54 protein-coding genes and 2 pseudogenes (1 of these 56 running past the window's edge) are annotated in these 57671 nt (G+C 66.1%); 28 read left to right on the top strand and 28 right to left on the bottom strand.

Annotated features, from left to right (window positions below; all coding sequences use genetic code 11):
- From AB0I54_RS28595 to AB0I54_RS28550, 10 genes are all read left to right on the top strand, one after another.
- Nucleotides 1-148, top strand: the final stretch of a protein-coding gene (locus AB0I54_RS28595) for a Gfo/Idh/MocA family oxidoreductase (RefSeq protein WP_363299032.1). The gene continues 923 nt to the left of window position 1, outside the view; the window shows 148 of its 1071 coding nt (coding positions 924-1071); the start codon falls outside the window, past its left edge; the stop codon is at nt 146-148.
- Nucleotides 145-1002 (top strand): sugar phosphate isomerase/epimerase, encoded by an 858-nt coding sequence (locus tag AB0I54_RS28590; RefSeq protein ID WP_363299031.1) that lies wholly within the window; start codon nt 145-147, stop codon nt 1000-1002. Before AB0I54_RS28595 ends, AB0I54_RS28590 begins: the two co-directional genes overlap by 4 nt.
- On the top strand, nt 999-1829 hold the full coding sequence (locus AB0I54_RS28585; RefSeq protein WP_363299030.1) for an alpha/beta hydrolase: 831 nt from the start codon (nt 999-1001) through the stop codon (nt 1827-1829). The genes AB0I54_RS28590 and AB0I54_RS28585 overlap by 4 nt, the downstream gene beginning before the upstream one ends.
- Nucleotides 1830-1841: 12 nt before the next feature.
- Nucleotides 1842-2618: a DeoR/GlpR family DNA-binding transcription regulator gene (locus tag AB0I54_RS28580; protein ID WP_363299029.1), complete on the top strand. Its 777-nt coding sequence runs from the start codon at nt 1842-1844 to the stop codon at nt 2616-2618.
- A gap of 273 nt (nt 2619-2891) precedes the next feature.
- Nucleotides 2892-4052 carry a substrate-binding domain-containing protein gene (locus AB0I54_RS28575; protein ID WP_363299028.1) on the top strand — a complete coding sequence of 387 codons (1161 nt, stop codon included), beginning with the start codon at nt 2892-2894 and terminating at the stop codon, nt 4050-4052.
- Between the two features lie 51 nt (nt 4053-4103).
- Nucleotides 4104-4877 carry an ATP-binding cassette domain-containing protein gene (locus AB0I54_RS28570; protein ID WP_363299027.1) on the top strand — a complete coding sequence of 258 codons (774 nt, stop codon included), beginning with the start codon at nt 4104-4106 and terminating at the stop codon, nt 4875-4877.
- A 17-nt stretch (nt 4878-4894) separates the two neighbouring features.
- Nucleotides 4895-6307: an ABC transporter permease gene (locus AB0I54_RS28565; protein ID WP_363299026.1), complete on the top strand. Its 1413-nt coding sequence runs from the start codon at nt 4895-4897 to the stop codon at nt 6305-6307.
- 40 nt (nt 6308-6347) lie between these two features.
- A complete protein-coding gene (locus AB0I54_RS28560) occupies nt 6348-7367 on the top strand; it encodes a zinc-dependent alcohol dehydrogenase family protein (RefSeq protein ID WP_363299025.1) in 1020 nt (339 codons plus the stop codon).
- On the top strand, nt 7364-8104 hold the full coding sequence (locus tag AB0I54_RS28555; protein ID WP_363299024.1) for an HAD-IA family hydrolase: 741 nt from the start codon (nt 7364-7366) through the stop codon (nt 8102-8104). The genes AB0I54_RS28560 and AB0I54_RS28555 overlap by 4 nt, the downstream gene beginning before the upstream one ends.
- A gap of 24 nt (nt 8105-8128) precedes the next feature.
- Nucleotides 8129-8566, top strand: coding sequence for an RbsD/FucU domain-containing protein (locus tag AB0I54_RS28550; protein ID WP_363299023.1), 438 nt, complete (start codon nt 8129-8131; stop codon nt 8564-8566).
- A 227-nt stretch (nt 8567-8793) separates the two neighbouring features.
- Here the strand turns inward: AB0I54_RS28550 and AB0I54_RS28545 are convergent, their stop codons facing one another.
- The 13 genes and pseudogenes from AB0I54_RS28545 to AB0I54_RS28485 all read right to left on the bottom strand — a co-directional run bounded on the left by AB0I54_RS28545 (nt 8794) and on the right by AB0I54_RS28485 (nt 20199).
- Nucleotides 8794-9258 carry a transposase gene (locus AB0I54_RS28545; protein WP_363299022.1) on the bottom strand — a complete coding sequence of 155 codons (465 nt, stop codon included), beginning with the start codon at nt 9256-9258 and terminating at the stop codon, nt 8794-8796.
- A 148-nt stretch (nt 9259-9406) separates the two neighbouring features.
- Nucleotides 9407-9883: pseudogene (locus AB0I54_RS28540) on the bottom strand (transposase); the annotation flags it as partial.
- 438 nt (nt 9884-10321) lie between these two features.
- Nucleotides 10322-11659 (bottom strand): MFS transporter, encoded by a 1338-nt coding sequence (locus AB0I54_RS28535; RefSeq protein ID WP_363299021.1) that lies wholly within the window; start codon nt 11657-11659, stop codon nt 10322-10324.
- A gap of 91 nt (nt 11660-11750) precedes the next feature.
- On the bottom strand, nt 11751-12332 hold the full coding sequence (locus AB0I54_RS28530) for an NAD(P)H-dependent oxidoreductase (protein ID WP_363299020.1): 582 nt from the start codon (nt 12330-12332) through the stop codon (nt 11751-11753).
- Nucleotides 12333-12364: 32 nt separating this feature from the next.
- Entirely contained in the window at nt 12365-13165 is an 801-nt protein-coding gene (locus AB0I54_RS28525; RefSeq protein WP_363299019.1) for a tryptophan 2,3-dioxygenase family protein, read from the bottom strand.
- A gap of 5 nt (nt 13166-13170) precedes the next feature.
- Nucleotides 13171-14175 (bottom strand): amidohydrolase family protein, encoded by a 1005-nt coding sequence (locus AB0I54_RS28520; RefSeq protein ID WP_363299018.1) that lies wholly within the window; start codon nt 14173-14175, stop codon nt 13171-13173.
- Nucleotides 14172-14702 carry a 3-hydroxyanthranilate 3,4-dioxygenase gene (locus AB0I54_RS28515; RefSeq protein WP_363299017.1) on the bottom strand — a complete coding sequence of 177 codons (531 nt, stop codon included), beginning with the start codon at nt 14700-14702 and terminating at the stop codon, nt 14172-14174. The genes AB0I54_RS28520 and AB0I54_RS28515 overlap by 4 nt, the downstream gene beginning before the upstream one ends.
- Complete coding sequence (locus AB0I54_RS28510) at nt 14699-15139, bottom strand: RidA family protein (RefSeq protein ID WP_363299016.1); 441 nt, start codon at nt 15137-15139, stop codon at nt 14699-14701. The genes AB0I54_RS28515 and AB0I54_RS28510 overlap by 4 nt, the downstream gene beginning before the upstream one ends.
- Nucleotides 15132-15935: a fumarylacetoacetate hydrolase family protein gene (locus AB0I54_RS28505; protein ID WP_363299015.1), complete on the bottom strand. Its 804-nt coding sequence runs from the start codon at nt 15933-15935 to the stop codon at nt 15132-15134. The genes AB0I54_RS28510 and AB0I54_RS28505 overlap by 8 nt, the downstream gene beginning before the upstream one ends.
- Nucleotides 15932-16975 carry a 4-hydroxy-2-oxovalerate aldolase gene (gene dmpG / locus AB0I54_RS28500; RefSeq protein ID WP_363299014.1) on the bottom strand — a complete coding sequence of 348 codons (1044 nt, stop codon included), beginning with the start codon at nt 16973-16975 and terminating at the stop codon, nt 15932-15934. The genes AB0I54_RS28505 and dmpG overlap by 4 nt, the downstream gene beginning before the upstream one ends.
- Nucleotides 16972-17913 (bottom strand): acetaldehyde dehydrogenase (acetylating), encoded by a 942-nt coding sequence (locus tag AB0I54_RS28495; RefSeq protein WP_363299013.1) that lies wholly within the window; start codon nt 17911-17913, stop codon nt 16972-16974. Before AB0I54_RS28495 ends, dmpG begins: the two co-directional genes overlap by 4 nt.
- Nucleotides 17910-18728, bottom strand: a complete 819-nt coding sequence (locus tag AB0I54_RS28490) for a fumarylacetoacetate hydrolase family protein (protein ID WP_363299012.1) — start codon at nt 18726-18728, stop codon at nt 17910-17912. Before AB0I54_RS28490 ends, AB0I54_RS28495 begins: the two co-directional genes overlap by 4 nt.
- Nucleotides 18729-18735: 7 nt before the next feature.
- A complete protein-coding gene (locus AB0I54_RS28485) occupies nt 18736-20199 on the bottom strand; it encodes a 2-hydroxymuconic semialdehyde dehydrogenase (RefSeq protein ID WP_363299011.1) in 1464 nt (487 codons plus the stop codon).
- A gap of 149 nt (nt 20200-20348) precedes the next feature.
- Between AB0I54_RS28485 and AB0I54_RS28480 the strand changes: the two genes are divergently transcribed.
- Nucleotides 20349-21314: a LysR substrate-binding domain-containing protein gene (locus tag AB0I54_RS28480; RefSeq protein WP_363299010.1), complete on the top strand. Its 966-nt coding sequence runs from the start codon at nt 20349-20351 to the stop codon at nt 21312-21314.
- Here the strand turns inward: AB0I54_RS28480 and AB0I54_RS28475 are convergent.
- From AB0I54_RS28475 to AB0I54_RS28445, 7 genes and pseudogenes are all read right to left on the bottom strand, one after another.
- Nucleotides 21298-21804, bottom strand: a complete 507-nt coding sequence (locus tag AB0I54_RS28475) for a flavin reductase family protein (RefSeq protein WP_363299009.1) — start codon at nt 21802-21804, stop codon at nt 21298-21300. The genes AB0I54_RS28480 and AB0I54_RS28475 overlap by 17 nt on opposite strands.
- Before the next feature lie 275 nt (nt 21805-22079).
- Nucleotides 22080-26165, bottom strand: coding sequence for a discoidin domain-containing protein (locus tag AB0I54_RS28470; protein ID WP_363299157.1), 4086 nt, complete (start codon nt 26163-26165; stop codon nt 22080-22082).
- A gap of 1511 nt (nt 26166-27676) precedes the next feature.
- Nucleotides 27677-28811, bottom strand: a pseudogene (locus AB0I54_RS28465) (S8 family serine peptidase); the annotation flags it as partial.
- A 427-nt stretch (nt 28812-29238) separates the two neighbouring features.
- Entirely contained in the window at nt 29239-30549 is a 1311-nt protein-coding gene (locus AB0I54_RS28460; protein ID WP_363299008.1) for an MFS transporter, read from the bottom strand.
- Nucleotides 30550-30910: 361 nt separating this feature from the next.
- Nucleotides 30911-31372 (bottom strand): carboxymuconolactone decarboxylase family protein, encoded by a 462-nt coding sequence (locus tag AB0I54_RS28455; RefSeq protein WP_363299007.1) that lies wholly within the window; start codon nt 31370-31372, stop codon nt 30911-30913.
- Between the two features lie 529 nt (nt 31373-31901).
- On the bottom strand, nt 31902-32387 hold the full coding sequence (locus AB0I54_RS28450) for a hypothetical protein (RefSeq protein ID WP_363299006.1): 486 nt from the start codon (nt 32385-32387) through the stop codon (nt 31902-31904).
- Between the two features lie 647 nt (nt 32388-33034).
- Nucleotides 33035-34084, bottom strand: a complete 1050-nt coding sequence (locus AB0I54_RS28445) for an acyl-CoA dehydrogenase family protein (protein WP_363299156.1) — start codon at nt 34082-34084, stop codon at nt 33035-33037.
- On the opposite strand from AB0I54_RS28445, the gene AB0I54_RS28440 reads away from it, so the two are divergent.
- Nucleotides 33986-34336, top strand: a complete 351-nt coding sequence (locus AB0I54_RS28440; protein ID WP_363299163.1) for a hypothetical protein — start codon at nt 33986-33988, stop codon at nt 34334-34336. The genes AB0I54_RS28445 and AB0I54_RS28440 overlap by 99 nt on opposite strands.
- Nucleotides 34337-35386: 1050 nt before the next feature.
- Here the strand turns inward: AB0I54_RS28440 and AB0I54_RS28435 are convergent.
- From AB0I54_RS28435 to AB0I54_RS28420, 4 genes are read right to left on the bottom strand one after another with little or no spacing between them, the layout of a single operon-like run.
- The gene (locus tag AB0I54_RS28435) at nt 35387-36646 is read right to left on the bottom strand and encodes an FAD-dependent monooxygenase (RefSeq protein ID WP_363299005.1); all 1260 of its coding nucleotides are present in this window, start codon (nt 36644-36646) and stop codon (nt 35387-35389) included.
- A 53-nt stretch (nt 36647-36699) separates the two neighbouring features.
- On the bottom strand, nt 36700-37416 hold the full coding sequence (locus AB0I54_RS28430) for a maleylpyruvate isomerase family mycothiol-dependent enzyme (RefSeq protein WP_363299004.1): 717 nt from the start codon (nt 37414-37416) through the stop codon (nt 36700-36702).
- Complete coding sequence (locus AB0I54_RS28425) at nt 37416-38264, bottom strand: fumarylacetoacetate hydrolase family protein (RefSeq protein WP_363299003.1); 849 nt, start codon at nt 38262-38264, stop codon at nt 37416-37418. The genes AB0I54_RS28430 and AB0I54_RS28425 overlap by 1 nt, the downstream gene beginning before the upstream one ends.
- Complete coding sequence (locus AB0I54_RS28420) at nt 38261-39418, bottom strand: cupin domain-containing protein (protein WP_363299002.1); 1158 nt, start codon at nt 39416-39418, stop codon at nt 38261-38263. The genes AB0I54_RS28425 and AB0I54_RS28420 overlap by 4 nt, the downstream gene beginning before the upstream one ends.
- A 68-nt stretch (nt 39419-39486) precedes the next feature.
- Here AB0I54_RS28420 and AB0I54_RS28415 point away from each other — a divergent pair, with 68 nt between their 5' ends.
- A complete protein-coding gene (locus AB0I54_RS28415) occupies nt 39487-40263 on the top strand; it encodes an IclR family transcriptional regulator (protein ID WP_363299001.1) in 777 nt (258 codons plus the stop codon).
- A 47-nt stretch (nt 40264-40310) separates the two neighbouring features.
- Here AB0I54_RS28415 and AB0I54_RS28410 read toward each other — a convergent pair whose 3' ends face one another.
- Nucleotides 40311-41045, bottom strand: coding sequence for an IclR family transcriptional regulator (locus AB0I54_RS28410; protein WP_363299000.1), 735 nt, complete (start codon nt 41043-41045; stop codon nt 40311-40313).
- Between the two features lie 161 nt (nt 41046-41206).
- Between AB0I54_RS28410 and AB0I54_RS28405 the strand changes: the two genes are divergently transcribed.
- From AB0I54_RS28405 to AB0I54_RS28385, 5 genes are all read left to right on the top strand, one after another.
- Complete coding sequence (locus AB0I54_RS28405) at nt 41207-41356, top strand: hypothetical protein (protein ID WP_363298999.1); 150 nt, start codon at nt 41207-41209, stop codon at nt 41354-41356.
- Nucleotides 41357-42781 carry an MFS transporter gene (locus AB0I54_RS28400; RefSeq protein ID WP_363298998.1) on the top strand — a complete coding sequence of 475 codons (1425 nt, stop codon included), beginning with the start codon at nt 41357-41359 and terminating at the stop codon, nt 42779-42781. It abuts the gene before it with no gap.
- Nucleotides 42782-42783: 2 nt separating this feature from the next.
- Nucleotides 42784-43263, top strand: a complete 480-nt coding sequence (locus tag AB0I54_RS28395; protein WP_363298997.1) for a pyridoxamine 5'-phosphate oxidase family protein — start codon at nt 42784-42786, stop codon at nt 43261-43263.
- A gap of 85 nt (nt 43264-43348) precedes the next feature.
- Complete coding sequence (locus AB0I54_RS28390) at nt 43349-44350, top strand: NADPH:quinone reductase (RefSeq protein ID WP_363298996.1); 1002 nt, start codon at nt 43349-43351, stop codon at nt 44348-44350.
- A gap of 108 nt (nt 44351-44458) precedes the next feature.
- The gene (locus AB0I54_RS28385; protein WP_363298995.1) at nt 44459-45079 is read left to right on the top strand and encodes a helix-turn-helix domain-containing protein; all 621 of its coding nucleotides are present in this window, start codon (nt 44459-44461) and stop codon (nt 45077-45079) included.
- 199 nt (nt 45080-45278) lie between these two features.
- Here AB0I54_RS28385 and AB0I54_RS28380 read toward each other — a convergent pair whose 3' ends face one another.
- The gene (locus AB0I54_RS28380; RefSeq protein WP_363298994.1) at nt 45279-46508 is read right to left on the bottom strand and encodes an FAD-dependent oxidoreductase; all 1230 of its coding nucleotides are present in this window, start codon (nt 46506-46508) and stop codon (nt 45279-45281) included.
- Between the two features lie 83 nt (nt 46509-46591).
- Nucleotides 46592-46891: a hypothetical protein gene (locus AB0I54_RS28375; protein ID WP_363298993.1), complete on the bottom strand. Its 300-nt coding sequence runs from the start codon at nt 46889-46891 to the stop codon at nt 46592-46594.
- A gap of 194 nt (nt 46892-47085) precedes the next feature.
- Here AB0I54_RS28375 and AB0I54_RS28370 point away from each other — a divergent pair, with 194 nt between their 5' ends.
- The 10 genes from AB0I54_RS28370 to AB0I54_RS28325 all read left to right on the top strand — a co-directional run bounded on the left by AB0I54_RS28370 (nt 47086) and on the right by AB0I54_RS28325 (nt 55558).
- On the top strand, nt 47086-47991 hold the full coding sequence (locus AB0I54_RS28370; RefSeq protein ID WP_363298992.1) for a LysR family transcriptional regulator: 906 nt from the start codon (nt 47086-47088) through the stop codon (nt 47989-47991).
- Between the two features lie 235 nt (nt 47992-48226).
- A complete protein-coding gene (locus tag AB0I54_RS28365; protein WP_363298991.1) occupies nt 48227-48625 on the top strand; it encodes a hypothetical protein in 399 nt (132 codons plus the stop codon).
- Nucleotides 48626-48652: 27 nt separating this feature from the next.
- A complete protein-coding gene (locus AB0I54_RS28360; RefSeq protein WP_363298990.1) occupies nt 48653-49669 on the top strand; it encodes a hypothetical protein in 1017 nt (338 codons plus the stop codon).
- Nucleotides 49666-49953 carry an MmoB/DmpM family protein gene (locus AB0I54_RS28355; RefSeq protein ID WP_363298988.1) on the top strand — a complete coding sequence of 96 codons (288 nt, stop codon included), beginning with the start codon at nt 49666-49668 and terminating at the stop codon, nt 49951-49953. The genes AB0I54_RS28360 and AB0I54_RS28355 overlap by 4 nt, the downstream gene beginning before the upstream one ends.
- Before the next feature lies 1 nt (nt 49954).
- Nucleotides 49955-51499 (top strand): phenol 2-monooxygenase, encoded by a 1545-nt coding sequence (locus AB0I54_RS28350; RefSeq protein ID WP_363298987.1) that lies wholly within the window; start codon nt 49955-49957, stop codon nt 51497-51499.
- A 1-nt stretch (nt 51500) separates the two neighbouring features.
- Nucleotides 51501-51833 (top strand): phenol hydroxylase subunit P4, encoded by a 333-nt coding sequence (locus tag AB0I54_RS28345; RefSeq protein ID WP_363298986.1) that lies wholly within the window; start codon nt 51501-51503, stop codon nt 51831-51833.
- Nucleotides 51830-52885, top strand: coding sequence for a 2Fe-2S iron-sulfur cluster-binding protein (locus tag AB0I54_RS28340; protein WP_363298985.1), 1056 nt, complete (start codon nt 51830-51832; stop codon nt 52883-52885). Before AB0I54_RS28345 ends, AB0I54_RS28340 begins: the two co-directional genes overlap by 4 nt.
- A 45-nt stretch (nt 52886-52930) precedes the next feature.
- Nucleotides 52931-54034 carry an enolase C-terminal domain-like protein gene (locus tag AB0I54_RS28335; protein ID WP_363298984.1) on the top strand — a complete coding sequence of 368 codons (1104 nt, stop codon included), beginning with the start codon at nt 52931-52933 and terminating at the stop codon, nt 54032-54034.
- Between the two features lie 68 nt (nt 54035-54102).
- On the top strand, nt 54103-54954 hold the full coding sequence (gene catA / locus AB0I54_RS28330) for a catechol 1,2-dioxygenase (RefSeq protein WP_363298983.1): 852 nt from the start codon (nt 54103-54105) through the stop codon (nt 54952-54954).
- A 184-nt stretch (nt 54955-55138) separates the two neighbouring features.
- Nucleotides 55139-55558, top strand: coding sequence for a hypothetical protein (locus AB0I54_RS28325; RefSeq protein WP_363298982.1), 420 nt, complete (start codon nt 55139-55141; stop codon nt 55556-55558).
- An 853-nt stretch (nt 55559-56411) separates the two neighbouring features.
- Here the strand turns inward: AB0I54_RS28325 and sigJ are convergent.
- The gene (gene sigJ, locus AB0I54_RS28320; protein WP_363298981.1) at nt 56412-57272 is read right to left on the bottom strand and encodes an RNA polymerase sigma factor SigJ; all 861 of its coding nucleotides are present in this window, start codon (nt 57270-57272) and stop codon (nt 56412-56414) included.
- Between the last annotated feature and the right edge of the window lie 399 nt (nt 57273-57671).

Below are 57671 nucleotides of genomic sequence, written 5' to 3'. Positions count from 1 at the left end.
CGCCTATGAGCGCCAACTGGAAGCGTTCGCGCATGCGGTACGAACCGATGGGCCGGCGGAGCCCGACGTCGAGGACGGCCTGGAAGCCGTACGGCTCATCGCCGCCGTCGCTGCGTCCGCCTCCACAGGCACGGAGGTCCTGCTGTGACGGCTGAGGACCTGTCCGCGAGGCTTGGCATCTTCGCCAGGACCTTCCGACGCACCAGCCCGGAACAAGTCGCCGATGCTGTTCGCGCGGCAGGATACGCACTGGGCCACTGGAATTTCGCCGCGCTGGGACTGCCCACGCTCGCGGGTGGAGTCCCGCGCTCGGCCTTCCTCTCCGTCCGGCAGGCATTCGACGCCGCCAAGATCGGCATTCCCAGCGTCTCCTGCACCTACAACGTCATCCACCCGGATACGACGCAACGCAATAAACAAACGGACGAAGCCCGTCGGCTCATCAGCCATGTCGGGCTGTTGGGGGCAGACGTCGTCACCCTGTGCACCGGAACGCGGGATCCGGACGACATGTGGCGCGGTCATCCGGCGAACGGCGCGAGCGACGCGTGGAAGGACCTGCGGGCCACACTCGACGAACTCCTGCCCGCTACGGCAGAAGCCGGCGTCGTGCTGGGCGTCGAACCGGAACCGGGAAACGTGGTGCGCGACGCGCAGCATGCCGCCCGGCTCCTGGCGGAGCTCGGTGACTCCGCTCCGATCGGCATCGTCTTCGACCCGGCCAACCTCCTGACCCCCAGCACGGTTCACCAGCAGGAACAGATCCTGAAGGAAGCCGTCGACCTGTTGGGCCCCCGCATCATCGGGGCACAGGCCAAGGACGTGGTCGACGGCGGGTACTCGGCCGCAGGGGCGGGCAGCATGGACTACGACCTGGTCTTTCGCCTGCTCGCGCAGATCGATCCGGTGCCTGTGATCGTGCAGGACGCCACAGAGGGCGACGCCCGCCGCGTACGCGACGACCTCGTGCATCGGCACGCGGCCGCAGGAGTCGGCCCGTGACCACATGGCCGGGGCCAAACCGTCGCGACGGACTTGTCTCCCATACCGTGGTGGGCCAGGGCGATCCCGTGGTCCTGCTGCACGGCTTGGGGGGCGACCGGCACCAGGCGCTCGGCCTTCTTCCCGCCGATGCCCCCCTCCAGCGGATCGTTCCCGAGATGCCGGGCCACGGGGCGACGGACCTGTTGGACCACGAGCCCGTGTCCTTCCCATACTTCGCCGCTCTGGTCGCCGATCTGCTGGACACCCTCGCCGCCGCCGATCGCTGCACCACACCGGTGACCGTGGCAGGTGTCTCGATGGGCGCCGGTGTCGCCTTGGCACTCGCCGCCCAGCGACCGGACCTGGTGGAACGTATGGTGCTCATCCGCCCGTCCTGGTTGGACGTGAGTCCGGCGCCGAACCTGGCTGTCTTCGAAACCGTCGCCGGCCTTCTGGGCCGGCGGGGGCCGATCGCGGGAAAGGACGCCTATCAAAAGACCGCGACCCACCGTGAGTTGGAGCACCACGCCCCGGCCATGGCGCTGTCCGTGCTTGGCCAGTTCACGCGGCCGAATGCCGTGGCGCACGCTCGCGTGCTCGCGGAGATGCCGCACAGCCTGCCGCTGCCCGACCGCGACAGTTACAAACGCCTTCGCGTGCCCGCACTCGTACTGGTCGCCCCGCACGATCCGGTGCACGCCGAGCAGATCGGCAGCACGATCGCCAGCTGGCTGCCCCGCGCGAGCCTCGACACCGTACCCAGAAAGCATGTGGACTCCACCGAGCACGATCTGGCGATCAAGAAGAGGCTGACTCAGTACCTAACGAAACAATTCGAAGGCTGATAGCTTCCCCATATGAGCACCACCGAGAAGCACCTCTTCGCCGAGGAACGCCGACAGCGGATCCTCGCCCTGGTCGAGGCCCAAGGGCGGGTCCGCATCGCCGAACTGCAGGCAGCGTTGAAGGTGTCCGAACCTACGATCCGCAAGGATCTCAGCCTGCTGGAGCAAGCAAGGAAGCTCAGGAGGACGCACGGCGGGGCCATCGCCGTGCGTCCGCAGGTGGAGCCCACGATCGACGACCGGAGCACACTGCATGCCGAGGCCAAGGAGCTGATTGCCAAGGCGTGTCTGCGGGAGATCGCCCGCGGCGATTCTCTGTTCCTCGACAGCGGAACAACGGTGCAGCGCATCGCTGACCTACTGGATCAGCCTCACGTCAATGTCGTCACCAACGCACTGGGAGTGGCCGGCGCACTTGCCGATCGCGGGGATGTCCGCCACACGCTCCTGGGGGGATCGGTCCGTTCCCTCGGCGGCTCACTCGTCGGCCCGATAGCCCTCGAAACCCTGCAGCGGTTCACGGTGAACACCGCCTTCATCAGCGCCAGTGGATTCAGCGGCAGCGGCATCTCGGTCGCCGATGTCGCCGAGGCCCAGGTCAAGCAAGCGGTGCTCGAGCGCGCCCGGCGGGTCATCGTACCGATGGACAGCAGCAAGTTCGGCATCGACGACTTCGTGACGGTCTGCACCCTGGACCGCATCGACATGATCGTCACGGAAGCAGCGGGTGACGACGTTCGCGCCTTGTGCGATGCGCACGGTGTGCGGCTGGAGGTCGTCGGGGCCTAGGCAGGTCAAGGACAAATCCGACGACTCGCGGTCGGGTGATGGCTGAGTGCCATCACCCGACCGCTGTGTTTCTCACGGTTGCACGGGCCGGACCCCGGTATCGCATGTCCACCGGCACCGCTCGCACGGCATCCCTCGAATGCTTCCCACGCCTTTCGAAAAGGAGCATCCAGCATCGAATCGAGCCCTGCACACCGGTTGACACCCACCCTGGGCTAGTTAACACTCACGACCAGACGTAAGTTTTCGCAAGCTCGAAACGAAAGTAAAGCAATGGAAACGATACGTGGCGGCAGAGGCCGCAGATCGGTCGGCCTGTACACCGCGGCAGCGGTGGGGCTCGGAAGTCTCTTCCTGGCCGCATGCGGAGCCAATTCGACCGCACCGTCCTCAAACAGCCAGGACGGCTCAGGAACCCAGCCGCCCGCAGGTGCCACCGAGGGCACCATCGGCGTGATCCTCCCCGAAACCGCGACATCGGCACGCTGGGAGTCCTTCGACAAGCCCTTCCTCGTCAAGGCACTGGCGGCCGAGGGCTACGCGGCGAAGGTGGAGAATGCCCAGGGAGACGTCCAGAAGTTCGCCAATCTCGCGGACGGCATGATCGCCTCCCAGGTCAAGGCCCTCATCATCGCCTCCCCCAACGCCAAAGTCGGCGCCGCTGTTCAGGCCAAGGCCGAGCGGGCCGGCATCCCCACCGTCGACTACGACCGGCTCAACGCCGGGGGACGCACCAAGTACTACGTCTCCTTCGACAACGTCCAGGTCGGCGAACTGCAGGGACGAGCCCTGATCGATGCCCTCAAGGACAAGCCGGGTGCCCAGGTGATCCAGATCGAGGGTGCACCTGACGAGAACAACGCCGTGCTGTTCCACCGCGGCCAGATGAAGGTACTCCAACCGCTGTACGACAAGGGCACGCTGAAGCTGGTCCGTGACCGGTACACCCCCAACTGGGACAACCAGCTCGGGGGGAAGGCGTTCGAACAGATCCTCACCGCCAACAACGGCCGGGTCGACGGCGTGATCGCGGCCAACGACGGCATGGCCGGCGCCGTGATCACCGTCCTGAAGAAGAACCGCTTGAACGGATCAGTGCCGGTCACCGGGCAGGACGCGACACTCAGCGGCCTGCAGTCGATCCTTCGTGGCGACCAGCTGATGACCGTCTTCAAAGCCGTGAAGCTGGAAGCCGACGCGGCGGCAAAGCTCGCCGTGGCCCTGGCCAATGGCGACACGGGCGGCGCCGACGCCTATGCGAAGCAGACCACGGTGGACCCCGTGACCAAGGCCAAGATCAGGTCAGTGCTCCTCAAGCCGCAGTCGGTCGGCAAGAACGAGGTCAAGCAGGTCGTCGACCAGGGCTATGTGACCGCCAAGCAGCTGTGCACCGCAGATCTCGCCAAGACCTGCGCCGAGCTCGGCATCTCCTGAACGGATGCTGACCGACATCCCTGCCCGAGCCGCGACCCCGAGGAACATGGCATGACCGAGAAGCTTCTGGAACTCTGCGCGGTGAGCAAGGCCTTCGGGCCCGTGCGGGTACTGCACGAGGTGGACTTCACCGTCCGCGCGGGTGAAGTCATCGCGCTGGTGGGCGACAACGGCGCGGGCAAGTCGACCACAGTGAAGTGCATCGCGGGCATTCACCCGATCGACTCCGGCGTGATCAGGTTCCGCGGCGAGGAAGTGCACCTCAATGACCCTCGCGCCGCCTCCCATCTCGGCATCGAGGTCGTTTACCAGGACCTGGCTCTCGCCGACAACCTTGACATCGTCCAGAACATGTTCCTCGGTCGCGAACGGGGAAGCAGCTGGAGGCTCGACGAAGCGGGAATGGAGGAAGCGGCCCGGCGAACGCTCACGTCACTGTCCGTGCGAACCGTCACAACGGTCCGCACCCCGGTGTCCTCCCTGTCCGGGGGGCAGCGCCAGACCGTCGCCATCGCCAAGTCGGTGCTGTGGGACAGCCAGGTCATACTGCTGGACGAACCAACGGCCGCGCTGGGAGTGGCCCAGACCAAGCAGGTGCTGGAACTGGTCCGGCGGCTGGCTCACCAGGGTCGCGGCGTCGTCCTCATCAGCCACAACCTCTCCGACGTTTTCGAAGTCGCCGACCGTATCGCGGTCCTCCACCTGGGGCGGCTCGTCGCCGAGGTGAAGACGAAGGACGTAACTCAAAGCAAGGTCGTGGAGCTCATCACCACCGGGCGCTCAGGCGGCATGGGCCTGCCGGCCGCGGCGACGGACGTCGCATAGTTCGTAGGAGCTTGATAATGGACACCCTCTCCCCTGTTCACAGCCCTGAACGGCTCGCGGACTTCGGCGACGACACTGCCGCACGGTCAACCTCCCAGGCGGTCCGGGACTATCTCTCCAGGCTTCGCGCAGGCGAATTGGGTTCGATACCCGCCCTGCTCGGCCTGGCCGTCCTCGTCACCGTCTTCGCCTCCGTGTCGGACGTGTTTCTCTCCCTTGCCAATCTGGCGAATCTGCTGTCCCAGAGCGCCGGCACGATGATCATTTCCATGGGTCTGGTCTTCGTTCTGATCACCGCTGAGATAGACGTTTCGGCGGGGACCGCATCCGGTCTCACCGCCGCCGTGCTGGCACTCCACTACACGAGCGACGGCAATCTCCTCACCGGCATGGGAACCACCGTCTTCTACACGTTCATCGTCGTGCTGTGCGTCGCGATCGCGGCCGCAGTGGCGATGCGGCTATGGGCCGCCGCAGTGCTGTCGGCGGTGCCCATCTTCCTCATGCTGGCGGGATTCACCGGCAATCCGTGGATCGAGATGCTGCTCGCCGTCACCGTCGGCGGAGCCATCGGAACCCTGACCGGTTTCCTCGTGGCGAAGGTACGAATCCCCTCCTTCGTCATCACGTTGGCGCTCTTCCTTACGTGGCAGGGAGTCATCCTCAAGCTCATCGGCACCGGAGGAGTGCTCGGCATCCGCACCTCGCCGATCCTCGACAACGTCGCGAACGGCAACCTCGACGTCTGGCAGAGCTGGCTCCTCTACGCCCTAGTCACGGCCGGATACTCAACTGTCACCATCGGCCGCCATCTCGCACGGACACGCCGGGGGAACCACACCCAGCCCATGCCGCTCATACTGCTGAAAATCGCCGCGGTGGTCGTCCTGGGAGCCCTGGCCACATGGCTGCTCACACTCAACAGATCCACCAACCCCGGCCACCACTTGTCCGGCGTTCCCTATGTCGTACCCGTGGTCCTGGTGCTGCTCGTGGCCGGCACTTACGTTCTCAGCCGAACCAAGTACGGCCTGCACATCTACGCCGTCGGAGGCAACGCGGAAGCCGCCCGCCGGGCCGGCGTCAACGTCGACCGGATCAAGGGGAGTGTCTTCGTCGTCTCCTCATGTTTCGCAGCCATTGGCGCCATCGTCTACTCGTCGAAGGTCGGATCCGTCGACCCCTCAGCAGGAGGCCTCAACACCCTCCTGTTCGCGGTCGGTGCCGCGGTCATCGGTGGCACGTCGCTGTTCGGCGGGCGCGGGCGCCTTTCGAACGCCGTACTCGGAGGTCTGGTCCTCGCGGTGGTCGAGAACGGCCTGGGCCTGGTGGATCAGCCCGCCGCCATCGTCTCCATCGTCACCGGCCTGGTCCTCGCCCTGGCCGCAGCAGTTGACGCACTGTCACGCCGACGTGCCCAGGCCTTCTAGCCGCCGTCCACAGCCTTTACACACAAGGGAAAGCAAGACGATGCACGCCATTCGCTACGACCACGCACGTGTGCACTATCTCGCCGACCTGGACACCCCCCAGCCGGGTCCAGGCGAAGTGCAACTGGCCGTCCGGTCCACGGGCGTCTGCGGCACCGACGTCCACCTCCATCACGGTGAGTTCGGACCGGTGTACCCACTCACCCCGGGTCACGAGGTCGTCGCCGAAGTCACAGAACTCGGAGACGGCGTAACCCATCTGGCGACAGGCCAGATCGTGGCGGTGGACAACATGGTGCCTTGCGGCACCTGCCCCTCCTGCCAGAGGGCTCAGCCAGGTTTCTGCGACTTCATGCGTGCCTTCGGGCACACAGCACCAGGCGGCTTCGCGGAGTTCATGGTCGCGCCCGCGACCCGCTGCCACCCCGTCGACGACATCGACATCGACACGGCGGTACTGGCCGAGCCGATCTCGTGCGCCGTCCACGGCCTGGACGTCCTCGACGCGCCCACCGGCAGCGACGTGCTGCTCCTCGGGGCAGGCCCCACGGGGCTCATCCTCACCCAGCTCCTGCGCAGCGGAGGCAGCGGCCGGCTGACCGTCGCGTCGTCGACGGCGTTCAAACTCGAACTGGCCGCCGGCTACGGAGCAGACGAGACCGTACAAACCCGCTTCACCGGCGACGCCACCTCAGTCGCTCCCCTGCGAAAGATCGCCCCGGACGGATTCGACATCGTCATCGACGCGACGGGCTCGGTGGACGCCATCGGCCACGGCACCAGTCTGCTGCGCAACGGCGGAACCATGCTGGTGTACGGGATGACAGCCGAGCAGGCGCTGGTGCCCTTCCGGCCCTACGACATCTTCCGCCGTGAGCTCACCATCAAGGGCTCGTTCGCCCGCTCCTACGGATTCGACCGGGCCGTGCGCATGCTTCGGACCGGCCGCGTACGTGCCGAGGGCTTCGTCACGCACCGCTTCGGGCTGTCCGAATACGGCGAGGCGATCCGGACGGTAGCCAATGACTCCACCTGTCTGAAGGCAGTGATCCAGCCGTGACGGCCGGCCGTACACCGACTGCGCCGGATCGTCCCGCAACCGACAGGTCACCCGAGACCCAGTCCCTCGAGCTGACATGTGATCGCGTCCTCTTCGACTGCGACGGTGTCCTCGTCGCCTCCACCACGGCAGGCGAGATGGCCTGGACACAATGGGCCGCCGAATACGGACTCGAACCCTCGCGAGTCCTCGACGGAATCCACGGCAGAAGATCCGCGGACACCATCGCGCTCTTCCTCCCGCCTGAACGGCATCAGGAAGCTCTGGCCAGGATCGAGACCATAGAGATCGCCGGGGCCGCGCGCTGCACCCCCATCCCGGGGGCAGCCGCGCTCCTCGCAGCCCTCACCGGAAAATGGGCACTCGTCACCTCCGCGACCGGGGCACTGGCAACCGCGCGCCTTAAGGCCGCGGGCCTGCCCCGGCCTCACACCCTGATCACGGGCGAAGACGTCGCCCGCGGCAAGCCCGCACCGGACGGCTATGCGGAGGCCGCACGCCGCCTCGGTGTGCGTCCCGGAGCCTGCGTCGTTGTCGAGGACAGTCCCACCGGCATCCGTGCCGGCCATGCGGCAGGTGCCCGGCACGTATTGGGCGTGGGCCGGACAGCCCTCAACACCTCGGCCCACACCGTGGTCAAGGACCTGTCCGGGGTGAGCTGGACGGGCAACAGCCTGCGCATCGACGGCACGTCGCTCATTCCCCCCGGTCCGACCGCCTGCCTCCAAGCACCGTAATCACGCATATCTTCGGAGACTTCCATGTTGCTCGGCATCAACCCCCTGCTGTCCCCCGACCTTCTGCACGCGCTGAGATCCATGGGACACCGCCAGGACATCGCCATCGTCGACGCCAACTTCCCGTGCGATCCGTCCAAGCACAGAGTGATACGCCTCGACGGTGTCACCGCCACTGACGCGCTCGAAGCGGTCCTGTCCGTCCTTCCCGTCGAGAAGGACGAACCGGAAAGCACCTGGCGGATGATTGCTTACGACGACCCATCATATATTCTGCCGATTTTCGCCGAGTTCAGCGACATCGTCGACCAGCACGTCCCTGATGCCGAAGTCCACGCGATCCAGCCCGCCGAATTCAAGGCGATGGCCCTCGATGCCTATGTCGTGGTCGTCACCGGTGAACGCCGACTCTACGGAGGGATCGTCGTCCGCAAGGGAGTCGTCCCACCCCCCGGCGAGTGAGCGAGCGGCGCACGCAAAGGAGTTCAAGGTGTTGACGGCACGGACACTCGCGGAAGTCCGAGGCGTCCTGGCACCCGCATCGGCTTTCCACGACCCCAGTCGACGCCCACTTGCCGTCTCGATCACCCGCCGCGAGTCTACGGTCACCAGCGCCACACACGCGCCTCAAAAAAGTGGTTCTGGATCACTTTCAGTGCCGGAGCCACGGAGGGTCACCACAACCGTGATCATGAACGGCCGCGCGCGGTGAGCAGGACCCGCTTGCGGAGGAGGTCGAAGTTGGCGCGGCCGAACATCTGTCGCTTGAGCATCTTGATCTTGTTGTTCTGGCCCTCGACGGCTCCGGAGCTGTAGCGGAGGCTGAGGCCCTCGACGACTGCGTCCAGGTCCTGGCCCAGGCCGGTGACGAAGGTGTGCAGGGCGGGAAGGTCGTCGGCCTGGACGTGGGTGATCCACTGGTCCAGGTGTTTGCCCTGCCGGTCGTTCATCAACTCGGCGAACTCGCGGACATGGTGGGCGGTTCGGTCGAGGGCGAGGCAGCGGGCCAGGATCGCTTTGAGCTGCTGGGCCTGGTCGTCGGTGAGACGGTCGGGATGGCGGGTGAGCCAGCTGGTCACGTCCCGCACGGACGGAACCTTGCGGGGCGGGGTGGGTGGAAAGTCCGCGCGGAGCTTGGCCACGTAGACCTTCACGACGTTCTCGCCGCCGGGGTAGCCGCGCTCGCGTACTTCCTCGAACAGGCAGCGGGCGACGGTGCAGCCCTCGGCCCACCGCCGGTGCAGGTAGGGCTTGTAGGGGGCGAGGATGCTGGTGCGGCCGGTTCACTGTCCGACCAGGAGCTCATCCGCACTCGCCGCGTGTGCGTAGCGGCGCACGGTGTTGCGGGCCAGTCCCAGCCGGCCGCCCGATTTCCCGCATCGCAATGCCTTGTTCGAGCAGAGCGTGAACGGCCTTGTGCTGCTCGCGAACCCGGTCGTCCAGGCGGCCGGTGGTCCGCGGCCCCGCGGGAGTCAAGTCGAGGTGCAGCCCTTCCATGGCCTCGGCAGCTGCGGCGGTGGTGTCCTGGCGCTCGCGCAGCAGGGCACGGTGCTGGACGACGGTCTTCTCGACGGCCTCGGTGAGGTTCGACCAGATGTGCCACCGATCTGCAACATGCACCGCGTCCGGGGCGCCGAGGCGTCCGGCCTCAGCGTAAGCGGTGGAGCTGTCCCTGCAGATCACCTCGACGCCGGGATGCTCGGCGAGCCACCGGGCCACACTCGCAGTGCTGCGGTCCGGCAGCAGGTCGACGGGCTGGTGTTTCGATGTCGAGCAGGATGGTGCCGTAGTTGTGGCCCTTGCGAAGCGCGAAGTCGTCGACCCCGAGCACCCGCGGTGTTGAGGTCTCGGGGTCCTGCAGGCGGCGGACCAGCCGTAGCAGGGTCGAGTGGCTTACCTTGGCCGCCAGGGCGTGGGACAGGCGGGAACCGGCCCGGCCGGCCAGCAACTCGCCTCGGGGATGACACTTCGACTACAACACCTTTGATCTGGTGGAACCACAAGTCCTGGAGGAGTACATCAGCCACAGCCGTTCGTGATCACGGTCGTGGTGACCCTCATGGCTCCGGCACTGAAAGTGATCCAGAACCACTTTTCGCGCGTCGCCGACACACACCAACATATCTGCGCCCTTCCGCACCTGGGTCTGGCACGGACCGTGCGGCACGGCCGCCTGTTGCCGGGTCCGCGGCGGGACCGCGGACCCGGCGGCAGAGGTCACTCGACCTTGGCGGCAGCGTGATTGGGCGTCAACGTCACTGTTGCGACCTCGCCGCGCACGGTCTCAGCGCAGAGGAACACGGCAAGGAACGACACCGCCGCCATCAGCAACAGATAGAGCGCCACGGCAACGGTTGTGTGGAACTCTGCGTACAGGGCGGTGGCGATGATGGGGGCCATCGCGCCGCCCGCCACCGCTCCGATCTGGTACCCCACGGACACTCCGGAGTACCGGACTTGCGCTCCGAACATCTCGGAGAACAGTGCCGGTGTGGGCCCGTAGGTGAGGCTGAAGAAGATCTGAGCCACGACCAGGGCGAGCGCGATTAGCACTCCGGATCCCGTGTTCACCAGCAAGAACATCGGGAACACCCAGACCGCCAAGAGCGTTGTGCCCGTCAGGAAGACTTTGCGTCGACCGATCCGGTCGGACAAGGCCGCGGCGAACGGGATCGCCACCCCGGAAGCGACAGCGGAGACCAGGACACCGACCAGAACGGTGTTCCGGGGAAGGTAGAGCGTCTGAGTGGCGTAGGACAGCATGTACACCGTCAGGATGTAATACGCGGCGGCGTTGATGACCGTTGCGCCGGCGGCGATGAGAATCTCTTTCGGGTGTGTGCGCAGCAGGTCGAGCAGGGGCGCACGTCTGGGCTTCTCCGCCCGCGGGGCCGTTTTCGCCGAGCGTGTCTCCTCGATACGCGACTGCGCGAAGAGACCTATTCCGATGAGGAAAACGCTCAGCAGGAAGGGGATCCGCCATCCCCATGCCAGGAATGCTTCCGACGACATCAGTGCCGACAGGGCCAGGAACATGAGGTTGGACCAGATCAGTGCGATCGGTACGCCGAGCTGCGCGAAGCTGCCGTAAAGTCCCCGCTTGCCCTCGGGCGCGGTTTCTGTCACCAGCAGCACGGCGCCGCCCCATTGGCCGCCCAGCGCCAGCCCCTGAAGCAACCGCAACGCGACCAGCAGGATCGGCGCTGCGACGCCGATCGCGGAGTACGTGGGCAGCAAACCGATCGCCGTGGTTGCTGCCCCCATGGTCATCATGGCGGCGACCAGGGTGGGCTTGCGGCCGAATTTGTCACCGAAGTGACCGAACAGCGCAGCCCCCACCGGCCGGATCAGGAATCCGACAGCGAAGGTACTGAGTGCGAGCAAGGTACCCGCCACGGAGTCGACGGTCGGAAAGAACAGTTTGTTCAGTACGAGGGCCGCCGCCGATGCGTAGATGAAGAAGTCGTACCATTCGATGGCCGATCCCGCCACGCTGACAAGGATGTTCTTTCTGAGTTGCTGACGTGGGACGAGTTGGGGAGCTTGCTGATCCATGGGAACTCCGATGAGCGGATTGATCGGGGATGTGAACAGCGAACCTCACTGTGGGGGAGATGCCGTGGGTGGCGGTCCGAGGCGACGGCCGCTAGTCGGCTGAGCTGATCGTTCGCTGGTTTCGGGCCAGGTCGCCCAGTCCTTCGATGACCTTCCGGAGAATCGCTTGGGTCGGTGTGTCTCCGGACAGCCCGTCGTCAGCGGTCAGATGCTGGGCGGCGTACGGAAGGACGAATTCGGGTTGCCTCAGTACGTTCGCGTCCATCTTGTGGAGGACGATGCGCAGCCCGAGCTGCGCGCGGATGGTGCCCAGTGGGCCCAGCGAGGCGCCGATGATGGCCACCGGCTTGTGCTCGAGGACGGGTGGGCCGTACTCGACAGGACGGGACAGCCAGTCCAGCGCGTTCTTCAGTACGCCAGGGATGGCTGCGTTGTACTCCGGTGTGGCGATCAGTACGGCATCCGCCGTGCTGATCCGGCGTCGCAGGTCGGCCACGGCACTTGGTGCGGGGTGTTCGGCGTCTTCGTTGAAGGGTGGAATCGCGGCCAGATCGAGGAAGCGGTCGAGGACCATCTCCGGTGGCGCGAGGTATTCCGCGGCGGTGAGCAGTCGGGCGTTGTACGACTCCTTCCGCAGGCTTCCCGACAGGGCGAGGATCGTGAGTTCCGGCATGTGCGTGCCTTTCACCAGACTCAGGTGTTCTGCTAGGAGGCTTCTGGCTCCATGAGCCAGAGGTCGGGGAAGGGGATCTTGCGCGCCTGCTCGGAGAGCCAGTCGAGCCCGCTGGTCCCGTAGTAGGCGGGCCGGTGGCCGAATGTGCGTCGCGTCGCCACCAGGTGCAGGTGCTCGTACTGGCCGTATCCTTCGGCGACGCGCATCAGTTCCTCGCCGCATGCGCGCAGGTCGGCCAGGCGGGTATCGCCGCCGTAGAAGACCGCCGTCCAGGCGCGCGCAACGTCCGGGTGTGCCTCGTGCTGTGTTTCCGGCTCACCGTTGAGGATCCTGTCCGGGATGGCGAGGCCACGTCGATGGAGCACGGCCAATACCTCGTCGTACACGCTCGGCGACTTGAGAATCTCCAGCAGCCTGGCATGTTCCGACGTCATCGAGGCGACCGGATGCGCCAGTTCTGGCTGCTTGATCCCGAGCCGGATCACGAGCTCGCGGAATTTCCACGACTGCAGGGACGAGGACTTGCCGTACGTCGAGCCAAGTCCTGCCTTGATCGGCAGGAAGTCACCTGCCGTCATCCACTCCAGTGACCGCCAGGAGGCGTTGAGCCCGCCCCAGTGATCGGCCGCGCGTCGCAGCGACGCCGTGGCGGCCGGCACATCATCGCCGCGCAAGTGCTGTGCCGCGAACTGGAGTTCACTACAGATGAGAGAGAAGTAGAGCTCCTGCACCTGGCAAATCACCAGGAACGACTGCTCACCTTCGGTGTCGGTGACAGGTTCCTGCAAGGAGTGCAGTACATCCGCCTTCAGGTACGCGTTGTAAGCCGACATGGCGATCAGACCTCCTGCCGGGCGGGAAGCGACAGGAACGACTCGGCGTTACCGCCGAGGAGGCGCTCCTTGTCGGTGTCCGAGAGAAATTCCGCCTGACGCACGACCTGCCCGACCGGCCGTTCGCCAAGGGGGTAGGGGTAGTCACTGCCGAGCATGATGTTCTCCACGCCGACTACGTCGACGAGCAGGCGCAAGGACGCAGGGTTGAACACCACGCTGTCGACGGAGAACCGTCCCGTGTATTGGGAAGGCGGCTTCTCCGAGACTCCGACAAGGTCCTGTCGCTCGTACCACGCGTTCTCCAGTCGCCCGAGCCAGAAGGCGAAGGATCCGCCACCGTGTGCGAAGCAGATCTTGAGCGTCTCCGGGAGCCTGTCGAAGACACCCCCGAGAATCATCGCCAGCAGGGACAGGTGTGTCTCGGCCGGCATGCCGGTCAGCCACTGCGACATCCACCGGTTCAGCCGGGGTGAGGTGGGCATGTCCCACGGGTGTACGAAGACAGGTGCCCCGACCTGCGCACAGTGCTGCAGGAACATCACGATTCCGGAGTCGTCGAGGTCCCGGTCTCCGACATGGTTGCCGATCTCGACACCACGGTGACCGGCTGCGAGGCAACGGTCCAGCTCCTCACAGGCAAGCTCGGGATCCTGCAGTGGCACCTGGCAGAACGGCACGAGACGGTGGCGAGCGGGGTCGCAGATCTCCAGGGCGACGTCATTGAAGATCTTGGCGATCTTCATGCCTTCTGCGGGTGTCCGGTCGTAGGAGAAGAACACCGGGGTCGGCGACACCACCTGGACGTCGACGCTGTCGCCGCCCATGTCCGCCAGTCGCACACGGGCGTCCCAGCAGTCGTCAGCGATCCGTCTGAATTCCTTCGAGCCGACCATGATGGTCGCCTCCCGCTCGCTGTCGATCCGCAGCCACGGCACGTCGTCCTTGTCGCTCAACGCGGGCCAGCCGCGCGGAACGTAGTGCGTATGGACGTCAATCACCTGGCTCATGCGGCGGACCTGCCGGGATGAACGGTCCGGCACTTTGGGCAGGTACGTGCGCTCTCGCTCTCGTAGAACTGGGTGAACACCGGCGGCAGATCCTCGACGATGTCGCGTACCTGCAACTCCACCTCGTGAATGAGGGCTTCGCAGTTGGGGCAGTACCACTGGAACTTCTCGAGAGTGCCTTCTTCGCGGATGCGCTCGATGACGAGCCCGATGGAGCCGGGTTCGGGCCGCTGCGGCGAGTGGGGCACGTTTCCGGGCAGCAGCCACATCTCGCCCTCTCGGACGTGGACGGTCCGCAGGCCCTCATCGGTCATGAGGTTGACATGCATGTTGCCCTTGACCTGGTAGAACCACTCCTCGTAGGGGTCGACGTGGAAGTCGGTCCGCTGGTTCGGGCTGCCGAGGACCTGGACCACGAAGTCGTCGGTGCGCACCCACATCTGCTTGTTGTTGACCGGCGGCTTGAGCAGGTGCTGGTTCTCCTCGACCCACCGGGCGAAGTTGTAAACAGGGGGAATCTCGGTCATGACGCATCCTTCCGTTCCGGATGATTACGGGGCAAAGAGGCCACCGCCTGAATCTCGACCAGCAGGTGAGGGTGTGGCAGCTGATGCACGGCCACCGTCGTCCGCGTCGGTCCTGTCTCGTCGAAATAGCGGGCGTAGACCTCGTTGTAGCCGCCGAAATCGTTCATGTTGACGAGGTAGCTCGTGACCTGAACCACGTCGCTGAGGCCCGCCCCCACAGAGGCGAGGATGTCGCGGATGTTCTCGATCACAGCGGTTGTCTGGGCACGGATGTCGAGCGAGGTGGTTCCCATCGCGTCGACTTCGGCCCCGACGATGGTGTTGTCCGGCAGCCGACTGCTCGTGCCGGACACGAACACGAGGTCGCCCGCCACCTTGAGGTGCGGAAAGCGTCCTCGCGGGGTCGCCTTGCCCTCGACGACTCGTGCCTCAGTCATCAGATGCCTTCTCTCGCGAAGCCACCGAGAACCGAACCCGGCCGAGGCCCGAGACGGTGGCCTGGACGGTGGTGCCCGCCTGGAGTGCCACGGCGGGGGTCGCCGCACCGGCGAGCAGAACGGTGCCCGCGGACAGGGATATTCCGTAACGGTGCGCCATCCGCACAGCGGCGGACACCGCGCGCAATGGATCCCCCAGGATCGCGGCGGTCGAACCCGTCCCTACGATCCTTCCGTCGAACTCGAGCACGACCCCGCGATTGGCGATGTCGCCGAGTGACCGCCACGGTCCCAGCACCGCGGACGCGGCGGAGGTGTTGTCCGCGATCACATCGCTGAGGTCGAACCGGAAGTCCCGGTACCGTGAGTCGATCACCTCAACGGCAGGGGCGACGGCGTCCACCAGGTCCCAAGCGGCCGCCGCTTCGGTGCCGGGAACAACGTCCCGGTTCAGCCTGAAGGCGACCTCCGGTTCGGCACGCGGGTGGATGTAGTCACCGAGATCGATTTCGTCACCGTCGGCGACGATCATGCCCGAAGTGAGGCGGCCGATGATGACGTCGTCGACGCCCATCTGTGCGGCCTTCGCCCGGCTGGTGAAACCCAGCTTGACGCCGACGGTGTACTCACCGCGTGACCGGCGCTGTTCCACAACGGCCCGCTGGACGGCGTAGGCGGTGTCCACGGACAGTTCGTGATCGGCGGACAGCTGCGCACACGGGGTGCGGGTAACCGCCGCGTCGTCCAGCCGGACGGCGAGGGAGTCGACCAAGGTCTGGGTCGAGGGACCGTTCATGCCTGCGCCACCTCCTTGCCCTTGGCCGCGATCAGGTCGAGGGCGACATCGACGATCATGTCCTCCTGGCCTCCCACCAGGCCGCGCCGGCCGACTTCCACGAGGATGTCCCGTACATCCAGGTGGTAACGGCGTGCGGCTCGTTCGGAGTGCAGCAGGAAGCTGGAGTACACCCCGGCGAATCCGAGCGTGAGAGTCTCGCGGTCGACGCGCACCGGACGTGTCTGCAAGGGGCGGACCAGATTTTCGGCGGCGTCCTGAAGAGCGAACAGGTCACACCCGTGATCCCAGCCGATGAGTTCGGCGACCGCGATGAACGCCTCGATGGGGGTGTTGCCCGCGCCGGCGCCCTGACCGGCCAGTGAAGCGTCGACCCGGTGGGTCCCGTGTTCCACCGCGGTGACACTGTTGGCCACGGACAGCGACAGGTTCTCGTGGGCGTGTATGCCGATCTGTGTCCGGGCGTCGAGGACTTCCCGGTAGGCGTCCACACGTGCTGCCACGTCCCGCATCGTCAACCTGCCACCTGAGTCGGTGACATATACGCAGTGGGCGCCCGCCTTCTCCATCAGCTTCGCCTGCTGAGCCAGTCCGGCCGGTGTGTTCATGTGGCTCAGCATCAGGAAGCCGGCCACGTCCATACCGTTGTCGCGCGCCCACTCGATGTGCTGGACGGCGATGTCGGCCTCGGTGCAGTGGGTGGCGATGCGCACGCTCTGCACACCGAGGTCCCGGGCGGCCCGCAGGTCGTCGATGGTACCCACGCCCGGCAGCAGGAGTGTGGTGAGCGTGGCCCGGCGGACCACGTCCGCGGCTGCCGAGATCCATGCCGCGTCCGACGCCGCACCGTGCCCGTAGTTCACGCTGGAGCCGGCCAGGCCATCGCCGTGTGCGACCTCGATGGCCGCCACTCCGGCCGCGTCGAGCGCGGCGGCGATCTCGCGTACCTGGTCCACGCTGTAGCGGTGTCCGATGGCATGCATGCCATCGCGAAGCGTCACATCCTGAACGTAGATTGCTTCGGTTCCCGCACCGGTCACCTGGCTGCTCCTTCCATACGGGCCTGCGTGAGGCGTTCCGCGGTCCGCAGCGCAGCCGACGTCATGATGTCGAGATTTCCTGCGTACTCCGGCAGGTAGTGCCCTGCACCGGAGACTTCCAGGAAGACCGACACCTTGATGCCGCGAAAGGGCCTGCCCAGTGCCGGCAGCCACGGCTCTTCGACGCGGTCGAACTGCACTTCCTGCTTGAGGCGATAGCCCGGCACGTACTCCTGGACCCGGGCGACCATGGTTGCCACGGATGTCTGTACAGCGGCCTCATCGAGTTCCTCGCCGGACTGCTCCACCAGGCAGAACACCGTGTCGCGCATGGTGAGGGGAGGCTCGGCGGGATTCAGCACGATGATCGCCTTGCCGTGGCCCGCCCCGCCGACTGTCTCCAGTGCCCGGGCTGTCGTCGCGGTGAACTCGTCGATGTTCGCTCGAGTACCCGGACCCGCCGACTGCGCCGCGATGGAGGCGACGATCTCGGCGTAGGCGACGGGGGCGGCCGCCGACACGGCCGCGACGATGGGTGTGGTCGCCTGACCTCCGCAGGTCACCATGTTGACGTTGGGTGCGTCGAGGTGCTCCTCAAGGTTGACGGTCGGTACCACATAGGGTCCGATCGCCGCGGGTGTCAGGTCGACCATCTGCTTGCCGTGCGCGCTCACCGCTTCGTGGTTCTGCAGGTGTGCGTTGGCGGAGGTGGCGTCGAACACCAGCTGGACGTCGGCGAACTCGGGCATCGCCAGGAGGCCCTTCACACCCTCATGGGTGGTCGCGACGCCCATTCGACGGGCCCGGGCGAGTCCGTCGGACTCGGGGTCGATGCCCACCATCGCCGCGACCTCGAGTTCACTTGAGAGCCGCTTGACCTTGAACATCAGATCGGTGCCGATATTGCCCGACCCGATGATCGCCACGGGAATGCTCACGATCGCCTTCCTCCTTCCTCGTGTCCGGTCACGAAATTCACCCGGACTTCGCCGATGTCCTGAAACTGGGCCAGATAGCTTCCGGGGCCGTCGACCGGAGCCATTGGTCCCCACGCGCCGGCCAGGATCACTTCACCGGCCTGCAGCGGGGCTCCGCGTCGTGCGACCTCACCGGCCAGCCAGGCCACGGCGTTCACAGGCGAGCCGAGACAGGCCGCGCCCACACCGGTCGAGATCGGCTCTCCCCTGTGTTCGAGCGCCATTCCGGCGCCGGCCAGATCCACCTCGGACAGGGGCATCGGGCGGGTGCCGAGCACAACCGCCCCGCTGGAAGCGTTGTCCGCCACGGTGTCGGTGATCCGGATGTCCCAGTCAGCAATCCGCGAATCCACGATCTCGATCGCCGGCAGCACGAACTCCGTGGCACGTATGACGTCCACGACCGTCCCCCCGGCCGGAAGATCCGTGCCGAGGACGAATGCCACCTCGGCCTCCACCCGAGGTTGAAGGAAGTCGTCGAGCGGGATCTCTGCCCGGTCGCCGAACACCATGTCGTCCAGCAGTACGCCGAAATCCGGCTGGAACACGCCGAACTGGCTCTGTACCGCCTGTGCCGTGAGTCCGATCTTGCGGCCGGTGATCCGTCGCCCACTGCTGATCTTGTGGTCGATGATGCGGCTCTGCACGGCGTAGCCCCCGTCGATGTCGTCGGCGCCGAGTATGTCGCGCACGGGAGGCACAGGCTTGCGGGCGCGCTCGGCCAACATCAGTCGCTCGACGGCGGCGTCGATCGCGGATTCGCTCACGGTGGTCACACGGTCCTCACAGATGGATGCAGATGTTGGTCGGCTCGGTGTAGAAGTGCAGCGAGTGCATGCCGCCCTCACGGCCGATGCCGGAGAGTCCGGATCCCCCGAACGGGGACCGCAGATCGCGCAGGTACCAGGTGTTCACCCACGCCATGCCGACGCGCAGGGCTCCCGCGACGCGGTGGCCGCGTTCAAGATCCTTCGTCCACACCGCGGACGCGAGGCCGTAGTCACTGTCGTTCGCCAGCCGTACCGCCTCGTCCTCGGTGTCGAACGGCACGAGAGCGGCAGCCGGGCCGAAGATCTCCTCACGGAGTGTGCGGTGGGAGTTGTTCAGACCGGTCCACAGTGCAGGCTGCACCCACGCGCCTGCGTCGAGTTCGGGACCGAGTTCCGGGGTACCGCCGCCGGCAAGGAGTTTCGCTCCTTCCTGCACGGCAAGGTCATAGTGGGCCAGCACCTTCTCCCGATGCTGTCGTGAGATCAGGGGGCCCGTCGTGGTGGCCGGATCCTCGGGCCGGCCGAAACGTAGCGTTCCGGCGTGTTCGGCGAGTGCCGCGGCGACCTCGTCGAAGACTCCACGCTGGACATAGATGCGTTCCGTGCACAGACAGATCTGACCGGTGTTGAGAAACGTCGACCGGGCCAGCCCCTCGATGGTGCGCTCCAGATCGGCGTCGTCGAACACCACGGCGGCGTTCTTTCCGCCGAGTTCGAAAGACACCGGCAGCACCCGCGGCGCCACTGCCTGCATGATCGCCGACCCTGTACGGGACTCGCCGGTGAAGGTGATGCCGTCGATGCCGGGGTGGCGGGTGAGGAACTCACCGGCCGAATCGATCCCGAACCCGTGGACTACGTTGTAGACACCGTCCGGAGCGCCGGCTTCAGCGATGATCTCGGCCAGTAGCGTCGCGCTGGAAGGTGTCTCCTCGGACGGCTTGACCACTACGGCATTGCCTGCGGCGAGAGCGGGAGCGACCTTCCAGGTCAGCAGCAGCAGTGGCAGGTTCCAGGGCACGATCACACCGACGACGCCGAGAGGCTTGCGCAGAGCGTAGTTCAGCGCGCGACCGGCCGGGCCTTCCGTGAGGAACGAGTCCAGTCCGGCGGCGGCGACCATGTCGGCGGCTGCACGGAAGTTGGCCGCCGCGCGTGCGACGTCCAGATCTCTGGCCAGCGGAACCGGCTTGCCGGTATCGGCGACCTCCGCCGCCAGAAGATCATCGAACCGGGCATCGATACGGTCGGCGATCCGCCGCAGCAGCGCCACCCTGTCGGCGGTGGAAAAGCCGCCCCACGGGCCGTCGAGCGCTCGGCGTGCGGCGCGGACAGCCCGGTCGACGATCGCCGCGTCGGCCTCGACAACGGTCGCGACGAGCGAGCCGTCGACCGGGCTGACCTTGTCGAAGCGGTCGCCGTCGTCGAGGAATTCCCCGCCTATGAAGTTGCGCAGCACGGCCGCCTCTGCGATCACTGGCTTCTCCCTGTCTCCGATATCGGACGGTTGACTTGAGCATGAACGCACCGCGCCATGCCTGACAAATGCCAATGACTTTCCTTGGCATACCTAAATTGCTATACCTGTACCCATGGCCATACGAACAAGGGGACGGTGAGGAATCAGTGGGCCCGAGCGAACTGCCACACTTGTTGGACGGTCGGCTGAAGTTCCGGCATCTCGTCTTGATCGACGCTGTCGCCCGACGCGGCACCATCACCGGTGCGGCCGCCGAGCTTCACGTCACCCAGCCGGTCGCCACTCGCGGGCTGCGGGAACTCGAGGAGATCCTCGAGGTCGAGCTGTTCGAGCGCGGGCCACGCGGCCTCACGCCCACGGTGTTCGGAGAGGCCTTCACCGAGCACGCCCGCGCCATGCTTGCGCAGGCTCGCCAGGCCGCCCAGCACGTGATGGAGCTGGCCTACGCCGAACGCGGGACGGTCCTGGTGGGAACCCATCTGTTCGGATCCAACGTACTGCTGCCCCGCGCCATCGCAGCCCTCAAAGCCGAACGCCCGAACCTGACCGTTGTGGTGCACGACGGGACACCCGAGTCGCTGCTGGCGGAGCTGGCAGCGGGTCGGCTCGATCTGATCGTCGGCAGGCTGACCCAGACATCGGATGAGGCTTTCAGCCGCCGGAAACTGTACGACGAGTCAGTTGTACTGGTGGTGCGCGACGGACATCCGCTGGCCGACGAGCGCGTCCTGGATCTCAGGATGCTTGCCGACTATCCATGGATTCTTCCCGGCCCGGAGACGGCACTGCGTCGAGAGCTGGAGGCGTTCTTCCAGCAACATGAATGCCCGCTGCCGGCCAATCGCGTCGAGGCCACCTCGTTCCTGACGGTGCGCAAGTTGCTCCAGGACACCGACTTCATCGCGGCCCTGCCGAGGTTGCTCACAGAGGACGCCCCGAGCCTCTCCGCGCTGGCGATGTCACTCGAACCCGTGGGCCACAGCGTCGGCATCACGCTGCCCACCGCTCGCACGCTCACGCCTTCGGCCCGAGTACTGATCGACAAGTTGGTGGCGGAGGCCATCGAGGTGGACGGGAACCGCCGTCAAGGCAGGGTCAACCCCGAGTCGTGATCGAAGGCCGTCCGGCGCGGGCCAACTGTGAGCCCAGATCGTGGTACTCGGAGTGGTGCCAGACCAGTGGCCGGTGATCGTCCTGCTCGGTCGAGCCGTACATCAGCGACTCCCCGACGAAGATCGTGTGATCGCCGCCGTCATAGGCCGCCCACTTCCTGCATACGAACCACGCCAGGGCACCGCCGATGGTGGGGCAGCCATGACGCCAGTCCATCTCCACGTCCAGAGCCACACTCCACGGCTGACGGGCATAGAAGTCCGCGATCGCACCCTGGCCCTGGGCAAGGATGCTCAAGGCGTAGTGGCCATCTGCGGCTTCCAGCAACTGGTGCATGCGGCCAGGCTTGTTGACGCTGACGGCGCACAGCGGCGGGTCGAGAGAGACGGAGGCGAATGAGCTGGCCGTCATCCCGTGGACACCGTCACCATCGGTTATGGTCACCACGGAGACCCCGCTCGGGAAGTGCCGAAGAGCCTTTCGGAACATCAGGGCGTGGGGGTCAGTAGGTGCGTATGAGCTGCCTGGGGTCGTACTCATCTGGATTCCTCTTCGTTTCTCAGTCGAGCAGGCGACACGCCGATCCCATGGGATTCATCCTCAGGTGCCGGGCACGTTCCATACATGGTGACGGGGGCCACCATGCCCGTCCAATGCAGAACTAGGCCATGATCATGCCTGTACAGGCATATCGCGACGGGTCGGTTGTACACATCGGCACGGTCACCCCGCCCAACCGCGCGGGGTGACCGTGCCGATGAACTCTATGACCGTGCCGTCGTGGTCCGGCTGTTGTAGGCCTCAGCTCGGAGTACCGGATGATCGCTGTGCGGGAGATTGTCCGGCCACGACAGCGTCACGGTCCGCGATTCTCCCGGCAGCAGCCACAGGTAGTTGTCGCTGTAGAGGGTAGGCAGCAGACGGTCGGTCTGCTTGTCGTCGAGCAAGGACAGTCGCACCATGGCGGCGACGACCGATCCACGGTTGCGGATTGTGGCGGTGAGGGTCCTGCGGGTCCCGGAGTGCGACAGACGCGTGATCGACACGGCCAGCGACACCTGCTTGAGGGTGTTGAGTGCTTTCATGGCCTCCGGCGACCGGTATCTCCAGTAGGTGTTGCGGGAGCGCACATGTCCTGCCGCGTCCTTGAGGGTGAGTCGCAGGAGGTGGAGGTCGGGGAGGTCGCTGGTCCAGGCCGCGGCGAACGCCTCGGTCTTCGACGCCGGCGCCACGTTGACGCGGGTGGTTCGGGTGCGGCCGAGTGCTTGTCCTGACAGGCCGTGGACGTCGACCGACACCGTGGCGTTCTCCAGCGCCTGCCTGGTGTGGTTGACCGCAACGACCTGCCACTTCACGGGGTCGGCCTGGACATGCAGGGGCTCACAGGCCGCGCGAGCCCCGTAATACATCCCGTTGACGTCGAAGTCGTAGTCGTAGGTCTGCCAGACCGTGCTGTACCAGGGTGCGTGGGACATCCACAGCAACAGGCCGGACGCATCCTCCCAGAGGTTGGCGTTCCACGCCTCGAACATGGCCCGGCCGTTCTCATAGTTCAGGAACTGGGCCTTGCGGGCGAAGTCGTCCAGGCCGTCGGTCGCGCCGAGCCGGGCCTCGACGGCCGCCTTGTACTGATGCGGCGCCTGGTTGCCGCGCTCGCTCCAGTCGTGGTAGTACCACGCGCCCCCGATGGGCCATTCCGGCTCGTCGCCCGTCATGTTCCGCATGCTCGCGCCCGTCGATACGACGGGCATGCCGATCTCGCTGTGGAATCCGAAGCTCTTGCTGCCGTAGATGAAGGGGTCGAAGTATCTCTCCGGTTCGACCCAGTTGTAGGGACCACCACCGTTGATGATGCCGCCGGCGGAATTGTTCTGGTAGAGGATGCCGGGCGCCTGCTGCTCGACCGCCTCGCGCATCCCCTTGTCGATCGCCTCGGGTGGGTTGCCCTCGTTGGCGCCACACCAGATGACCACGGAGGGGTGGATGCGGTAGCGGAGCACAGTGTCGCGTGCGATCGCGTTGAAGGCGTCGCGGTCCGGCGGGTCCATCCCCCAGGCGTTGGGGAAGTCGTTCCACACGAGGATGCCCTGCTCATCGCAGCCGGCGAAGAACTCCTCCCGGTCGCTGCTGCCCACCCAGTTGCGGATCATCGTGAAGTTCATGTCCCGGTGCATGCGCACCGCCGCGTCCATGCGCTCGGCCGGCATACGCCGCAACAGCTCGTCCCAGCCCCAGTTGCCGCCGCGGGCCAGTACCCGTACGCCGTTGACGCTGATCTTCAACGGGTCCGGGACGTTGCTGACGGATTTCACATCGGTCCATTTGTCGCCGTCGTCCGACACTTGGATGACGTACGTCTTCGGGTAGGCCGGCTCCCAGAGGATGATCACCCGGTCGAACTTCCTGGGCTCACCGAGATCGACTTGGATCCACTGGTGGTCCTCGTACTGCGAATTCCACCTGGTGCCCCGGTTGCCGTCCGTTGCATGTGCGGCGGGATTTCCGCTTTCCTCGGTGGAGGCGGTGGCTGTCTTGTGCAGTGCGAGGTCGGTACCGGGTGCAGAACTGTCGATCACCGACAGTGACCAGAGCGAATTGCCCCAACTGGTATGCCTGATGCCACAGTTGATTCGCACGTAGCGAGCCGTGCGGGAATCGAAGTCCTCGATCTGCAAACTGGCATTACCCAAGTTGATCGGCAGCGGCACAACCGTGTTGTCCACGGCCTTCGCGTCGGTCCAGGTGGCATCGTCGGTGGAGACCTGCACCACGTACGTCGCGGCGTACGCCTGTTCCCATACCAGGTCGACGCGGTCGAAGGACTGCCGTGAGCCCAAGTCAACACGGATCCACTCGTTGTCCTGGTAGGCCGAGGACCAGCGGGTCCCCGAGTCACCGTCGGTGACGTTGCCGGGTCCGTGGTCGTCCCCGTCGCTGCTGGACGCCGTCGCCTCGGCATGCAGGGCAAGGTCCGTACCGGGCCGGTCACTGTCGAACACCGACAGCGCCCACAACGAGTTTCCCCATCCGGTCGCCCGCGTGAGGCACTTGATCCGGACGTAGCGGGCCTGCTGCTTGCCCAAGTCCACGGACTGCGTGTACGTGTTCCCTGTGGCGGCGAACGGCAGCGGAGTGTCGTACTCGTAGCCGAACTGACGGATGCCGAAGCGGACGGTGCGATGGTCGCTCTCGGTACCGCCGACGACCGCGACCAACGTCAGATCGTGCAGGTCCGGGTCGCCCAGGCCGTTGGGCCACCACAGTTTGGGGTTCTTCAAACGCAGGACACCGAACGCGTCGGGCGCGAAGACGACCTCCGTGCTCTCACCGGCCTTGACTGTCACGGTCTTCGCCACCCGAACCCGGTCGAAGGCGGCCGACACGGTCACCTTGCGGTCGTCGGCCGCGGCGTTGCGGACCGGCACGACCACGGTGACCTCGGCGAGCGACGTGTCGGGCAGCCTGGGCAGCACGGTGTCGACCCGGGCGTCACCGATGACCACATCGCCGGTCGATCTCAGCCGTACGTGGTTCCAGATGCCGGCCACGCGGTCGCGGACGGCCGGCATCCAGTCCCAGCCTGACGAAGCCAGGTAGGTGGGCGAGTTGAGGTTCATCTGCCCCGCCCCCGCGTCCACCCAGGATTCGCCGGCCGGGCCCTTGTCACCCGGGCTGCCGGGAACGGGCATCGGCGTGATCTTCACTGCCAGCGCGTTCTCACCGTTCGTCGCGAGCAGCCGCGTGATGTCATGGGCAGAGCGGGCGAAGGGGTAGGTCAATCCGCCCACGTGCTCGCCGTTGAGCCAGATGTCGGCTTTGTGGTTGACGCCGTCGAACTCCAGCCAGATCCTGCGGCCGGATCCGCTCCGGAGACCGCGGGGCAGCTCGAAGCCGCGCTTGTACCACCAGGCGTGGCGCGACAGAGCCTCGGGGATGCGCAGGTTGTTCAGACCGGCGACCGGGTCCGGCAGCTTCCCCTGGTCGACCAGGGAGGCGAGGACCGTGCCAGGGACTGTGGCCGGCAGCCAGCGGCTGGTGTCCACGCCCGCCTTCGACAACTCGGCGCCCTCGCCCTCCGCCCAGTCGTCCATGGTGAGGGTCCAGCCGGACTCGAGAGGAACCGTTCCGTCATCGGCGAGCGCAAGGCGCGGCGCCTCGTCGTCGTGGGTGCCCCAGTCGGTCCAGCCTGTGGTGACGGGGCGGTGGCCCTTGGCGGTCCCATGCACCTCGAAGCCGTTCAGGCCCAGCGGGTTGGAGCTGGAGCGCTTACCGACCGTCATGCGTACCCAGCGCGCCGTCACCGGTCGGGGCAGCTGGATCTCCACCGCCCCACCGGCGCCGGCAGTGGTGCGGTAGACACTGGTCCACGAGGTGTGATCGGCAGACGTCTCGACCACGAACTCGACCGCATAGCTCGAGAGGATCTCCTTGCCCGTGGTGCCATCGGCCCAGTTGCCACTCGGACGTGGGATGAACACCGGGTCGCTCGCGTCCGCCTCGAAGGTGAGCCGTATCCAGGTGACCTCACAGGCAGCCTGCAAGTCGACGGATATCCACTGCGGGTCACCGCCTGCGGCCCGCCAGCCCGTGCCGCGCACTCCGCGGATGGTGATGCCATCGACGGCAAATTCAGGCGGAGTGGGCGCATAGGCCGTCGATGACACCTCGACGGGACGGTAGATTGCCAGCTCGCCTGACGGGGTCGGTCGGTCCTGAGCTCCCACGGACTCGGCAGCCACACTTATGCCGGGCAGAATGGCTCCAAGTCCCAGGCTCGCCAGAAGAGTCGAGCCTGCACCGACGATGGATCGACGTGAAGGATGACGCGTTTCATCCACCTGATGTGCCATGAACGAGGGTTCCAATCGCAGAACGAAGCCGATAGGCCGAGCGGTTGATGGCCGCGTGGCTCGACTATGACAACGTTGCCAAAGGCTGTGCTCCTCAAGAGTTCCTGTCAAGAGCCTTGACGGAAGAGACACATGAAACATCGACGGCTCAGCCGATGGAGTTGCATCAGCAACTACATGTGAGGTGGAACCCACCAAATACCCTGACGCGGCAGACCCGTCTATGAGGAGGTGTGATCAGCAAGTCACGACTACTCCCCCAATGCCCCATGAGCGCGCCGCAGTTCCGGCCTGGGCGGCATGCGTCCAAGGGAGGAGGGGGCGCCGAACCCAGTGTCATCCGATGCGCAATAGGGCGTTTGGCGGTCGTCGAGCCTTGCACCTGCAATTCCCATAGAGGCGGAGCGTATCTTGGTTGGCTGCCATGCAATAACAGCTGTACAGAAGCCGCGGCGACCGATCCGTGATCAAGTTTAGTGTATGTGGACTGGTGCTTGTGTCTCACGTCATGTCTCCACGTCCCACATGTTGTCGGCCATTCGGATACGCAAGGCATACATGTGCAGGGGGTTGAGGTCACACCTGTAGTGACGGACCTGTACCTCTCAACGAAACACGCCAGGATGTCCCTGACCTGAGGACCGAGCGAGGTGCGAAGCCAGGAGTTGCGAGACACGCCAAGGCCGACGTGCAGCCCTGTTCTCATATGGCCACCGCGAACAGACATGTGGTGCAGGGTGCTGTTCGGGGATGGGGGCCGCCCCGTCCTGACTCACGGCTCCCCGTGATCCCGCCGCACACCGACAGACGGCCGACCATCTCCTCGTCAGCGGACGCGACCGGCTGCTGAGCGACACCTCCAAGGCCGAGTTCCCGGTTGCCGCCGCCTCTCCCCGCCTCGGCACGCGCCGTGGTGCCCGACTCCGGGAGCGGGTGAGGCTGGTCCGTCGCCTGATGACGACAGACGCGGTGAGCGTCGACACGTCCGCGTTCGGCGGAACTCACCTTCGAGGGCCACACCGTCGCCGAGATCGGCGACCTGACCCACCAAGGCCACGTCCGGCTGCACCGGCTGAGCGACGTCCAGGTCTCCACGGAGCAGGTGTACATGGACCTGACCGCACGCAGCGGCAAGGATTCGACCGCCGGGGACTGCGGCATCCAACGAAAGAGGGCGCATCAACGAGCAGGTCCAGCCCCGTCGGGAATGCGGCGGCGCCTCCGCCGTTCTCGTCCAGTGCGGCTTCGTCGTCCCCCGCCACGGTCGCGGTCACCTCCGATATCCGACGGGAAGTGCACGAGACCCGCTTTCCGGAACCGTAACCGGTGGCGAGCACGCCCCAAGAACCACGTCGCCCAGCACGGATCTGGCCGGGAGCGCGCGAGTGTGCGGCATGGCGCATCGACCGTCCTTCCGATGGATGTCCTCACCTGCTCTAGCCGATTCTGTGTGCCAACGTACCGTCGAGCGTCCCACAGTCGGGCGAGTTCTCGCCGAACTGGCCGGCGCTGACGCTGCCCGAGGCGGAGGCGGCTGTGATCGCGACGCCGGGTGCGGTGATGTCCGGCTCGATGGCGCCGTCGCCGACGCGCGGGCCCGTGCTGGAGAAGTCGGCCAGCTTGTCGCTGTCGTCGACCGCACCGACGGTTCGGGCGGCGTCCGCAGTGCCAGGCGTACCGACCGTCTCGGGGCCGGCGTTGCCTGCGGCGACAGCGAACAGGATGCCCTTCTCCGCGGAGAGCCGATTGATCTCCGCCTCCATCGGATCGATGTCCTCGGCGTCACTGCCGCCAAAGCTCAGATTGACCACATCGGCACCCTTCTCTGCCGCCCACTCCATGCCGGGGATGATGCTGGAGTCGTCACCAGCGCCGGAATCGTCAAGGACCTTGCCACTGAGGATGCGGGCGCCCTGGGCGACACCCTTGTACTTGCCGACGGACTTGGCTCCGGTGCCGGCCGCGATGGCCGCGAACATGTGTGCCATGGCCGGACTAGTCGGTGGCATCGGCTGCTGCGGTGAAGTTCTTGGATGCGATGACCTGCGACGCCAGGTCCGGGTGGGTGGTGTCGAGAACCGCGATCTTGACGCCCTTGCCGTCATGGCCGGCGGACCAGGCACGGGGAGCACCGATCTGCGAGACGGACTTGTCGAGGGCGATCTTGCGTAAGCCGTCGAGCCAGACGTGGGCAATGCCTGATGCGGCCCGGCCGCCATGGGTGACGGCGTCCCAGAGGCCGGCCGTGCCCTCTTCACTGCACGGCGTCGGCGTTCAGGAACTTGAGCGTACGGCGCAAGGTGCCGGCGTCGCGGACGTCTGCCTTGGCCGCGGACGCGGTGCTGGTAGGCGATGATGACCTTCAGACCGTTCTGCTGAGCCTTGCGGGTCGCGGCCTTGTCCAGCTCAGCGATGTCGAACAGTCGCCGGTCGACTGTGCCAACGGCCACCAGCGGGGCCGCGTCGGCAGGGATCACGAGGGTGTGTCCGCCGGTCCTGCGGACCTGGACGGGTATGCGCTCACGGCCCTTCTCGGGTTGCATGCCCACGACGCGTCCATTGCCGCACACGGTCACCGGTGATCAGCACGATGTGGCGCTTGGTCGTGGGCTGCATGGCGTCGCCCGCGCTCGGCTCGGCCTTCATGGGTAACGGAACTGGTCTGAGTCGCGGCGAGGGTCACCACTGCGGCCGTGCCGACGACCGCAACACCTTTTCTTCCTACTTGTCTGCGCAAGGCCTCCCCTGGAGTCGAGGTTGTAGATGTCCGTGCGGTTCATCCGGCCGGCGCGGTTGGAGTCGCTCATGCCAAGGCATGGAGGCGAATTGCGGTGCCGACCGAGTCTCCAAGGGTTGCGGTCAGTTCGTCACTGTCAGGTAAGCGAAACGGGGTCCACGCCCACCGAAGGGTCGAGCGTGATCGTCGTCTCACTCAGCACCACTCTTCGGTCGAAAGAACGTGGGGCGGCTGGTCCAGATTGCCGCCCCACGTTCTGGGTTGTGCTGATCCTCGATTCCCGACGAAAGGGGTTGGGCCAGTCGGCAGCGTCCGCCGCGACTTGACTGGGCGTCCTCAGAGATCGGTGTCCTTCGTTTCCGGACCGAGCGCGGCCCCGGCAACGACGCACACCGCGCCCACTGCGAGGAGCACCACGACCCCGTACTCGTACTGAATGAACTTACCGAGCCCCACGAGAATGAAGGAGTACAGCCCCGGAATAACAACCGCGAGCGTGTAACCGATGCCATACCCCGACGCGCGCACCTCGGTCTTGAAGCGCTCACACGCATACGGAATCATGATCGCATTAGGTGCGACACTGATGCACAGGCTGACGGTGTAGAAGACCATCGCGAGCCAGAACGGTCCATCAGAGTTGATGGTCCGCAGCATGGCGATCATCGAAGCCACAGACACCGTTCCGGTCAGAATGCCAGACACGATCAGCGTCTTGCGGCGGCCGAACCGTTGCCCCCACGCACCGAGGAGGAGGTAACAGGGGAAGAGCACGACGTTGGCCAGTAGCAGTCCCCAGATGACGTGCTGGCTGGGGATCCCCATGTACGAGATCAGCAGTCCCGTGGGGGCGACGGTCAGCAACTGAATGGCGAACCAAATGCCCGTCATGAGCAGGAAGACCTGCGCAAGATTACGCAGATTGTCCCCGCGGAACAGTTCCACAAGCGGCGACCGGGAGCGCTTTTGCTGCTCCGTACTGCTCTTGCTCGCGGCCCACACTTCCGACTCCGCCGTCCTACGGACGTACAGGAACAGGGCGAACCCCATGATCGCGCCCAACACGAAGGGGATACGCCAACCCCAGGTGGAGTAGGCGGATGCGGGCGACCCGTCCGGCAGTACTGCGACCAGGAGGGCCGTCAGCAGAGACACGGCGACATAGGCCACCGGCCATGCCGACGCGATGAAGCCTCCCACGATGCCACGACGTGACTTCTCGGCCGACTCCATCGCGAGCGGATTGGCGCCCGTGTACTGCCCACCCATGAAGATTCCGCCCGCCAGCCGCAGAATGAGTACTCCGGCGAGGCCCCAGAGACCGATGGCGTTGTGGCCCGGAAGCAGCGCGACGAGGAGAACTGAGAGGCCCAATCCGACTGAGCACAAGGCAGTTGTGCGTTTACGGCCGAGGGTGTCCGCCAGGTGACCGAAGATGATGCTTCCCAGCGGCCGCCCGAGAAAGGCGCTTGCAAAGGTGAGGAACGTCAGCGTGGCCTTCGTCTGCGCCGGCAGGTCCTCCGGGACGAAGTAGCCCATGGCGGGGCCAAGCGCCACGACCGGAAGCATGATCTCCCAGTAGTCGACGAGGAGACCGTAGAACGCCGCTCGAGACGTCCGTTTCCCCTCTGGCTTCGCGTATTTCACTTCTTGCTCAGACCTTCGCCCTGTAGCTGAGATAGACATAGCCAATCCTTCATTGGAGTAGGAGTCCAGCTCGCGTCGCGCTGGTTGGCTTGGCGTGCCACCCAAGGCGCATAGTGGACCCGATGACAGGGCGTAGACGTCGCTTTACTGCCTCGGGCAGACCGGGATGCAAGGGTTCATGTACAGGCAGAGAGACTGAGAGGGGTGAAGTCTCGCGTTTCTGAGCTCTGGGGATCACCTGAGCTTCTGAATGAGGAATGATCCGACGTAACTTCGCCAGATGGAGTGATCAGTCAGCGGCAGAATGGCCCCTGTGAGGTGGCACGGTTGGCGGGGGTGTGCCTGCCGTTGGCTCGTTGGGCTACTTCTGGATGACGGGCTTGGATTGCCCCGGGACCATTCCGGTGGAGACCGCGAGGCGAGTGAAGGCGTTGATCGTGATGATGGCGAGGAGGATGTCCGCGATCTGCTGTTCGTCGAAGTACTTGCGCGCCGAGTCCCATGTCTCGATGGGGACGCCATGCTCGGAGATCAGGGTGACGCTCTCGGCGAGTTCGAGCACGGCGCGTTCGGCTTCGGTGAAGGCCGGGGACTCGCGCCAGACCGGCAGGGCGTAGATCCGGTTCTCGTCCTCACCCAGCTTGCGGGCCTCGCGGGTGTGAACGTAGACGCAGTAGGCGCAGCCATTGATCTGGGCGACCCTGATCTTGATGAGTTCGTGCAGGGTGCTGTCGATCGACGACGAGGCGAGGTACTTCTGCATGGCCAGCATCGACTTGTACGCGTCGGGGGCAACGGCCGAGTAGTTCATTCGTTCCGTCATGGGATTCCCTTTGACTATGTGGTGAACGGCTGGGTGCGGGGTTATGCGGGTAGGGCCATCTGTGGCTGAGGGTGGCTGTGTGCCAGGGGCGGCACAAGGAACGTGCTCCACGGCGTAGGCCGCGTAGAGCAGTTCAGGGGTCTCGCTGACGGTGATCTAGACAGTGTTGATATCGATCAGGCCCTGAGCGATCGTGGACATCGGAAACTCCTCGCCGCTGGTCTCCACTGGGGTGTGGCAGAGAACACTAGCCTCGTGTTCGCAGAGCGGGATCAAAATTCTCCTAGCCAGAACGCCGCAGGTCACGCGGTTGAATGATTATTAGTGGAGCCGGGGCAGCTCATATTCTGCGTTCAAGTCACGGAGAGTAAAGGAAACGCAATCAGCCGGAGTGCCGGCGGTGCGGCAGACCCGAAGAGAAGGCGGCAACATCCGTGTCCTCGCCGTCGCATGGCCACCGGTGGCTGACGACACGCATGGCGGCGACTATGTCACTTTATGTCACCATGTGCAGGATACAGAATGGCGCTCAGGTCAGTTGGCAGACCGCGGATCGTGGTTGCAGATGCCGTACCGCACGACGGCGTTCCGACGGAGCGGACAGGACCAGATAACGGACCTTGCTCGCATCCAGACCGATGACGGACGCGGCGGCCATGCTGCTGTATCCGAGGCGGCAGTTGAGGACCAGTGCGTCGTACTGCTGCGCCGGACACGTCTCGAGCACCGGCGGAATGCGGGCCACCGTGTGGACACGGCTGCGCATCAGCTCCCACGCGCGGGCGGGCGGACTGGGGTGACTGACAATGCCCGTCCAACCGACGGCGAGTTCCCCCAGGACACTGCGCACCAGCTGGTGGGCTTGTGCGGACGGAAGGTGTACGCGCGCGTAGTCGAGATAGCCCTCGCGGTTGAGCGCGCAGAACGCCTCATAGGCGGGTGGCAATGCCGGGGTCAGGCGGGCCGGGTCGCACGGCGCACTGCGGGCAAGCCGGCGCGAGGTCTGTGCAGTCATCCAGTGCCCTCGGTAGCCGGGCTGGCCCAGGAGACCGCAAGCTCGGCCGGGACGACGTGGGGGGCATTCTTCGATGCGCCGTTCAGCGTGTGTGTCCACGCCACCCCACCCGAGGGAGGCGGCGCAGCACGGCAAGGCGTGTCGGGCTTCAGGCAATCCGCTTGAGTGCCACGGGACGATCCATGTTGATCTCGGGTGTGACCAATCGACACCTTGAACTCTTCTCTCAGACTCGCGTGAGCTCATTCAATGGTTACGACGATTGGGAAGATGCCGGTGTGACGTGAAGAAAGGCATAGCACCGTCATGGAACCGACCCCGGCCCAGGTACATCCAGGCCGACGCGGGCGAAAATTCACCGGGGTCATCACACCACAAAGCGGAGGGCAGTCACCTGCAGGTGACTGCCCTCCGATACCCGGCTCCGATGGCAGTTGGCTCTGGCACATCGGAGCCGGGGCCCCTCGTGATGGCTCTCCACAGGGGGACACTCTCAACACGGCACCCAGCGGCTGAGAGGTTCAAACGGTTGGTGGCACCGTTGCCCTCTTTGTGTCGGCAGGTACTGGCTTGGTCGTTCCAGCGGCTGGGCCTCAGAAATCGCGCAGCCGTTCACCACGGTTCATCCCATATCCTGTGCTATTTCCTCAAAGAAGTGGGCTTGCCGGGAGGGGAGCGCCCAATAGTGCGCGACCATAGATCTCCTTGCTGGTGCCCAGGTGCAACGCAGCATGACGTGAGGCGGTCTCGATGTCACGCCACGCCCTTTGCAATTCGGATCCGTCCGTGAGACTTCCCGCGCCGGCTGTATCAATCAGCAGATTCACTGCCTGCCGCGCAGACGAGGCGGCGTAAGCGGCAGCCACACGAATGCGAGTTCGCTCAAGGAGATCGGGGCTACGGCCTGACCGAGCCTCGGTGTCCACCGCGTCCGCGGCGTGGGTCAGGTGAAGGCGTGCGGTGTCGACAAGCATGGCAGCGTCTGCCAGGGCCAATTGATGAGAAGGGGACTCGGCAACCAGACGGTGCAGTGGTGAGGCTGCCCGCTTCCCCTGGGTCGTAGTCTCAACGACCTTCTGAAGTGCGTGCGCAGCGATGCCCACTATCGTCCCGACGAGCGGCAGGTTGTTGGAGAGGTGGAACGTGACTCGGGGCTCGTCCCGGTGGCGGCGCCAGTACGTCCCGTCGGCCATGTCGTCGAGGGAGATCACGAGAGGATCCGGCACATAGAGGTCCTGTGCGATGGCCGAGTTACTACCCGTTCCCCGCATCCCCGCGACATGCCATGAATCCTCGATGACCAGATCAGACGTCGAGACCAGGCCCATGCGTCGTTCCGTCTCGCCGTCACCGTTCGTCGAAGTGAAGCCGAGCAGAGTCCACTGGGCCTGGTGTATGCCAGACAGCCAAGACCACTTGCCCTGCAGCAACCAACCGTCGTCCACACGCCGCGCAGTTCCCGAAGGGGCCGCGGTGCCGCAAACCACAGTGTCTGGTGTGTGCTTCCAGACCATGGCACGCTCAGGGTCGGCGAGCTGGGAAGCAAATAGGCTACTCCCATAGGCGATTCCGACTATCCAGGAGCTGGCGGCACATCCGTGCGCCAGTTCCTCACAGACATCTACGGCCGTGCGGACGTCCGCGCCATGACCTCCGTGCGCGACGGGTGTCCCGAGCCGGAACAGGCCAAATCGCAGCAGAGCTGTGGTAGTTGCATCAGTGAGCCTGCCGGCCGTCTCTGCGCTCTGCGCTTCACCAGCGAGAAGGGGGACCAGCGCTCGGGCTGCGTCCACGGGCTCGAGATCTTCGACAGCGTCGGCTTGGGCACCGGAGTCAGAGGTTGGAGCACTCACGAGGAATTCCTTCGTCGATACGGTTGGTGCTGCAGCGCGTCGGCCGGCGGCGACCTGGTGATCGTCCGTTCCGAGAGGCTGCGCACACAGCTATGACGCCACAGCCGGATCAAACGTGAGGTGAGGGCCGTCACACTGGCGGAAGCATCAGGCGGCTTCATCAGAATGAATTCTCCGAACCTGAAAGACGGATCCGCACCTGGGCCCGCTGGATATCCCCCACTCCCTCCAACCACGAGAAAGCCGCTGCTTGGCGCAGGGCCGGACGTTGCGCGGCATGTCTTTCTCAACGCGGCCCGACCGGACATGGACCGCGCCGCTTCAGTGCGTCGAGGGGACGATACGGGCCCGTACCTCTCCGAACCCGATGGCATCGCCCGCGGCATGATGCTCGGAGGCGTAGAAGTCCACGAAGTCGGCGACGCGCAATCAGACTCAGCCACACCAACTCGGCGAGCGGCTGGGCCTCGTACGACGGGCGTCTCGACCACGCACTCGTCGCCGAGGGCATTGCAGTACAGCGGCATCGCCGAGCACCAGTCGGCGTTCGGCGACCGCATCGTGCTGCTTCCTGTCCTCACCGGGGAACAGCTCGTGGAGCCTGAGATGCCGAGGCCCATGTGGGGCGGTTGGCCTCGACGCTCAGGTCCGGCAGCGGCCAGGGCATCAGAACGGGCAGGCGACGCGGCGATCACGATGAAGGTGAGGACTGCCTGGCCCGGACAGGATGAGCACCACTGGCGTCGACATGGACGAGGACGAGCTCCCGCTACTACGGGAGATGGCTGCCGCCGTGCTCGGGCCTCGAGCGCATGCCGCACCAACTGGGTCAGAGCGCGGCTCCCTGCGCATCCAACGCGACACGGCCCGCCGAACCGAACGATTCACCGCTGGAGCGGGTCTGGCTCTCCCTCAGCCATGCCCTGGACCAGGCGAAGGAGCCCGTGTCCTTTCTGACACGGCTCGCCCTGGTCCTTGGGCGCACGTGGACGGCGACGTCTTCGAGCAGGCACTGCAGTGCGCGCCAGGCCCCGACCGACGGCCGCCGGCCCGAGGAAGAGGCGGGACCTGAGCCCGGCAGGCACCTTCCGGGACTGTGGCGTCCTCGGTGCGGGGCCCACCGGGCAGCGGGGCAGACGGCTCGGTCTAGCGCACCGTTGTGGCGCCTTCGAGCGGGATCGGGACGAACATCTCGGGCTCCTGCTCGGGGGTGAGCGCGGTGGGGCCGTAAATCCAGTCGATGAAGCTGTAGTCGTCGGTGCTGCGCTCGCGCAGGATTTCATTGCGGCGCAGGCGTCGGTCCCCGTCGAGGTGCCAGAGGTCGCCCCAGACGCGAGCGGTGGTCTGGACGCGCCGACAGTGTTCGGTGCGAACGGCTTCATAGGCGGCCAGGGCTTCGGCCGGGTGGTCGACGCCGGTTTCGGCGAGGTGGTGCGCGAGGACGTAGCCGTCCTCGATGGCCATGACGGCGCCCTGGGCAAGGTATTGCAGTGGGGGGTGTGCGGCGTCGCCGAGCAGGACGATACGGCCGTAGACCCAGGTGCTGATGGGGTCACGGTCGGACATCTGCCACCACTTGTCCCGCCACATGAGCCCGATGGACTTGAGGACGTGGTCACACGTTGCAGCGAAGGCGCCGTCGAGCTCGTCGGGGGTGCCCCATTCCTCTTCACCCGCGCGAGCCTTGGGTGATTCGAACACAGCGACCTGGTTGACGGCAGTGCCGCCGCGCAGGGGGTACTGCACGAAGTGACACTGCGGTCCGACATGGACGACGACCTGGTCCTCGGCAAAGTCGATGCCATGATCGCGCACCTGCTCGACCGGCAAGGCACCGCGGTAGGCGACATAGCGGGAGCTGACTACATCATCGCCGACCAGATCACGGCGCGCGACGGAGTGGATCCCGTCGGCGGCGATCACCAAGGGGGCCTCGTGGACAGTGCCATCGGCAAGGCGGACGCCGGCACCGTCATCGGTCTGGTCGTAGCCGACGACTAGGTGGTTGGTCAGCAGGTCGACTCCGGCGCTGCGACAGGCCCGAAGGAGCAGGCCATGCAGGTCGGTGCGGTGGATGACCAGATAGGGGGAGCCGTAGCGCTTCTCGAGGTCGCGCAGGTCCACGCTGGTCAGATCACGGCCGTCGACGGCGTCGCGCATGACGAGGCGCTCGGGAACGACCCCAAGGCTCCTGGCCTCATCCAGCAGGCCGTACTTGTCGAGGATGCGGGTGCAGTTGGGTGCAAGTTGGATACCAGCGCCCACCTCACCGAACTCGGAGGCCTGTTCCAGCACCCGCACGCGCAGGCCGGTGCGGGTAAGGGCGAGGGCTGCGGCCAGGCCGCCGATGCCACCGCCGACGACCACGACGTCCGGCCGGTCCACGCTGTTGTTGTTGGTGTTCATGGTGGTTTCCCTTGCATGCGGTTCCGGGAGATCCGGAAGGTCCGTGGCGATGGTCAGAGCCAGGGGCCCAGGCGGGGCGCCGGCGTGTCCCAGTTGTTGATCAGGTTGTGGGGCCGACCGGTGAGGTAGGCGGTGATCTCGTGCAGCGGGCCTGTCACCGTGACGGGGACGCCTTCGCCGGGCAGCTTCCACCAGTCGCCGGTGTCTTTGGCCTCCAGCAGCAGAGCCGTCCCGGGCAGAGTGGAGCGGCGTGCGATCACGTCATCGCACAGGGCCCGCAGGAAGTCGACCGGCAGATCGGCGAAATTGCCCTCGTCGGCGAGGTCGACGAAGTGCACCAGCACCTCGCGGGCACGCATCCAGGGGATCTCGTACGCCGGCACGGAACGGCCCTGGGCGGTGACCACGGGGACGCACCACTGGGCTTCTGTGAGGGCGTCCATGCCCGCGTTCAATTTCTCGGCGGAGCCCCGCAGCCAGGACAGGAGGGAGTCGGCGGGCAGGGCGAGTCCGCGCGCGATGCCCGCGGCGCGCGCCTGAGGCGAGTCGTACATGTCCGCTCTCTCGCCGGTGGCGGCCCATCGGACGAGATTGCCCAGTGCGTCAGCGTTGCCAGCCAGGTGAGCGAGGAGTTGGCGGCGGTTCCAGTCGGGCAGGGTGGTACGAGCGCTGAGCCACATCTCGTCGTCGGAGAGCGTACGGGTGAGCAGATCAGTGCCGAACGCCGCCCAGCGGCGAGCGTCGATGAAGGTTCGCGGATGCCGTGCCATCACTTGACCGCCTCGGTCCCGTTCTTGACGATGCGGTTCTCCAGACGGCCGATACCCTGGATCTCGGTGACGATCGTCTCCCCGCCGAGGAGATAGCGCTCGGGCTTGCGGGCGTGGCCGACGCCGCCGGGGGTGCCGGTGGCGATGATGTCGCCGGGGTTGAGCCGGACGATCGTGGAGACATACTCGACGAGGTCGACCGGGTCGAACAGCAGATCGCCGGTGGAGTCGGACTGCATCACCTCTCCGTCGACGGACAGCCGTACGTCGAGGGCGGGACGGACACCGCCGGGCAGTTCGTCGGGGGTGACGAGGCACGGCCCGACCGGGGTGCTGGAGTCCCACATCTTGCCCTGGAGCCATTCGCGGGTGCGGAACTGCCAGTCGCGGCAGGTGATGTCGTTCAGGACGGTGAAGCCGGCGATCGCCGCCTCCGCCTCGGCGTCGCGGGCCCGGCGCGCCTGGCGACCGATGACGACTGCCAGTTCGACCTCCCAGTCGAACTTCTCGGTCTCCTCGGGGCGGATGATGTCGTCATGCGCGCCGATCAGGCAGTCGGCGAACTTGGCGAACAACGTGGGGTGTTCGGGCAGGTCGCGGCCCATCTCCTGAATGTGATTGCGGTAGTTGAGGCCAACACACACGACCTTGGAGGGGGCGGGCACGACGGGCGCGAAGTCGGCGCCGGCCGCCGGGTACGCCGTACCCGTGGCGGACGCGGCCAGCTCTGCCCAGCTGTCCTGGTCCAGCAAGGTGCCCACGTCCGGAAAGCCGAGGTCGATCAGCGTCTCGCCATCGAACCGTACGGCCTTGGTCGTGCCGCCGGTGCGCAGTGTCGCAAGCTTCATCGGGTGCCTCCTGCCACGTGAGTGCGGTCGAGCTTGAGGGCCTCGAAGACCGGGCTGTCGCTGAAACGAAACAGGTCCAGGGCGCTGGAGTCGGAGTCCGTGGCACCCGCTTCGGACTTGGCGGAGAACGACACCCAGGACGGGACGACGAAGAGGTCGCCGCGGCTGACGGTCCAGGACACATCGCCGACGCTCACCACTCCGGAGCCGTCGAAGACCTGGTAGACCGACGAGCCGGTCTCTCGAACCGGCGCGGTCTCGGCGCCGCGGGCGATGCGGTGGAACTCGGCACGGACAGTCGGCAGGACATCGGAGCCGTCGTGCGGATTCGAGTAGCGCACCGCGGCATGGCCGGGCTCGACGGTGCCGCCGAAACCCTCCTTCTCCAGCAGGAGCTGGTCGCGCAGGGCCGCGTCGGTGTACTCCCACTTGTACGACAGCAGCGGGCTGCCCGGTGTCGTGGGGGTGGCCGACAGCGGACGCAGGCCCGGGTGGGCCCACAGGCGCTCGGATCGTGACCGCTCCGGGGTGATCCGTTCGGCGTCGCTGATCTCGTCCCGGCCGAACTCGAAGAACTGCGCCTCGGTTACGTACTGGAACGGGATGTCCAGGCCGTCGATCCAGGCCATCGGCTCGGCGGTGGCGTTGTGGTGGGCGTGCCAGTTCCAGCCCGCCTGCGGCAGGAAGTCACCGCGGTTCATGGGCACCGGGTCGCCACCGACGACCGTCCACACGCCCGAGCCCTCGACGACGAAGCGGAAGGCGTGCTGGGTGTGACGGTGCTCGGGGGCGTCCTCGCCGGGCATCAGGTACTGGATGGCGGCCCACAGGGTCGGCGTGGCGAACGGCCTGCCGCCGAGGGACGGATTGGCCAGCGCGATGGCGCGCCGCTCGCCGCCGCGGCCGACCGGGACCAGGTCTCCGGCCTGGGCCGCCAGCTTGCGCAGCCGCTCCCAGCGCCACAGGTGCGCTATCGCCTTCGAGTGTGGCTCGGTCGGCATCAGGTCGCCGATCTGCGTCCACAGCGGCACCAGTAGCTCTTGCTCGAAGCCGCGATACAGCTGCGCCAGCTCGGGCGTGGCGTCCGGCTGATCCGCGGAATCCACCATTGGCAGACGCAGCGGCGCGGTCGGAGGAGTTGAAGATGTAGTCATGTCCAACAGACTGGTCCCGGTTCTGCAGTGTGGCATGTAGATTCTGGTGCGCAGAACTGGAGGCTGAGATGGACAAGCCATTCAAGAAACCACCGCCTTACGCGATCGCCAGCGTCGACCATGCCCTGCGGTTGGCCGCGGTCCTGCAGCTGGAGGGCCCCATGAGCGTCTCGCAAGCCGCCGAGCGGCTCGGCGTCGCTCGCTCCACCGCCCACCGGCTGCTGTCGATGCTTGTTTACCGGGACTTCGCGGTGCAGGACGACAACCGCGTCTACCGGGCCGGCCCCGTATTGGAGCTGGGCACCTACTCTCAGTCTCAGACCTCCCGGCTGCGCAAGGCCGCGCTGCCACACCTGCGGCGGCTGGCGGACGCAGTGGGCGAGACCGCGAACCTGAGCATCCGCACGGGCGACACGGTGCGGTTCATCGCCAGCGTCGAATCCGAGCAGGCGCTGCGGGTCGGCTCGCGCGAGGGCATGGTGTTCCCCGCCCATCGCACCAGCACCGGGCAGCTCATGCTCGCCGGCCTGGACGAGGGGCAACTGGAGGAGATGTACGCGCCCGAGCGCTACCAGGATCGTCCTGGCGAGCGGCCGAACCTGCGCGTGCTGCGGGGCCAGTTGGCCCGGGTGCGGCGTAGCGGCTTCGCCGTCAACTACGGGTTCTCCGAGAGCGGGTTGATCGCGGTCGGTGTACTGATCCACGATCGGGCCGGAGTCCCGGTCGCCGGTGTGTCGGTGGCGCTGCCCAGCACCCGCTACGACCCCGCCCACCTCGAACGCCTGGTCGCGAAGCTGCGTGCTGCTGCGCACGCCGTGGAAACGGATCTGGCCACGCTGGACTGATCACCCCGACAGCCGGGCCTGCCGATTCCGGCAGCCGACCCTGGAGGTCAGCCAAGCGTCGGCAGGTCGCGGGCGATCCGATCAGTGCACTCACGCAGCGCATTCGCCAACGGCTCGATACGCCCGGCGTGGAAGCGGGAGACGGGAACGGCGATGCTGAGCGCCGCGACTGCCCTGCCGCTGCGGTCGTTCACACACCGGCCGGCGGCCACCACACCGGTCTCGGTTGCCTCGAGGTTGAGCCCATAACCACGCGCTCGGACTTCGTCCAGCTCCCGCACCAGCTCGTCCAGCCCCTCATCGCCGGGATACAGGCAGGTGATCTCGGCGGGGCTCAGCTCGGCGAGCAGAGCCTTGCCCCCGGAGGTCGCGCGGGCCGGCAGCACAGCGCCCTGCCGGTCACCGACTCTCAGCACCTGAGACGATTCGACCGAGGCCAGGAAACGGATCTGTGTCCCGACGCGGACCATCAGGTTGACCGTCTCCTCGACCCGCGAACACAGGGCCTCCATGGCCGGCAGCAACATCCGGCGCAGGTATTGGGCCCGTCCGTCCCCGTTCGGAGCCGAGAGGGCCCGGCCGGGGACGTAGCCGCGATTCTCGTCACGCTCGGCGAAGTCGCGGAACACCAGCATCGACAGCAGCCGATGGGCCGTGGAGCGGGCGATCCCCAATTCGTCTGCGACCTCGCTGACCCGCACCCGGCCCCGGTCCCGCAGCAGTTCGAGTGCGAGCAGCGCGTTGTCGACCGACTCGATCATGTACGGAGGCTTGTTCTTCACAGAAGAATAATAGTCGTCTTGCAGAATTCCCGACCTACGGTGTGGGACAGACGAAGCGGCACCCGTGGGTCTGCCGGCGCCTACAGCGTCGGCGTGGCCTGGACCAATGCCGTCGCAGCGCCATCAGCGAGGGCAGCCACCACCGAACGCCGGAGACTCCCATGACGATCGACATCAATGAAGATGCCGGGTTCCGTCGCCCCCACGACGACATCCGAGCCGCGACCGTACCGACTGATCCCGCCGACCGCCAGCAGTACGACCACGCAGGCATCGACACGGCCTCCGGGTCGGGACGAGTGGGGGCGTAGATGACCGCGACCGCGACAACACCCGCAAGACTGTCCGTCAAGGGTCGCAAGGCGGTGGCCGGCGCCTGGGCCGGCCTGTGGGTAGACATGTTCGACGTCTACCTGCCAGTCATCGTGCTGGCTCCGGCCGCCGTGTTCTTCCAGCCCACCAACGTATCGGACACGACCAGTCAGATCATCACCGCACTGGTCTTCTCCGCGACCTTGCTGGGCCGGCCCATCGGCGCCGTGATCTTCGGGCACATCAGCGACCGAACCGGAAGACGCCGGGCCTCCGTGATCGCGCTCAGGGGTTTCGGCCTGGTCACCCTCACGATCGCGTGCCTGCCCGGCTACGGCGCCGTGGGCCTCGTCAGCACCTTCGCGCTGATCTTCCTGCGATTCGCCGACGGCATCTTTCTGGGTGGGCAGTACACGGCCGCGACGCCACTGGCCCTGGAGCAGAGCCCCCACACACGTCGGGGCCTGGTGGGTGCGGTGATCATGACCGGATTCCCGCTGGCCTACTGCACCATCGCGCTCATCACGATGGTTCTTTTGAAGGCCATGCCGGCCGATGGCATCGGCTCCGCCTACGTCCAGTGGGGCTGGCGGATTCCCTTCGTGATCGGCGGGCTGCTCGCGCTCGGACTGGTCCCGTGGATCTCCCGCAACCTGGAGGAATCCGACGCCTGGAAGCAGGCCCCCAAGACCTCCGAGGCACCGCTGCGTTCGCTGTTCCGCGGCCCGAACTTGCGGGGCTTCCTGCAGGTCTTCATTCTGATGAGCGGCCTGTGGCTGGCGTTCAACGTCATCGGCGCAGTACTGCCAGGAGCCCTCAAGCGGTCTGCCGGACTCACCGATCAGCAGGTCACATGGCTGATGGTGGTCGCGTACGCGCTACTGGCTGCTTCTTATCTGGTGGTCGGGACACTGAGCCAGCGCATCGGCCGCCGGCCCTTCTTCCTGATCGCCGGCGCCCTGACCGCGACCGCCGCACCGGTGCTGTACGGGATTCTGGTGTCCAAAGCGGTGACCGGTTTCGCCCTCATCGCAGTCGTGACCATCGCGCTGGTGCTGATCGTCGTGTCCACGTTCGGGGTCGTCACCACGTACATCATCGAGCGGTTCCACGTCGGCGTCAGGTCCAGCGGCTATGGACTCGGCTACACCGCCGCCGTGATCGTGCCCGCGTTCTATGTCTTCTACCAGACCGCGCTGTCCGCTCTCATGCCGATGAAGTACACCCCGCTGGTCCTCCTGGCGATCGGCGGCGTACTCATCGTCGCCGGTGCCGCACTCGGCCCCGAGACACGAGACGCGGACCTGTCCGGCGCTGTCGCCGAAACACGTGACGCCGACCTTTTGACGGGCTCCATCCCCGGCGTCCCCTACACCCACCCCTCGGGCCACCCTCAGTACAACAATCAGCATTTGCAGGAGTGAATATGAGCCTGATCACCACCGACATGCGGGACATCGTCGACAGCGCAAAGCTGTCGTTCGCCTCGACCGTCGACGAGGACGGATCGCCGAGCTTGTCCCCGAAGGGATCTGTGCGTGTCTACGACGACCAGCACTTGATCTTCATGGACATCGATTCTCCGCACACTCTGGAGAACCTGCGCCGGGACCCGCGCCTGGAGATCTGCTCCGTCGATTTCATCCGCCGTCGCGGCTACCGCTTCAAGGGCACCGTCGAACTGCTGCCGCCGGGCCACCCCGCCTACGAGTGGCTGAACAACTGGCTGCTCGAGCAGAACGGCCCCGGCTACCCCGCCAACGAAGTGGTCCTGCTCCACGTTGAGCGGATCCTGCCGGTGCTGTCACCGGCCTACACGGTCAAGCACATCGATGAGGCGGTCCTGTCGCAGTCCTGGGCCGAGAAGTACGGCCTCGTCGTCACGCCCGAGGGCGACGGGAGCTGACAGACCGGTGCCCCCGGCGCGGGGACGAACCCGCGCCGGGGGCACCTACCACGTTCGCTGTGCAGACCACTATCAGGAAGATCAGATGGACGACACCCCATCCGTCATGAAGGCCGCCTACATCACCGCGTACGGCCCCGCCGACACCATCGCCATCGGCGACCTGCCCGTGCCCGTGCTCGGCCCCACCGACGTCCTCGTGCACGTGGACGCCCTCGCCGTCAACCACGTCGACACCTTCGTCCGGTCCGGTGCCTACCGCACGAACACGCCGTTCCCGTTCATCATCGGCCGGGACCTCGCCGGCACGGTCACCGCGACCGGCCCCGGCGTCAGCGGCTTCCAGCCCGGAGACCGTGTCTGGTCCAACAGCCTGGGCCACAACGGGCGCCAGGGGGCCTTCGCCCAGTGGGCGTCCGTCCCGGTCGAGCGCCTGTACCGGCTCCCGGACGGGGTTTCACCGACCGAGGCGGTCGCCGTATTCCACACCGCGGCGACCGCGTTCCTGGGCCTGTTCCGCGACGGCCGGCTGCGAGCCGGGGACACCATCGTGGTGACCGGCGCCGCGGGTGGGGTCGGCAGTGCCGTCGTGCAGTTGGCCGCCGCAGCCGGCGCGAAGGTCGTCGCCACCGCTTCCAAGCGCGACGCGGAATACTGCCTGGGCCTGGGCGCCCACGCCGTCGTCGACTACAGCACACCCGATCTGACCGCCGTCATCGCCGAGGCTGCCCCGGAAGGGGTGAACCTGTTCTGGGACAACACCGGCGCCAACGACATCGAGGGAATGCTGCCGCTACTCGCCCAGGGCGCACGCGTCATCGTGATGTCCGGGCTCAACTCCCGGCCCACAGTCCCCATGGGCAAGCTCTACACCCGCGACATCTCCATCCACGGCTTCGCGATAAGCAATGCCTCCGTCAGCGACCTCGCAGACGCCGCGGCACTGATCAACCGGCTTCTCGCAGCAGGACGTCTGCGCACCCGGATCGGCGCGACGCTGCCGCTCGCCGAGGCCGCCCAAGCGCACCGTCTCCAATCTGCCCAGGGCGCCGACCGGCCCAAGGGCCGCATCGTCGTCCGTCCTTGAGTCCTCGCGACACCGGCTCCGTCCGTCAGCCCCTTGATCGTTTTGAACCCCACAGGCCGCTCGAGCAGTGAAGAAGGTGACGCCTACGAATCGAGAGATCCTGCTGACATGTCACCTGCACGCAGAAGTGACTCACGCCTGAGGGCGGATGCCGCGCGTAATCATGCCCTGCTCCTCGAGGCCGCTGCCAGCATCGTGCGCGAGCGAGGAGCAGAGAACCTCACCATGGAAGCGGTCGCTGAGGCGGCGTCAGTGGGCAAAGGCACGGTTTTCCGGCGCTTCGGGGACCGCACCGGTTTGATGACAGCACTGCTGGATCAGTCCGAGAATGCCTTTCAAACCGGATTCCTCAGCCACTCCCCTCCCTTGGACTGCGCCGACGCGGCCGTGGGACGGCTGAGGGATTTCGGTCTGGCTGCGCTGCGCCGAGCGGCGGACGATCTGGAACTGCAACTGGCAGCGGAACCGCGACCCCAGCAGCGCTTCACCGCAACAGCCCGGTGCGCCCACCACGAGTACGTCACCGCCTTGCTGCGCCAGGCCGTGCCCGAGGCGGACTGCGACCTGCTCGCGCGGACCCTGCTGGGATTCCTCGATCCTGCCCTGGTCCACCACCTCACACTGCACTGCAACATGCCGCTGCGGCGGCTGGAAGAAGGCTGGCTCGACCTGGTGATCCGCCTGACAGGCACCGATGGGCCCTGTCCGGGACGTGCCGAACATGCTTGAAGGGGAGGTGCACACGCCTGTGGTCGGGGTTGCCGTGGGGTTCTCGCGCGGAGGACCCCACGGCGCTGTTGTTGCCCCTGAGACGCCGGGCCGACGGGTCAGCCGCGTTCGGCTGCCCCACTGCCGTCATGCCGGTCTACCGGCAAGGCGGATCCGTGGCCACTCGCTCCATACACCCCTGCCCCTTGCCAGGGCGGCATCAGACAGAGGCTGCTGCGACCGTCTCCTCGATCGGCCAGGTGGTCCGGTGGTCGGCCCAGTCGAGGATCTTCTCTCCGTCGTCGACCGGGGGGTAGATCCACTCGGCGTTGATGTTGGACTTCTGCCGCTTGGCGGCGTCTCCGCTCTTCACGACCTCCCGCTCCCAGCCGCTGCAGAGGACCGCGCCGGCGGGACCGAGGTCGAGGCAGGTGACGTAGGGGTCGGGCGCAAACGGCACCATGGGATGCCCGAGCAGGTCCGCGCCGACGTTGTGGCCGGCGAACTTGCCCTGGGGCACTGCGTGTTGGCAACTCTGCGTCACCACATGGTCGTCGTCGGCGTATGGCGCTGCGGTGTCTCCGGCCGCGTACACATCAGGTACGCCGTCGACCCTCAGGTACTGGTCGACGTGCAGCCTTCCGAGCCGGTCGCGGCGTCCGGGGATCTGACTTGTCAGCTTGCTCGCGGCCATTCCGCCGGTCCACACCGTGGTGCAGGCAGCGACGGTGCTGCCTTCGGAGAGCCGTACTTCGGTCGGGGTCACGCTCTCGACACTGATGCCGAGACGCACCTGGACGCCGAGCTTGTCGAGGGCCTGCTCGATGATCGGCCGGGGACCTTGCCCCAGTTCGGGACCGACAGCGTCGGCTCGCTCGACGAGCACAACGCTGGCCTCCACCCCGGGGGGTGCGATGGCACGCAGGCGGCCGCACAGCTCCGTGGCCACCTCCAGACCCGTGAAGCCCGCGCCGACGACCACGGCCGTGTACTGGCCGGCCTGGTCGTGGCCGGCTCGCAGCCGGTTCAGATGGGCCTCCAGCGCGGCGGCCTCCGGAAGTGTGTCGACCGTGAACACGTCCTCGGCACCCGCGAAGGGCGGTCGGATCACCTTGCTGCCGGTGGCCAGGACGAGGCGGTCGTAGGCGGTGACTTGTGTTTCACCGGCCCGGTTCACCGAGGTGACAACGCGCCTCTCGGTGTCGATTTCCGTCACTGTGGCCGCGCTGCGCCGTACTCCGATGGGGCCGAGTACCCGGTCGAGCGGGACCCGCATCTGCTCAGGATGAGCTTCGTACAGACGGGGGCGGATCACCATGTCGTCGCTGGCGTCGATGAGAGACACCCGCACGTCGGCGGCTCGGGCGCCGACCTCGCGACGCGCTCGCATGACACCGGCGGCGGCCCACACACCGGCAAACCCGCCGCCGATGACGAGGACGTGAGGCATTCGCTTCTCCTTCGTGTTGGTCATGCTCGTACTTGCTTCGCGTCTTCTTGCCGCTTCGAGATCGCCTGTCTCGTCGCAGGGCCTCAGCGCGGCGCCCGTGTGTCGAGCGTGAACCGGTGTACGACCACTGGGGTGCCGTCAGTGAGACACCAGGCCGGGTTGGGAGCGATTCGGACACATGTGTCGTGAAAGCCCTCGGCGACCGCTGTGGCCGCTATCCGCTCGCCCGACAGCACCAGAACCTCGAAATCGCCGTTGACATCGGCATGCACCCGGCGTCCATTGACAGTGACGACAGCACCCTGAATGGGAGTACCTTGGGGATCGGCCACCAAGCCGGCGAAGACCACGTCGGCGCGGTCTGCGGTGGGAGAGTGCGCCATGTGGACTTCCTCGAAAGTTGTTCGTCAGGCCGTTGGGTGAGTGTGGGCCATCATCCGCGTCCAACAGAAATACAAAAATCAGCACCATTAGGAGCCTGCGCGTCTTGGTGGGTCCCGTGTTGCAGCTAGGGAGCATGTGGCGTGCAGAGGACTCGGTCGGCGCTTGGCCGCGACGCGGCGCCTATCCTCGGTCCATGGAGCTGCGACACATCCGGTACTTCGTCGCGGTAGCGGAGGAATGTCATTTCGGGCGGGCGGCCGAGCGGCTGCACATCGCCCAGCCACCGCTTTCGCAGCAGATCAAACAGCTGGAGGCCGAACTCGGCGTCCCCCTGCTGGTCCGCACCACGCGCAAGGTGGAACTCACACCCGCAGGCGTTCGATACCTCGAGCGGGCACGCGGCATCCTGGCGGCGATCAACGCGGCCGGCGAGGAGGCGGGATGGGTCGCGGCGGGACTCGCCGGGCGTGTGTCCATCGGCTTCACCGGCTCGGCGACATACGAACTGCTGCCGATGCTGACGCGCACTCTGCGCCAGGAGATGCCTGGGGTCGAGCTCGATCTCAAGGGCGAGATGCTCACTCCGAGCCAGGTCGAGGCGCTCGAGGACCGAAGCCTTGACATCGGCTTTCTGCGTCCACCAGTGCGTGATCCAAAGCTGGAGGTCATGGTCTTTCGCCGGGAGCCGCTGATCGCCGTCCTCCCGGAGGAACACCCTCTGACCGGATCCGGCAGCGTGCAGCTGCGAGAACTTCGGGACGAGCCGTTCATCTGCTACCCCTCCCACCATCGTTCGGTCCTGCACGATGCCATCTACGACGCCTGTCAGCGCGCGGGGTTTCGGCCCTCGTCCGTGCAGGAAGTGGGCGAGACTGCAACCTTGGTTTCCTTCGTCGCGGCCGGGCTCGGTGTCGCGCTGGTGCCCGCGTCGGTGCAACACCTGACCGTCACGGGTGCCGTGTACCGGCCGCTCGCCGGTACGACCGAGGAGGTCGCCCTCGCCGTCGCGGCGCGCACCGGCGATGAATCGCCATTGGTCAAGCGGGTGCTCACCCGGATCCGGACGCTTCTCGGCGGGGGACGGCCGACGAGTATCTGACACAGCCCGCGGAGATACCTGCGTCGGGTTTCACACACGCTGGCACTCGGCCGACCTGGCGTCACGGCGATTGAGATGTGTGACGTCCCAATGGATCCTTAATCGATATTTCACGCCGGGTCAATGGCGGTGTGAAACTCGAGCCACCGCACATCGCGGCGCGGACCATGAACCGCTTGCTGTGGCGTGATTGGTCACTCCGCCCGTGCTCGAAGCCGACGTGAGGACAACGCCGATGACGCCGTTCATGCTCTCCGTGATCGCTCTTCTCGAAGGGGAACGGGCGACCGAGCCGGCGACCGAACCCAGTCGAAGCCGTGCGGTCGCCGAAGCAACCGACACCCAGGTTCTCGTCCGCTCCCTCGCCGAACAGCTGGTCTGCGAAGCGAACGCCATTCTCAGGGAGCACGGGACCACCTTCAGCCTGGTGGACGAGGCCGGACCGGGCAACCTGGCCTTCACCATCGGGTTCGGCGACAGCTCGGCCCGCGTACAGACCGAGGTCCACGGCCACACCGCCGTCGGCCGGCTGATCGCTCCCGGCTTGCCGGACGACGAGCCGCTGCAGCTCACCACCGAGGACGAGCTCCAGTCGCTCCTGCTCAGCCTGATCACCACCTCCCCCCGCCCCTGAAGCCGCCGACGTCTGCAGGAGACGACCATGCAGTACGAATTGCGCTACCAGGTCATCGAGCCAAAGCGCCAGACCTATCAGAACGTCATCGAACGCCTCGGCGACCAACCTGCCAGCCGCTATCTCGAAGCCACGCTCGACGTGGAGCCGCGGGAGAACTTCCACTACCGGCCCACCTGGATCCAGGACCGCGAGCTGTACGACGAGCGGTACTCGCAGCTCAGGCTCACCGATCCCTACAGCTACACCGATCCGCGCCAGTACTACTACACACCGTACATCACCAACCGAGCCGCTCTGCACGACGAATTCGGCAAGACACTGGCCTACCTGGAGCAGCGCGACCTTCTGGTGAAGCTGCCCAGGGAGTGGGGCACGGTCCTGAGTTCGGTGGTCGTCCCGCTGCGCCACTACGAGTCGGGAGCCCAGCTCGTCAGCGTCGCGGGCGCCCGGTTCGCATACGGCACCTCGCTGGAACAGTGCTGCACGTTCGCCGCGTTCGACCGAATCGGCAACGCCCAGATGCTCTCACGGCTCGGTATCGCGGCCGGCGGTGGGGCGGCCGAAGTACTTCAGGTCGCCAAGGCCCAGTGGCTGGAGGCCGATCATCTCCAACCGCTGCGCCGCCTCGTCGAGGAAATCATGATCGTCGAGGACTGGGCGGAGGGCCTGCTCGCGGTCGATCTGATCGACTCCCTGGTCTATCCGTTGCTCTACAACCGACTGGACGAGACCGCCCTGCTCGGCGGGGCCGGCGCCTACAGCCTGGTCTCCCAGCACCTGTTCACATGGTTCACCGACCAGCGCAAGTGGCTCGACGCGCTGATCACGGCGTGGGCAAACGACCCCTCCCACGCCGAGGCGAACCGGGCAGCCCTGGCCCGCATCAACGACGTCTGGTCGGACCGCGTCCAGGACGCGGTGACGTCGCTGGTCTCGGTCGTGGAGGACAGCATCCCGCAGTCGGGCAGCAAGGCATCCCTGGCCGCGATCATCCAATCCCGTACGGTCGCCTGGGCCAAGATCACCGGAGGTGCAGCATGACCGCGGGGACCCTGCGCCAAGTGGCCATCGACATCCAGGAATCCGAGGAGAACCGGGCGCTGATCGAGGCCATCAAGGCCGACAATCCGAATCTGACTCTCCGTCACATGCCGGGGCTGGTCAAGCTCCAGGCCGCCAGCCGCATCGTCATCAACCGCTTGACCGTCGAAACTCGGCTCGGCCGGGAGTGGGAGACCGGGGAGTTCCAACTCGCCATCGTGTCCTACACCGGCAACTTCTCGGAGTGGGACGACGACCAGATCATCGTGAGTTGGGAACACTGAGATGAGCACTCCGACCAAGAAGTCCTCCGTGTCGGCCAGGAAGCTGCCGCTCAAGGAGCGTTACGCGCTGCTGACTCGCGACCTCGACTGGGAGCCGAGCTACGTCTCGCGCGAGCAGCTCTTCCCGTACACCAGCTACGAGGGCATAAAGATCCACGACTGGGACGGCTGGCAGGACCCGTTCCGGCTCACCGTGGACGCCTACTACAAGTACCAGGCCGAGAAGGACAAGCGCCTGTACGCGGTCCTGGACAGCTTCGCCCAAAGCCAGGGGCACCTGACGCTCTCCGACGCAAGCTACCTGAACGCCATCAAGCTTTTCATCCAGGGCGTCACCCCGCTCGAGTACGCGGCACACCGTCACTTCGCCTATCTGGCCCGCTACTTGGAGGGTCCCGCCCCGAGGTTCGCGGCCCTGTGCCAGAGCGTGGACGAGCTGCGTCACTGCCAGACGCAGATCCACACCATCAGCAACTACAACAAGTACTACGGTGGTTTCCACAGCTGGTCGAAGATGCACGACCGGGTCTGGTACCTGTCGGTGCCCAAGTCGCTGTTCGACGACGCGATGACCGCCGGGCCGTTCGAGTTCCTGATCTCCATCTCCTTCAGCTTCGAGTATCTGCTGACGAACCTGCTGTTCGTGCCGTTCATGAGCGGCGCCAGCTTCAACGGCGACATGCCGACGATGTCGTTCGGCTTCTCCGCCCAGTCCGACGAGAGCCGGCACATGACCCTGGGCCTGGAGGCCATCAAGTTCCTGCTGGAGCAGGACGAGGACAACGTGCCGATCATCCAGGACTGGATCGACAAGTGGTTCTGGCGGGCGTACCGCATGTCCGCCCTGGTCGCCGGAATGATGGACTACATGCTGCCCAAGCCGGTGATGAGCTGGCGGGAGGCGTTCGAGCTGTACTTCGAGGATCAGATGCTCGGTGGCCTCTTCCCCGACCTCGAGTACTACGGCATCAAGCCGCCCCGGCACGTCAACGACGCCATCGCCGAGAAGGACCACCTCTCGCACCAGGTCTACAAGGTCCTGCACAACTTCTCGTTCGCCGCGTCCTTCACCACCCAGACCCCCGACGCCGGGCACATGGACTGGCTCTCGGAGCAGTATCCGGGCACCTTCGACCGTTCCTACCGGCCGACGTGGGAGAAGCATCAGCGGATCGAGGAGTCCGGCGGCCGCGTGTTCTTCCAGGGACTGCCTCAACTGTGCCAGGTGTGTCAGGTGCCCATGGCGTTCACCGAGACCGGTGACGCTTCCCAGATCTCCTTCCGGCGCAGCACCTTCCGCGACGAGACCTTCCACACGTGCAGCGACGGCTGCCAGTGGATCTTCGAACGCGAGCCCGAGAAGTACGTCCAGGCATGGCTGCCGGTGCACCAGATCTACCAGGGCAACTGCGGCGGCCCCACCGTGCCGGACGTTCTCGCCTGGTACGGCATCCAGGAGGGCGACAACGGCGAATACACCGGGTCCCCCGACCAGCGCTCCTGGGCCGAGTGGCACAGCTCCGCCACGTCGAAGGAGGGCGCGTGACATGAGCGTCAAGGCACTGTACGAATACAATTTCCCGTCCGCCGACCGGGCCGAGCTGTTCGGCGACGACCAGCTGGTGTACGTCTACTGGCGGGGCAACCCTCTGTTCTGCTCGGCCGCCTGCTTCAGGGCGCCCAAGGCCACGCCGTTCGGTGAATTCGTCACCTCGATGGTGCACGGCTGGGCCGCGTCCGACCCCGACTTCGACCCGGATTCCGTACGCGACTGGCTGCTGTTCGACGAACCGCTGCAGGCGGAAGGTTCCACCCCGCTCACGGAGCTGGGCATCGGGCACAAGGCGCTGCTCAGCTTCACGGCGGGAGCCGGACAGTGACCGCAACGCACACCATCCGTATCGAACCCCTCGGTGCCGAGATCCAGTGCCGCGAGGACCAGACGGTGCTGGATGCCTGCCTGCGCGAAGGTATCTGGCTGCCGCACGCCTGCACACACGGTACGTGCGGCACCTGCAAGGCCCAGATCCTCGACGGGGAGGCCGACCTCGGCGACGCGTCGCCGTACGCCCTGCTGGAGAGCGAGCGGGACGACGGCTGTGCACTGCTGTGCGTGGCACGCCCGTGCGGTGACCTCGTCGTCGAAGGCGAGGTGGACGTTGAGGAGGGCGTGGACATCCATCCGGTGCGCGACCGTGCCGGAACCGTGGAGAGCGTCGAGGACGTCGCTCCGGATGTACGCCGGCTGATCATCCGCCTGGACGAACCACTGGCGTTCAACCCCGGGCAGTACATCCTGCTCGAAGGGCCCGATGGAGAGCAGCGGCCGTATTCCATCGCCAGCACTCCCGCCGAGCCCGCCCGGGTCGAACTGCACGTCAAGCGCTCCGAACACGGAGTCTGCACGGACGGCTGGATCTTCAAATACCTGTCCGCCGGGGACCGGGTGACGCTTTCCGGCCCCTACGGTCAGTTCTCCTTCCGGCCGCTGCGCGACGAGCCGATCCTCCTGCTCGGCAGCGGTACGGGCCTGGCTCCACTGAAGTCGATCGTCCGGCACATCGCCGAGACGGGTGCGGAGCACCAGGTCACGCTCTATCACGGGGTGGCCACACGCAACGACCTGTACGACCGCGAGTGGTTCGAGGCGCTTGAGACGGAGCATGACTGGTTCACCTTCCGGCCCGCGCTCTCACGTGACGACTGGCAAGGACGCAGCGGCCGCGTACCCGCGCTGCTGGCCGAGGACTACCCGCGCGCCTCCGGGCACGTCGCCTACATATGCGGCAGTCCGGCCATGGTGGCCGACACGATGAAGGCCCTGATGAGGGCCCGGCTGTTTCCTCGCAACATCTACCGCGAGGACTTCTTCGACTCCGCCGACCGCGCCGCCGGCACCCACGTCGTGCGCAGTCCGCTCATCCGTCGATGACCGGGCGAACCCCGCATCGCTTATCCACCGAGGACGGACTCTGAAGTGAAGATCACCAGTATCGAGGCGATACCGTACGCGATTCCTTACAGCAAACCGCTGCGCTTCGCGAGCGGAGAAGTCTCGGTGGCCGAGCACGTTCTCGTGCGCGTCCGCACCGACTCGGGTCTCACGGGCACCGCGGAGGCGCCACCGCGCCCCTTCACCTACGGAGAGACCCAGGCTTCGATCATCGCCGTGATCAACACGATCTTTGCGCCTCAGATCCTGGGCCTGTCGGCCCTCGACCGAGAGGTGATCCACGCCCGCCTCGGCCGCACCATCGCCAACCCCACCGCCAAGGCCGCCATCGACATGGCACTGTGGGACATCATCGGCCAGTCGCTGGGCGTCTCGGTGACGCAACTGCTGGGCGGTTTCGCCGACCGCATGCGCGTGTCCCACATGTTGGGCTTCACCGCCGTCGACCAGTTGGTCGCCGAGGCCGAACGGGTGCAGGGCACATACGGCATCACCACGTTCAAGGTGAAGGTCGGCCGGCAGCCGTATCGACTCGACGTCGCCGCGTGCCGAGCTCTGCGGGAAGCTCTCGGCGACGATGTCGAGCTCTACATCGATGGCAACCGCGGCTGGACGGCCACCGAATCGGCCCGCGCACTGCGCGAGATGGAAGATCTCGACCTCACCTTCGCCGAGGAACTCTGCCCCGCGGACGATGTCCTGGGACGCAAGTGGCTGGCCTCCCAGAGCAGAATCCCGCTCTACGCGGACGAGAGCACGGCCCGGCCGGCAGAGATCACACGGGAAATCCTGGGCGGCGCCGCGCACGGCATCAGCGTCAAGACGGCCCGCACCGGATTCACGTACTCACAGCGCATCGTCTATCAGTGCGAGGGACTCGGTGTGGAAGTCGTGATGGGCAACCAGATCGACAGCCAGATCGGCTCCTTGTGCAGCGTGGCCTTCGGCGCAGCGTTCGCGTCGACAGCGCGCAGGGCCGGCGAACTGTCCAACTTTCTGGACATGAGCGACGACTTGCTCACCGAGCCACTCCGGATCGAGCAGGGCACCCTCCGGGTCCGTGAGAACGCGGGCCTCGGCCTCGAGATCGACGAAGGCAAACTCCAGCACTACCGCCAGGACCTCTGACAGGCAAGCACGCCGACGTCAGATCAGCACGGTCACAACCACCCTTGGTCAGGAAACAGGAGCCGGACATGACTGAAGTCACTGAATCGCAGGCCACCGCGGCCGAATCGGGCGCATCGGCGACCGAGCGCTTCCGCCAGAAGCAGAAGGTGGAGACCGCCACCAGCAAGGAGCGTGTCAGCACCCTCGCCACCGAGGTCCTCACCGCGATCCACGACGTCATCCGACGCCACCAGGTCACTTACGAGGAGTACGACGCCCTCAAGGCATGGATGATCCAGGTCGGCCTGGACGGTGAGTGGCCGCTCTTCCTCGACGTGTTCGTCGAGCACGTCGTCGAGCAGGTCGCCAACGACAGCCGCCAGGGCAGCAAGGGGAGCATCGAGGGCCCCTACTACGTCCCCGGGGCCCCGGCACTGCCTGCCGAGGCCACCCTGCCCATGCGCGACGGCGAGGCCGGCACCCCGCTGCTGTTCCAGGGCCAGGTGCGCGGTGTCGACGGCAAGTCACTGCCGGGGGCCGTCCTCGACGTCTGGCAGGCCGACAGCGCCGGCTACTACGCCCAGTTCGCGCCCAGCCTGCCGGAGTGGAATCTGCGTGGCGTCGTCACCGCCGACGACGAAGGCACCTTCCGCATCCACACCATCCTGCCCGCGCCCTACCAGATCCCCACCGACGGCTCCACGGGCAATCTGATCTCCGCGGCGGGCTGGCACGCCTGGCGTCCGGCCCACCTCCACTTCAAGATCGCTTCCCCCGGCCATCACACGATCACCACCCAGCTGTACTTCGAGGGGGGCGAGCACGTCACCGACGACATCGCCACCGCCGTGAAGCCCGAACTCATCCTCGACCCCGTTCCCGCCTCGGACGGAAACGGCCTGGAAGTCACCTACGACTTCGTGCTCGACCCGGCCTGACACCTGAACCGGGTACGAATGAGCTGAGGCAAAAGGACGTTGCCGTACTGCTCGCCGTAGGCACGGATGTCGAGATCTCGCACCGTCGGGCAGTACGCCAGCGTCCGTCTCTTTCCTCTCTTCCATATATGAAGGTCGAGATCACACCGCCGGCGCAACATCCATCCTCAGGTTCGGAGTAGGTATGAGTATTGCAATTCGGCGTGCGCTGCTGGCGGTCCTGGCCTTGCTGGGCCTTTACACCGGAGGATGGGCCTACTTCGCGCCCAAGCACTGGTACGAGAACTTCCCAGGTTTCGGGTTCAGTTGGCTGCCACAGCTCGGTCCCTACAACATGCACCTCGCCAAGGACGACGGCGCCATGTTCTTGGCCCTGGGGGTCCTGAGCCTGTTCGCCATCCGTTACGCCCACAACACACTCGTTGTCCTGATCACGGCGTCTGTGTGGCTCGTCTTCAACGTCCTTCACTTCATCTTCCACATGCAGCATTTGCACGTGTACAACACGACCGACAAGATCCTCAACGTGGTCCTGCTCAGCCTTCTAGTCGTGTTCAACGCGGCCCTTTTCGTTCCCGTGAGGCAGCACAGCAGCGAACTCTGACGGTGACACGTGAAGGAATTGAGAGAATGCCCCGCTCATGCTGCTTTCAGTCCCGAATCCCACTTCGTGAGCAATCGTCGCGGCGTCGAGGGACGTACTGACGAATCTGAGAGGCGAGGTGGACTCGAACCGGTCCTCCACGACACGGTGCTGGACGCGGCGCAGTGCGTGATGCCGGGACTCACGGCCCAGCACATCAGCGAATTGGGTTTGAACTCCCGACGTCTGCATCCGAGCGGTCAGCGCCCTCGCGACGCGGCGAGCGGTTTCTCTTCCCTGGTCCTCGGTGACGAGCGCCAATGCCAGGTCCAGGGTGGAAGCGCCACCACCACACGTCACGACGTGACCGTCCCGCAGGATTGTCTCACCAGCACGCACCGCGCAGTCAGGAAATCGCGACTCTTGTGGACACCGCCGCAACTCTCTTGGCCCCACCGGCCGAGCGCCCCCAGGTCCTCTACAGCGCTCGTGGGCAAGTGTGGGACTCCATCGGCTCCGGGGAGCAAGACAGTGTCCGCGTGGCCCACCAGGGCGAGATCGCCCTCGGCCATGAGGGTCAGCCCACTGGCGGTCACAACCGGGTGAGCCTGTGCAGAAACCGTCCGTACACGGTAGGTCAGTCTTGGGGTTACCGTGCACATTCGCCGCGCAGAACACCTCGGACGGCCCCGCATACCCCAGGCCCTCCATCCGTCACCCACTGGGCTATCCGGTTCGTCCACATCGATCCTCCTACGATGGGCCAAGGCATACTCGCCGGGCGTGACGCAGCTCGTCGAGCCGGCGGTGACCCGCATCCGATCCCGGCCGCCCTTTTGTGAGGGACGGGCTCCGTGGCGCACGTCACCCGTCTTCAGGACCAGGTGCCGAGCTTTTCCGGGTTCAGAGTGAGCCACACATCGCTGATGCCGCGCTGCGTGACATGCAGGGAGATGACCGCGACGACCACTCCGTCGACCCGTCCCACCAGCGCCGGACGGCCTCCGACGCTCTCCACGCATTCCAGTGCCACGGCGACTCGAGGTTCCTTCTGGAAGATGCCGAGCAGGTAGCGCGCCGTCCTGTCCGCGCCATGGATGGGATTGAGCGCGGCGCGGACATGTCCACCGCCGTCCGCCCGCGCAGTGACCTGCGGGTCCAACAACTCGATCAGGTCATCGAGTTCGCCAGTCTGGCACGCTTTCTTGAACTCACTGATCACCTGCATATACTCATGCAGGTGTGCCTCGTGGCGGTGCGCCGAGTTGACCCGCCGGCGCGCCGCCACGGCCAGGGCGCGACAGCTCTCCGTGCTACGGCCCACGATGGTGCCGATCTCAGCGAACGGGAACTTGAACACGTCGTGCAGGACGAACGTCACCCGCTGCGCCGGCGTGAGGGACTCCAGAAGAACGAGCATGCCCATCGAGATGGAGTCGTCAAGCGCAACTCGGTCGGCGGGATCCTGAGCACGCTCGGAAGTCCACACGCTGCTCCACGCCGCACTGTCCGGCAGGGGCTCAGGCAGCCACTCACCGGTGTATCTCTCCCTGCGGACACGCGCGGAGCTGATGTGGTCCAGGCAGATCCGGCCCGCCACGCGCACGAGCCAGGCCGACGGAGACTTGATGTCCGCGCGATCCAGCGCGGACATCGCATACCAGCGGGTGTATGTCTCCTGCACAACGTCCTCCGCGTCATGCGTGGAGCCGAGCATCCTGAAGGCCACCGACATCAGCAGATTCTGATCTGGGAGGGTTGTGTCCGGGTCGGGGCCTGACTGCCCCGCATCCTTTCCCAGCATGAGCCTGAATCCCTACATGGACGACGAGACGCCTTTACCAAGGCACCCGGTCTCTGTGAATGTCTTACGGCCATCGTGCACGTCCACGACGAGTGACTGCACCGTACTGTTCCGCGCGGCCTGGTGCCTGCTACCCCACTCCATTGGAGCAGAGTAGCCGACCCTGTACTCAATGTGTCCGGACAGTCCGAGGAGGCGGGGTCAGGAAGCCTTCGAGGCCCCCGCACGCCTTTGTGCCCGCAGCCACTCCTTGTTCATGTTCGTGATGGACATCAGCGGAATGCCCTTGGGGCAGGCGGTGGCGCACTCCCCGGTGAGCGTGCAGCCGCC

It is taken from the genome of Streptomyces sp. NPDC050625 (assembly GCF_040654755.1).
In the GTDB taxonomy this organism is placed as follows: domain Bacteria; phylum Actinomycetota; class Actinomycetes; order Streptomycetales; family Streptomycetaceae; genus Streptomyces.
The sequence above is the reverse complement of the archived record's forward strand: the minus strand, read 5'-3'. Positions and strand labels throughout refer to the sequence as shown.

Bases quoted from the DNA above. Each gene is read 5' to 3' on its own strand.
- AB0I54_RS28580 (WP_363299029.1), top strand. From the start codon at position 1,842: ATGAGCACCACCGAGAAGCACCTCTTCGCCGAGGAACGCCGACAGCGG.
- AB0I54_RS28575 (WP_363299028.1), top strand. From the start codon at position 2,892: ATGGAAACGATACGTGGCGGCAGAGGCCGCAGATCGGTCGGCCTGTAC.
- AB0I54_RS28570 (WP_363299027.1), top strand. From the start codon at position 4,104: ATGACCGAGAAGCTTCTGGAACTCTGCGCGGTGAGCAAGGCCTTCGGG.
- AB0I54_RS28565 (WP_363299026.1), top strand. From the start codon at position 4,895: ATGGACACCCTCTCCCCTGTTCACAGCCCTGAACGGCTCGCGGACTTC.
- AB0I54_RS28560 (WP_363299025.1), top strand. From the start codon at position 6,348: ATGCACGCCATTCGCTACGACCACGCACGTGTGCACTATCTCGCCGAC.
- AB0I54_RS28550 (WP_363299023.1), top strand. From the start codon at position 8,129: ATGTTGCTCGGCATCAACCCCCTGCTGTCCCCCGACCTTCTGCACGCG.
- AB0I54_RS28535 (WP_363299021.1), bottom strand. From the start codon at position 11,659: ATGGATCAGCAAGCTCCCCAACTCGTCCCACGTCAGCAACTCAGAAAG.
- AB0I54_RS28530 (WP_363299020.1), bottom strand. From the start codon at position 12,332: ATGCCGGAACTCACGATCCTCGCCCTGTCGGGAAGCCTGCGGAAGGAG.
- AB0I54_RS28525 (WP_363299019.1), bottom strand. From the start codon at position 13,165: ATGTCGGCTTACAACGCGTACCTGAAGGCGGATGTACTGCACTCCTTG.
- AB0I54_RS28520 (WP_363299018.1), bottom strand. From the start codon at position 14,175: ATGAGCCAGGTGATTGACGTCCATACGCACTACGTTCCGCGCGGCTGG.
- AB0I54_RS28515 (WP_363299017.1), bottom strand. From the start codon at position 14,702: ATGACCGAGATTCCCCCTGTTTACAACTTCGCCCGGTGGGTCGAGGAG.
- AB0I54_RS28510 (WP_363299016.1), bottom strand. From the start codon at position 15,139: ATGACTGAGGCACGAGTCGTCGAGGGCAAGGCGACCCCGCGAGGACGC.
- AB0I54_RS28505 (WP_363299015.1), bottom strand. From the start codon at position 15,935: ATGAACGGTCCCTCGACCCAGACCTTGGTCGACTCCCTCGCCGTCCGG.
- AB0I54_RS28475 (WP_363299009.1), bottom strand. From the start codon at position 21,804: ATGTTCCGAAAGGCTCTTCGGCACTTCCCGAGCGGGGTCTCCGTGGTG.
- AB0I54_RS28470 (WP_363299157.1), bottom strand. From the start codon at position 26,165: ATGGCACATCAGGTGGATGAAACGCGTCATCCTTCACGTCGATCCATC.
- AB0I54_RS28455 (WP_363299007.1), bottom strand. From the start codon at position 31,372: ATGACGGAACGAATGAACTACTCGGCCGTTGCCCCCGACGCGTACAAG.
- AB0I54_RS28450 (WP_363299006.1), bottom strand. From the start codon at position 32,387: ATGACTGCACAGACCTCGCGCCGGCTTGCCCGCAGTGCGCCGTGCGAC.
- AB0I54_RS28435 (WP_363299005.1), bottom strand. From the start codon at position 36,646: ATGAACACCAACAACAACAGCGTGGACCGGCCGGACGTCGTGGTCGTC.
- AB0I54_RS28430 (WP_363299004.1), bottom strand. From the start codon at position 37,416: ATGGCACGGCATCCGCGAACCTTCATCGACGCTCGCCGCTGGGCGGCG.
- AB0I54_RS28425 (WP_363299003.1), bottom strand. From the start codon at position 38,264: ATGAAGCTTGCGACACTGCGCACCGGCGGCACGACCAAGGCCGTACGG.
- AB0I54_RS28420 (WP_363299002.1), bottom strand. From the start codon at position 39,418: ATGACTACATCTTCAACTCCTCCGACCGCGCCGCTGCGTCTGCCAATG.
- AB0I54_RS28415 (WP_363299001.1), top strand. From the start codon at position 39,487: ATGGACAAGCCATTCAAGAAACCACCGCCTTACGCGATCGCCAGCGTC.
- AB0I54_RS28405 (WP_363298999.1), top strand. From the start codon at position 41,207: ATGACGATCGACATCAATGAAGATGCCGGGTTCCGTCGCCCCCACGAC.
- AB0I54_RS28400 (WP_363298998.1), top strand. From the start codon at position 41,357: ATGACCGCGACCGCGACAACACCCGCAAGACTGTCCGTCAAGGGTCGC.
- AB0I54_RS28395 (WP_363298997.1), top strand. From the start codon at position 42,784: ATGAGCCTGATCACCACCGACATGCGGGACATCGTCGACAGCGCAAAG.
- AB0I54_RS28390 (WP_363298996.1), top strand. From the start codon at position 43,349: ATGGACGACACCCCATCCGTCATGAAGGCCGCCTACATCACCGCGTAC.
- AB0I54_RS28385 (WP_363298995.1), top strand. From the start codon at position 44,459: ATGTCACCTGCACGCAGAAGTGACTCACGCCTGAGGGCGGATGCCGCG.
- AB0I54_RS28380 (WP_363298994.1), bottom strand. From the start codon at position 46,508: ATGCCTCACGTCCTCGTCATCGGCGGCGGGTTTGCCGGTGTGTGGGCC.
- AB0I54_RS28375 (WP_363298993.1), bottom strand. From the start codon at position 46,891: ATGGCGCACTCTCCCACCGCAGACCGCGCCGACGTGGTCTTCGCCGGC.
- AB0I54_RS28370 (WP_363298992.1), top strand. From the start codon at position 47,086: ATGGAGCTGCGACACATCCGGTACTTCGTCGCGGTAGCGGAGGAATGT.
- AB0I54_RS28365 (WP_363298991.1), top strand. From the start codon at position 48,227: ATGACGCCGTTCATGCTCTCCGTGATCGCTCTTCTCGAAGGGGAACGG.
- AB0I54_RS28360 (WP_363298990.1), top strand. From the start codon at position 48,653: ATGCAGTACGAATTGCGCTACCAGGTCATCGAGCCAAAGCGCCAGACC.
- AB0I54_RS28355 (WP_363298988.1), top strand. From the start codon at position 49,666: ATGACCGCGGGGACCCTGCGCCAAGTGGCCATCGACATCCAGGAATCC.
- AB0I54_RS28350 (WP_363298987.1), top strand. From the start codon at position 49,955: ATGAGCACTCCGACCAAGAAGTCCTCCGTGTCGGCCAGGAAGCTGCCG.
- AB0I54_RS28345 (WP_363298986.1), top strand. From the start codon at position 51,501: ATGAGCGTCAAGGCACTGTACGAATACAATTTCCCGTCCGCCGACCGG.
- catA (WP_363298983.1), top strand. From the start codon at position 54,103: ATGACTGAAGTCACTGAATCGCAGGCCACCGCGGCCGAATCGGGCGCA.
- AB0I54_RS28325 (WP_363298982.1), top strand. From the start codon at position 55,139: ATGAGTATTGCAATTCGGCGTGCGCTGCTGGCGGTCCTGGCCTTGCTG.
- sigJ (WP_363298981.1), bottom strand. From the start codon at position 57,272: ATGTCGGTGGCCTTCAGGATGCTCGGCTCCACGCATGACGCGGAGGAC.